The organism is Paenibacillus taichungensis (assembly GCF_013359905.1).
Classification (GTDB): Bacteria; Bacillota; Bacilli; order Paenibacillales; family Paenibacillaceae; genus Paenibacillus; species Paenibacillus taichungensis.
The window spans coordinates 1-57,671 of record NZ_JABMCC010000085.1 but is presented as its reverse complement, the minus strand read 5'-3'; the positions used below and the strand labels follow the sequence as shown (position 1 = coordinate 57,671).

The following is a 57,671-nucleotide window of genomic DNA, read 5'->3' as shown; positions in this document are numbered from 1 at the left end:
ACGTGAGCCGGGGATCTGGCCTTCAACGAAGGAAGTGTACGGATCGAACTATTGTGATATCGGATTTGCAGCTGACCCTCGTACAGGTCGTTTGACGATTATTTCGGTCATCGACAACCTGGTAAAAGGTGCATCCGGGCAAGCCATTCAAAATATGAACCTGATGATGGGATGGGAGGAGAACCTCGGGCTGAACATGACTCCAGTATATCCATAAGGGTTGAATCATTGGGAGAGCGTCTAGGCGCAATTCCGATACAATGTGGGGAAAACGGATCAGGCAAAGCAAGCGGACAATCGGCATGCAGCCGAACGCATAACGGGGGATAACATATGGGAACGAATGTGGAGCAAAAGGCTTTTACTATAGTTGAGAACGGAACGATTGTAACCCCGCTCGGGTTCACTGCTGGTGGACTGCACTGCGGATTGAAAAAAACGTCTCGTAACGACATCGGAGCGATCCGCTGTGACGTGCAGGCAACTGCAGCTGCGGTGTATACAACGAACGTATTCCAGGCCGCACCTCTGAAAGTCACACGTGAGAGCTTGAGCAATGGACGCCTTCAGGCAGTCATCGTGAACAGCGGGAATGCCAATGCATGTACTGGACAACAAGGTGAAGAGGATGCCTACGCCATGCGTACGGCGGCTGCACGTGAATTGGGCGTAGCAGAAGAGGATGTTGCTGTAGCTTCTACAGGTGTCATTGGTGAATTGCTGAAGATGGACGCTGTACACTCGGGGATTAGCGGACTTCCGGCACATTTGGGCAAGGAAGCAGAAGAGGCGGAGCATTTTTCCCAAGCTATTCTGACAACCGATTTGGTGAAAAAAGAAGCCTGCGTCTCCGTTGAGGTGAACGGCAAAACTATTACGATTGCTGGTGCCGCCAAAGGATCGGGGATGATTCATCCGAATATGGCGACCATGCTGGCTTTTATGACTTCTGATGCAGTCATTAGTGCAGAAGCGTTGCAGCGCCTGCTGCGTCAGGCGACCAATCATACATTTAACATGATTACAGTGGATGGAGATACGAGCACGAACGACATGCTGGTAGCCATGTCCAGCGGTCTGGCAGGTAACGAAGAACTGACCGTGGAACATCCGGATTGGGATGCTTTTGCTGCCGGATTCACTTATGTGTGCGAAGTGCTTGCCAAAGCCATTGCTCGCGATGGAGAAGGAGCAACCAAGCTGGTAGAAGTACAAGTAACGGGTGCCGTAAGTGATGAATCCGCGCAAGCTATTGCAAAGACCGTCATTGGGTCCAGCCTGGTGAAATCCGCCATGTTTGGCGCTGATGCCAACTGGGGACGGATTATTGCAGCCGTAGGGCGAGCAGGACAGCCGGTGAACCCGGAGACGGTTGATATCCGTCTGGGAGACATCTCTGTACTTGAACAATCCCGTCCAGTCGTATTCGACGAAGAAGCGGCGCTGGCCTACTTGCAGACCGATACCGTACGCATTGTGGTCGATCTGCACCACGGCGAGGGAACGGCCATCGCATGGGGCTGTGACCTGACGTATGACTATGTACGAATTAACGCGGCATACCGCACGTAATAAGCAACTATTTATATTTACACGTTAACGGAGAATGCTGCTTTCCTATGAGTAGCTGCTTCGTAAATATGTTGAAAATGTATAAGGATTGAACTTTCTTTGGTGGTTGATAACTGCGAAGGTAGTGGAGAAGGCGGAATCGATTCTGTAGAAGCAAAGCGTTCGCCTTTGTCTCCGGGTTTTCCCCTCAAAAGAAGGGGTTCAAAAAAAACCTGGAGACAACAGCGATCGAAAGAACGATCCGGATTCGGAACGTCAGCCGAAGAATATTGCATCAATGAAGTGTTAATCTCGTTAAAACATTTGAATTGAAAGGAGTGCCCTCATGAATTCAACATTGCAAAATGAGAGTATCGGAACAGAGGCAGGTGCCGAGAAGCAGACGTTTGTAATGAAATGCGGAGGCAGCACGCTGGCGGCGTTGCCTGAATCCTTTTTTGCAGATCTGCGTGATTTGCAGTCCAAGGGAACACAGCCTGTCATCGTACATGGCGGCGGTCCTGCGATCTCGGATAATTTGGCGAAGCTGGGCATTGAGACCGAGTTTGTGAACGGATTGCGTAAAACAACGGAACCCGTGCTGGACGTCGTAGAGATGGTTCTTGCGGGAAGTATTAACAAACAGATCGTCCGCCTGATCCAACGAGTTGGTGGACACGCGCTGGGATTGTCGGGTGTGGACGGTGGTCTGATCCAGGCAAAACCGGTTAGCAACCATGCAGAGATTGGTTGGGTAGGTGACGTAACAGGCGTTAATGCGGAGATTATTCAAGGCATCGTAAACATGGGATATATGCCAGTTATCGCGCCAGTTGGTGTGGATGCCTCTGGCCAGCGTTATAACATCAACGCAGATACAGCCGCAGGTGCGGTAGCTTCCCATCTCGGAGTGAGTCGGATGATCGTAGTGACTGATGTTCCTGGCATTATGAAGAATGTAGGCGGCGAGAAAAAAGTACTGCCATCTGTCTCTGTACAAGAGATCGAGGATATGATCCAAACCGGAGAAATTTATGGCGGCATGATTCCAAAGGTGCGTGCAGCCATCGCTTGTATTCACGGCAAAGTGCGTGAAGTCATCATCGTAGATGGCAGTGAACCTCAGATCCTGAGCCGTGTGCTTGGCGGAGAAACCATCGGAACCCGAATTATCCGTATGCAGTAATTTGCTCTCAGTGCGCTAGTGTCTTCATGGTCTTATAGTAAATAAAAAAATATGTGCATCGCTTTTTTATATAAGAAATCTAATATTACACACACAATAACGTAGGGTGCAGAACCAATCTGAAGAATAAAAATGCATAACGTAGAGGACAGAAATAACCTGAAGAAGCGAAGCGTGCGCCTTTATCCCCGGATTTTCCCCTTTAAGGATCAATCAAAAAAATCCGGGGATAACAGCGATCGAAAGGTTGTTCTGTCATCGAAGTGGAGTATGCGTACGTTCAAAAGATGGTCCTGCAATCGGAGTGGTCTAGTGTAAATTATAGCTCTTATATGATTGCCGTTGCACCAACCAATAGGAGTGATAGGTGATGGCAAAAGGCAATGAACAGCCAGGTTCTGGCACAGCAGTAGCGGGCGTAGCAGCGACAGGTGTAGCGGCACAGACGGAAAGCTCTCTTTTCCAAACGTATGCGCGCTATCCAATCAGTCTGGTCAAAGGAAAAGGCAGCTGGCTGTGGGATGATCAGGGCAATCGTTATCTTGATTTCATGTGCGGGTTGGCTGTAACGAGTCTGGGCCATGCACCGGAGAAAGTCGGAGCCAAGCTGAAAGCTCAGATTGATGAGCTGTGGCATGTGTCCAACCTGTTCCAGATTCCAGGTCAGGAAAAAGCAGCGGCTTTGTTGACAGCAAATACGTGCGCAGACGCCGTATTCTTCTGTAACAGTGGTGCAGAAGCGAATGAAGCGGCAATCAAACTGGCTCGTCGCTATCACCAGAAGGTAAAAGGCACAGGTCGGTACGAAGTCATTACATTTGCCCAATCCTTCCACGGACGGACACTCGCAACCTTGACAGCAACTGGGCAGGATAAGGTGAAAGAAGGATTTTTGCCATTGCCAGCCGGATTCGTAACCGTACCATTGCATGACACAGCGGCTCTCGAAGCTGCAATCGGACCCAATACAGCAGCGATCATGCTGGAGATGGTGCAAGCCGAGGGTGGAGTACATCCGGTCAAACCAGATTTTGTCCACCACGTTCGCAAACTTTGTGAAGAGCACGGACTGCTGTTGATTGTGGACGAAGTACAGACCGGAATGGGACGTACAGGCAAACTGTTCGCGCATGAGCATTATGGCATTGAGCCGGACATTTTCACGGTAGCCAAAGGTATTGGTAGTGGATTCCCTGTAGGTGCGATGCTGGGTAAAGGTTATCTGAAGGATGCGTTTACTGCGGGAAGTCATGCAACAACATTTGGCGGAACACCGCTTGCCTCTTCCGTTGTCATTGCAACGATTGAAACCATGCTCGAAGATCATTTGCCTGAGCGTGCAGCTGAAATGGGCGAATACCTGATGAACTCTCTGCGGGAGCGTTTGGCTGCTAATTCGTTTGTAAAAGAAGTTCGGGGTATGGGGCTGCTTGTTGGAATCGAATGTGCTGAAGCGGTAGGAGACATTGTGCTTGCTGGTCAGAAACGAGGCATTCTCTTTGTATCCGCAGGACCGAATGTCATTCGTCTGCTTCCAAACTTGTATGTGAGCAAGGAAGAGATCGATGAGGCGGTATCCTTGGTAGCTACGTTGATTGAAGAGCATGTGGCTGCGAAGAACGCTTAATAAGACTTTATACAACCTTTCTGACTCGGGGCCTTCGCGGGCCTCGAAGCGGAACCAAAATGATGAATCATGAATCCCTGTAACCGCGCGGTAAACTAGCGGAAGATGAAAGTGAGTAGTCGGATGGCAAGATATCAACCTTCTACATTTTTCTGCCCATGCGGGTGCAGGGAACCGGAAATAAGGAGGACAACACTAACATGACACAAGCGCAACAGACGGAAAAGGTACAGAAGGTCGATCTTAGAGGCCGTGATTTTATTGAATTTACAGATTATACAGCGGAGGAAATCCGCTATCTGCTGGACCTTGCGATTGAGATTAAAGGTAAACAGAAAAACGGTGTGCCATATCAGCCACTCCAAGGTAAAACGATCGGACTCATTTTTGAAAAATCATCTACACGTACACGTGTATCCTTTGAAGTCGGCATGTTCCAACTGGGCGGTCACGCGCTCTTCCTGAGCAAAAACGATATCCAACTTGGTCGCGGGGAAACGACACATGATACAGCCAAAGTTCTGTCACGTTACCTGGACGGCATCATGATTCGTACCTTTGGACACCATAATGTGACTGAACTGGCACAACATGCGGATATTCCGGTTATTAACGGCCTGAGCGATGCAGCACATCCATGCCAGGTACTCGCAGATTTCCAAACTGTGCTGGAGCACAAAGGAAAGCTGGAAGGGCTGAAAATGGCTTATGTCGGAGACGGCAATAACATGGCTCATTCCCTGATGCTTGGTGCAGCGAAGATGGGTATGCATGTTGCAATAGCGACTCCGGAAGGCTATGAGCCTGATAGCGCAGTCGTAGAGCAGGCGCGCAGCATTGCACAGGAGAGCGGCTCACAGGTGACTGTAACGTACAGTGCACAGGAAGCTGTGAAAGATGCGGATATCGTGTATACGGATGTATGGGCGAGCATGGGTTTTGAAGAGGAACAGAAGATTCGTGAACAAGCATTTGCTGCGTATCAGGTGGATGAGGAACTGATGAAAGGCGCGAAGCCGGATTATATGTTCCTGCATTGCCTGCCAGCTCACCGTGGAGAAGAAGTGAGTGCTGGAGTTATTGACGGTCCAAACTCCCTGATCTTTGATCAGGCGGAGAACCGACTGCATGCGCAGAAAGCATTGATGGCTGCGTTAATGAGCGAATAGATGCTGTTTGCCTGAATGGGTTGATTTTAGACACAGATTTCGCGATGATAGATTAAGCAACTGAACTTGGGGAGGACCATTGAACATGGCTAAGGAAAAAATCGTACTCGCTTATTCCGGCGGGTTGGACACATCTGTAATTTTGAAATGGTTGAAAGAAACATATGATGCGGAGATTATCGCATTTACGGCGGATATTGGACAAAAGGATGAATTGGACGGCCTTGAGGAAAAAGCTCTCGCTACAGGTGCTTCCAAAGTGTATATTGACGATCTGCGCGACGAGTTCGCCAAAGATTTCATCTATCCAATGTTCCAAGCTGGTGCCCTTTATGAAGGACAATACCTGCTTGGCACAAGTATCGCACGTCCACTGATCGCGAAACGTATGGTCGATATCGCTCGTGCAGAAGGCGCTACAGCGATTGCTCACGGCGCTACGGGTAAAGGGAATGACCAGGTTCGCTTTGAGCTGAACGCAGCTGCGCTGACACCAGACATTCAAGTCATCGCGCCTTGGCGTTTGGAAGAGTTCCGCAACCAGTTTCCGGGACGTGCCGAAATGATCGCTTACGCTGAAAAACACGGCATTCCGGTAACCGCATCGGCGGCTAAACCGTACTCCACAGACCGTAACCTGCTGCATATCAGCTATGAGAGCGGCGTGCTGGAAGATCCTTGGTTCGATCCAAGTGCGGACGAGAACAAAGACATGTTCCTGCTCAGCAGTGCACCTGAAGATGCACCGGATCAAGCGGAATATGTTGAACTTGAATTCGAACAAGGCGACTGTGTTGCACTGAATGGTGAGCGCTTGAGCCCACTACAAGTGATGGAGCAACTGAACGAACTTGGTGGCAAACATGGTATCGGCCGTGTGGACATGGTAGAGAACCGCTTCGTCGGCATGAAGAGCCGTGGTGTATACGAGACACCAGGTGGAACAATTCTGTTTACCGCTCACCGCAAAATGGAATCCATCACGATGGACCGTGAAGTCATGAACCTGCGTGATAGCTTGATCACACGTTACAGCACACTCGTATACAACGGCTTCTGGTTCGCACCAGAACGTCTAGCGCTGCAGGCGCTGGTGACTGAAAGCCAGAAAAATGTAACAGGTACCGTTCGTGTGAAACTGTATAAAGGCAACATCATCGGCGCAGGTGTGAAAAGCCCTGTCAGCCTGTACAACCCGGACATTGCCACAATGGAAGCTGATCCAACACAAGCATACGATCAAGGGGATGCAACTGGCTTTATCCGCCTGAACGCATTGCGTTTGAAAGTAAATTCCGGTGTGGAACAAAACAAAAACTAATTTCATCATGTATATAAAGCATCACGATAATAACTGACAAGGCGGGCCGTTCTTGCACATCTGGCAGGAGCGGCTTTGTCCATGAGCGAAAGGGGAGTACTCACTGTGAGCAAGCTGTGGGGAGGACGTTTTACCAAACAAACCAATCACCTGGTTGAGGAATATACCGCGTCAATCAACTTTGACAAAGCGTTGGCCGAGGAAGATATTCAAGGAAGTCTGGCTCATGTCACGATGTTGGGCAAATGTGGAATTCTGCCAGCAGAGGATGTAGAGACGATCAAGGAAGGTTTGATTACTGTTCTGCACAAAATCCGTGCAGGCGAAGTGGAATTCTCCGTATCGGATGAAGACATCCACATGAATATTGAGAAAAACCTGATCGATACTATCGGCCCTGTGGGCGGCAAATTACATACAGGACGCAGCCGGAATGACCAAGTGGCAACGGATATGCACTTGTACTTGCGTGAGCGCGTAGTTGGATTTGTTGGCATGCTGCACTCGTTGCAGGAAGCGCTGATCGGACAAGCCAAAGACAATCTCGACACGATTGTACCGGGGTATACGCATCTTCAACGTGCACAACCGATTCTGTTCGCTCATCACCTGATGGCGTATGTATCGATGTTCCAACGGGATGCAGAGCGTCTTATGGACAGCTACAAACGCATTAACGTGCTGCCACTGGGTGCAGGTGCGCTTGCAGGCACAACGTTCTCGATTGACCGTCATTTTGTGGCGGAACAACTGGGCTTCGATGGTGTGTACGAGAACAGTCTGGACGCGGTCAGTGACCGTGACTTTATTGTGGAGTTCCTGGCAGCCGCTTCGCTGATCATGACTCACTTGTCTCGTCTGAGTGAAGAACTGGTTCTGTGGAGCAGCACGGAGTTTGGTTTTGTTGAACTGGATGATGCATTCTGCACGGGCAGCAGCATTATGCCACAGAAGAAAAATCCAGACGTACCGGAACTTGTTCGTGGTAAAACAGGACGTGTGTACGGCAACCTGATCGGTTTGCTGACCGTGTTGAAATCTCTGCCACTCGCTTACAACAAGGACATGCAGGAAGACAAGGAAGGCATGTTTGACACGGTAGCGACGCTGGAAGGCGCACTTCAATTGTTCGCTCCGATGATTGCAACGATGACGGTTAACAAGGATCGGATGCGTCAAGCAGTCAATCAGGATTTCTCCAACGCTACAGATATTGCGGACTTCCTCGTGGGCGAAGGTTTGCCATTCCGCCAAGCGCATGAAGTTATCGGTAAGACGGTATTGTATTGTATCCAGAACGGTAAGTATCTGTTGGATCTGACCATCGATGAATTCCGTCAGTTCTCTCCGTTGTTCGATGAGCGTATATACGATGTGCTGCAACCAGAAGCGGTTGTAAATGCTCGTAATGTGTACGGCGGAACGGCTTCGAACCAGGTCGCTGAGGCGATTGGACGTAGTGAAAAGGTGCTGGAAATTACGGAGCAATGGATCACCAATCGGGGTTAATAACGCATTTACTATAATGAAATAAAGATATATAACGAAAAAGCAGGCCGAGAATTTCTTCTCAACGGCCTGCTTTTCTTGTGTGTGACAACGATTTAGATATGTTAAATTTCTCGACTACTTACGTTCACGCAATGGCAACCATTTCAGCACATTCTGGATCTTCTCGTCCCAATATCCCCAGTCATGTCCACCAGGTTCTTCCTCGTACGTCAGCTGGAAATCGGTCTGTGCACAAGCTTGACGGAACGCTTGATTCTCGTCATACAGGAAGTCCTCTGTCCCACAGCATTGGTAGAGCAAAGGTTTTGGACCCTGACTTGCTTTGCTTTCTTCGAGCAGATGCAGCAAGTCATTCTCCGAACCTTTAATTTCTGCTCCGAAAATCCGTTTGAACTCAGCATCACTTAATGCCTTAACAATTCGGTTATCCATATGCGCTACCATGTCGAGTGCTCCGGACAAACTTGCCGCAGCGGCGTATTGCTCCGGTTTGTGAAGTGCCAGCTTGAATGCTCCGTAGCCACCCATGGACAAGCCAGCAACAAAGTTGTCCTCACGTTTGTGTGATAGCGGGAAGAAGGAACGTGCAAGTGCAGGCAGCTCTTCACTGATGAATGTCCAGTAGCGTCCGCCTTCCGCCATATCCGTATAGAAGCTGCGATGTACCTGAGGCATCACAACGGCAATACCAAGGTCCGCAACATATCGTTCGATGGATGTACGGCGCAGCCAGATGGAGTCATCATCCGATAGCCCATGCAGCAGATACAGCGTGGGATGTAACCCTTGGCCGGATACGTTCTCCATGCCAATCTGATTGTGGGTCTGTTGTGGAAGAATAACATGCATACTGGTGCTTAGACCAAGCGTGTCAGAGTAAAAGTCACATTTAATAAGTGCCATATATATGAGAAACCCCTTTCATAAGTCCATTAACGATGTGTTCTGACCCGATTCAATAGGATGGGATCTGAATCCATAATGGTTCCATAGTGTCTATAATAAACAGGTTATACGCAAAGTCTTTTCATTGCAATAATAAGAAATTCACAACTAGTTATTCACCTTATTTACAACGTAACAATGTTATGTTACACTGTTTTCAACACAAAGGGGGACCATATATGACGGATGATTTGATCTCCAAAAAAGAATTGCTGGACCTGACGGGTATCTCCTACGGCCAGTTGTACCGCTGGAAGCGGAAGAATCTCATTCCGGAGGAATGGTTTATTCGGAAGTCGTCCTATACGGGACAAGAAACTTTTTTTCCAAAACAACAGATTTTACTGCGGATTGACAAGATTCTCAATATGAAAGACGGCTTGTCGCTGGATGAACTGGCAGATGTGTTTTCACCAACTTTGGGTGAAGTGGAAATGTCCGCTCAACAGCTGTTAGAGCGAAACATTGTTTCGAACATTTCGCTTGAGCTGTTGAAAGAAGCAGGCGGGGAGCGGCCGTTGTATGCTTTGGAGCAGATCATGATGCTTTATGTACTTGATAAGCTGCTAATGAGCGGAGATGTTACCCGCCAGGAGGGTACGCTGCTGATCGATGTCATGTCCGAGCATTATTATCGTTTCACAGGCAAACCAAGCGAACTGGTGCTTATTCGCAAGATGGGTGTCCCTTCGTTCATGCTGGTAACAGCAGGAACAGAGCTTTATTTTGATAATGGTGTGAAGGTCGTTCTCAGGCAGTCGATGGGGATGTTCATGGAAGAGTTAAAACTCAAATTGGGATAAGGAGAGGATCATATATGGAGGAACGTAATTTGCGCAATGATCTGAACGTAGCGGGCATGAGCCAAACGGCAGGCGGGAATTTTCACCGGGTATCTATCGATGGCATGGCTAAAGTAAACGGTAACCTGGACTGTACCTCCATGAATGTGAATGGAACATTGAAGATGCACGGTGCTTTGAGCTCTGAGAGTGCAACGATCAACGGTATGTGCACGCTGAACGGCCCCTTGATTAGTTCTCGTGTTCGTGTGGATGGCTTGACAACCATTAACGGAGACCTCCGAAGCCCTGAGCTCGAAGTCAACGGGAAATGTACTGTTCGTGGACGGGTTGATGGGGAACGCATTGATATTGGTGGCGTGATCGATATTGAAGGCGACGTACAATGTGAGTCTTTGAACGTACAGGGCAATATTAAAATTAGTGGCTTTCTGAATGCCGGAACGGTAGAGATCAGGCTGCATACATCTTCTTCGGCGAGAGAGATTGGCGGGGAACGCATTGATATTCGGCGTAAGGAACAGACTGGTTTTTGGAAAAGTATTGGCCTGGGCGGTACCCCATCCTTCAAGACATCCTTGATTGAGGGGGATGAAATCGTGCTGGAAGATACCGAGGCTGATATTGTTCGTGGCAGCAAGGTTCATATCGGTCGTGGCTGTAACATCAGGTTGGTCGAATATTCGGGTGAACTAGAGGTTGATCCAGACGCCAAGGTGGGCAGCAGTCAGCGGATTTAAATTTTAATTTAAGTTTTGACCTGGAGAGAAAGGGATGTGATCGATTTGAATAACCATTTTGCTGGTTCATTGGATAAAAAGCATGACATTAGCATCATCGGCGACGGCAGTTCTTCTGGCGGTGTGTACGGCAAGGTCAAGGTAGTGGGAGATTCCTCATTTAACGATAATCTGTTCTGTGATCAATTCAAATGCACCGGCACATCCGTTATATATGGATCTCTTGAATCAACCGATATCAAAATTACGGGAACCCTTACCTTGAAAGAGCGGTCTGCTGTTGGTTCCGATGAGCAGGAAGACAATCATGCTTCTAACCTGTATGCAAAAGCTGAACATATGAAAGTGGTAGGCGAGCTTCATGTATCAGGTGATTGTCAGGTGGAGAATATGAAGTTGAATGGCCGTTTTACGATAACGGGTATGCTCAGTGCCGAAAGTATGACACTTAAAATTATGGGTCCATCCGAGGTCAAGGAAATGGGCGGTTCCATCATTTCAGTGAAGAATTCGCGGGGAAAACTGCTGGAAGGTTTGTTCACTGGTAACAAGTCTATTCTCAAGGCCGATCTGATCGAAGGCGACGAAATTGAACTTGAGAACACGGAGGCCGAGGTTGTGCGAGGAGATAAAATAAAAATTGGCCCAGGCTGCCGGATTGGTACAGTGGAATACCGCTCTTCTCTGCAAATTCATCCGCAATCGGAAGTTTTGGTGCAAAGCAATCGGTCCTTGGACTGATTATCCGCCGTAACTTTTCGGATATACTAATTCAGTCATATGAATCGGATGTGAATGGGAGAGATTGAGTAGAATGGCTACACGTAAAAATAATATTGGATTGGTGCTGGCAGGGTTACTGCTAAGCATACTGATGGCTTCGATGGACAATACCATCGTGGCAACAGCGATGGGCGACATTGTCGGGAAGCTGGGTGGGCTCGACAAGTTCGTCTGGGTGACCTCCGCTTACATGGTGGCCGAGATGGCGGGTATGCCAATCTTCGGTAAGTTATCCGACATGTATGGACGGAAGAAGTTTTTTGTTTTCGGAATACTGGTATTTATGCTCGGATCTGCATTATGTGGAACGGCAACATCAATCGTTGAGCTGACGATGTACAGAGCTATTCAAGGTATTGGTGCAGGTGCATTGGTGCCGATTGCCTTTACAATCATGTTTGATGTGGTCGCACCGGAATCACGGGGTAAATTGGGCGGTCTGTTCGGAGCCGTGTTTGGATTATCTAGTGTATTTGGTCCACTGCTGGGTGCTTACATTACGCAGTATGCGACATGGGAATGGGTATTTTATATCAACCTGCCGCTTGGTCTGATCGCGTTTGTGTTTATTGCATTTTTCTACAAAGAATCCCATCAGCATCAATCCCAACAGATTGACTGGCTGGGTGCAATCACACTGATTGGTGCGGTAGTCTTTCTCATCTTCGGGCTTGAACTGGGCGGCAAAACGTATGCTTGGGGCTCGTGGCAGATCCTCGGTTTGTTTGCCGGATTCGTGGTGCTAGCATTGCTCTTCCTGTTTGCAGAAACGAGAGCCAAGGAACCCATTATCTCCTTCGGCATGTTCCGCAACCGGGTGTACTGGTCCAGTAACGTTATTGGCATGTTCAGTGGTGCGGCGTTTATTACCGCATCCGTGTATATTCCAATCTTCATCCAGGGGGTACTCGGTGGCAAAGCGACCAATTCTGGTCTCGTATTATTGCCAATGATGCTGGGGTCCGTTGTGACGGCTTCCATGGGTGGGGTACTGATGACCAAAATCAAATATCGCAACATTATGATTCCTACGCTGGCGTTGCTGGTGGTTGGTCTTGGATTGCTGACAACGCTGGATGAAACTTCGTCTCTATGGACGATACGTATATTCATGGTGATGATTGGACTCGGTGTCGGGGCGTCATTCTCGGTACTCAGCAATGCAGCCATGAACGCGTTTGAACCGCAAAGACGCGGAGCAGCAAGCTCCACACTTAACTTCCTGCGTTCGCTTGGGATGACGATGGGCATTACGATTTTTGGTATCGTGCAGAGCCAGGTATTTACGCGAAAAATGAATGATGCCCTCGCCGGATCAGCGGCAGAAGCGGGTGGCGCTGGTGCTCCTGCAGGCGGTATGCCTCAGGGAGTGGATCTGAGCGATCCACATGCGCTGCTGTCGCCAGAGCTGAGAAAGGCGATTCCGCCTCAGGTGCTGGACACCATTACGCATGCGTTGTCTTCATCCATCGTGCAGCTCTTTGCCTGGGCTGCGATCCCGGCCGCACTCGCGTTGATTGCTGCTTTCTTTATGGGTAATGAGAAGATGGTTATCGGCGAGGAGCAGAAAGAGTACACAGGCGGACATTAAAGGTATCAGTCTAATCAAACCTAATATGTATCTGTAAAATAATCCAAAGACACATCTCTCAAGGGACCCAGAATGGGGAACAGGAGATGTGTCTTTTTCTATTTGTTATTACGTTTGCTGAGTTGAGCCTATCCTATCCATGTGCACGCATGTGAAAGTAAGATTAAGGCTGTTTCGTGTCGCTGATGCCATCTTCTACGACAGAAGGCTCCTTGGGATCAGGCAGGTTAGTATGACCAGAGCGGGCAATCAGGCGATTCTGGGCTTTGTATGTGTCACGTGTAATGGTCTTGGATTCGACGATTTTACCATCCACCTTTTTGGTGCGCATCGTCTCTACAATATATCCAGGTTGACCGTTCTGGAGCACCTGCTGAGCACCGTCAGGCAGTACGTTGCTCGATACATATTTCACGGGAGCACTTAATGTCTCAATTGTACGGGATTCCAGTGCATAACTGACGTTCTCCGGGAAGGTGCCGAAAAATTTGACCGTTAAGCTTCCACCTTCCACTTTGGCATGAATGAGCAGGGACTTGCCAGTATTGTTTTTGAACCGAAAATTGATGGAACCTGAGGCAAACGTGGCATCCAGTCCCTTCGGCAAATATTTGACGGGCAAGGAGTGGTTGCGGCGTTCTACGATGTCCAGTCCGGTCAACAGGGCTGCATTGTAAACCGTACTCGATACCTGGCAGATACCGCCCCCAATACCGGGGGTCAGTTGCCCATTCACGATAACCGGGGCTTCCCGGAAACCATAGTCTTCCTCGGCCTTCTTAATGACCTTCTCATAATCAAAAGTACCATTTGGCGGCAAAATCATGCCGTTAACGGCTTGCGCTGCTGCGCTGACGTTATGTATCCGGCCTGCACTGCTGTTTCCAAGGCCAGTGGAGAACTGAATGATCTTTCGGTCAATTCCCTCTTGGCGCAGCGAATCGAGAGTCACTTCGGGTTGCAGCGTATACAACGGCAGCTGAATCAACAGCGGGTTTGGCTTTGCATCATGGTCCAGTGGAGTGAAATCCCGGTGCAGTTTAGCCTGCATCAGGCTCGCGAGTTCATCCCAGGCGATCCGGCGGACGCCCTTTTCCGGGATGTACTGGACCTTGTCACTTGCGGTAATGCGGCGAACAGCGTTCGCGGGTGTACCGAAGGTTTCCTTTTCCCAGGCAGGGGTAAGATGCTCTCTTAGTGATTTTGAATTATACGTCAGCTTGAGGGACCACTCCTTAATGAAGTGATATCGGGCATAAGCGCGCTCCCACAGATTGCCTTCATCCAGTTGCTGCACAGCTGTCCGGAAGTCGTCAGCACTGTAGCTGGCGCCTGTCTGGGCGGCGGTGAACATCAATGTTTTTGGTGTAGGATCGTCAACCTCCAGGGTAATTGGCCATGCTTCCATTTGTTTTAATCGTTCATCCAGTGCTGGTAGAACTTCCTTGCGATTCACGCCCTCAACCGACCACTCCCCAACACGTACACCTTCTGGTAGCGCGGGTTGGTTCACGTACATATACAGCAATCCATAGGACGCGGAACCGATTAAAAGGATGGAGAACAGTGCAATGACCATCAAATGTATTTTTTTCATATCCGAACGCTCCTTTGTACTTCTGTTGTTCCGCATTTCGTAACACTTTCCATATATATGATCCAATGATGGAAAACTTTCGGGTACTCAATAGGTAACAAATTTGTTACAATAAAATTCATATGAATCCATGCTTCACCATCGAAAAAGGGGTGAAATGGATTTTCCCTGATGAAATTCAGGTCTTTTTAAAGGAAATGCCGGGATTGTGTCGAAATGATAATGGCTAACTATGCAACGGGAAGTGATGATGTGATAGAAATGCAGGACGTGTGGAAGACCTACGCCAATGGTACCCACGCATTACAAGGGGTGTCGGTGAAGATCGACCGCAATGAATTTGTCTATATCGTCGGTCCGTCCGGCGCAGGCAAATCGACATTTATGAAATTGATGTACAGGGAAGAAGTTCCGACCAAAGGACAAATATCCATTAACGGATTTAATATCGGAAAGTTAAAGCCACGCAAAATTCCTTACGTACGCCGGAATATCGGCGTTGTGTTCCAGGATTTCAGGTTGCTGCCACGCATGACGGCATTTGAGAATGTGGCATTTGCCATGGAAGTTATTGAAGCACCGAAGCGTCACATTAAGAAACGAGTGATGGAAGTGCTTGATCTGGTTGGATTGCGCAGCAAGGCGAATCGTGAACCTTCACAGTTGTCGGGTGGGGAACAGCAGCGTATTGCCATCGCACGTGCCATCGTGAACAATCCGTCTGTTATTATTGCGGACGAGCCTACGGGTAACCTTGACCCGGAGACGTCATGGGGCATTATGCAGCTGCTGGATGAGATTAATTTCCGCGGAACCACTATTGTCATGGCGACCCACAACAAGGATATCGTTAATACGATGCGTAAACGGGTTATTGCCATTGAACGGGGACAGATTGTACGGGATCAGATGAGAGGGGAGTACGGTTATGAATTTTAGTACTCTCTTGCGCCATTTGCGGGAGGGATTCAAAAACGTATTCCGCAACGGCTGGATGTCCGTGGCCTCCATCATGTCCATTATCGTGTCATTGCTCATTCTGGGCGTGTTCATGCTGCTGGTGCTTAATGTGAATTCCATGGCCAACCAGGTGGACAGTCAGGTCGAGATCAGTACGTTTCTTGAGCTGAACGTGGATGAGAACCTGCGTAACACGCTGGAGCAGGAAATCAGTGCGATGCCTGAAGTCAGTGAAATTCGTTTTGTTTCCAAAGAAGAGGGACTCAAGGAGTTCCGTGAACGTCTCGGAGAAAGTGCAGACAATGTGCTGAGCGGTTTCGATGTGGATAACAATCCACTGCCGGAGACCATTGAAGTAGAGGTCATTGAACCGGAAACCGTCACTTTTGTGGCGCAAAAAATCGAAGCATTGAACGATAAACACCCGGAGAAGCCGATCATGAAAGTGAACTACGGCAAGGAAACGGTGGAAGTATTGTTCAAATTTACGAAGCTTGTCCGTAATATCGGATTTATTTTTGTTGGGGGACTGGGGTTAATGTCCATGTTCCTGATCTCGAATACGATTCGCGTAACGATTCTGGCCCGGCGCCGGGAGATCGGTATTATGAAACTGGTTGGTGCAACCAACACGTTCATTCGTTGGCCTTTCTTTGTCGAAGGGGCATTGATTGGATTGATCGGTTCGGCGATTACGGTAGCAGTACTGTTCTTCGGTTACAGCCGCCTGATGGCCACGATTGGTCAGGATGTATTTATGCAGATGCTTAATTTGATTCCACTCGGTGATATTTGGTTGCTGTTTGGAACACTGTTGATCGGACTCGGTGTGCTGGTTGGTATTTTGGGAAGCACATTGTCCATCCGCAAATCTCTTAACGTTTAATCGAAAAAGAATGGCAAAGCAGGTTCACAACTGAACACTGTTTGACGATATGTAGTAAAGACGGAGTCTTTAGTGTAAAGAAAGCACAGAACATGCTGTTCACCACCTGTGCAGGTTGCTTTCTTGTGAATTCATAGGATGGGGGATCACATTTTGAAAAAAACAGCTTCGCTGCTGGCTCTAACGTTATTGGCCAGTTTGACGCTTCAACCTTCTGACGGATATGCCAAGAGTAGCATTAGCGACATTGATCAGCAGATTCAGCAACTGGAGAACAAAGCGGCTTCGGCCAAAAAGGAGCAGCAAAAAGCTGCCAGCAATAAAAAGGAAGCCCAGCATTACAAGAACAAGACCAATGCTTATTTGAAAGTCGTCATGGAGCAGATCAATGTGGTTAGTGATGAGCTGGCAAACGTATCCTTGCAGATTGAGAATACGGAAGAAGATCTCCGGACAACGAAAAAAGATCTGCAAGCCGCAGAAGAACGTATCGTTGCAAGAGAGAAATTACTTGAATCGCGTGTACGGCTGATGTATACAGACGGTGCCGTTTCTTATCTCGATGTGTTGTTAACTTCCACAAGCTTCTCTGATTTCTTGACTCGTGCCGATTCACTGAAAACGATTGTGGATCAGGACCAGCATTTGCTGGATGAACACAAAAAAGACAAGCAGCTCGTCGTGGACAAAAAAGCAGAACTAGATGTGCAATATGCAGAAGCCAAGAGTCTGTATGCGCAGAAGAAACAGCGTAAGTCCCAATTGAATGAGAAGGAACAGGAGAAGCAAGTGCTTCTCGCTTCTTATGATGCTAAGATTGAAGAGTCGGAAGAGCTGACGCAAGAACAGGAAGACGTATTGATGCAGATTGCCAGCAAACGTTCGGCCCTTCTGCAAGAGAAAAATAAATTGCGTGAGCAGCAAGCGGCGGCGGCAGCCAAAGCAAAAGCAGCAGCAGCTGCACGTGCCGCGGCAGCTGCGAAGGCGGCGACCAAGGTTAGCTCCAACAGCAGCAGCAGCAGTAGCACGTCATACTCCAGTGGTAACGGCATCTTTGGTATGCCAGTATCAGGTGCGCGTGTATCTTCCGGTTTTGGACCTCGTATTCACCCGATCACGGGTGAAGTAGGTAAAATGCATGCAGGTGTAGACTTTGCTGTTGCTCAAGGAACGTCCGTTCATGCTGCTTCAGGCGGGATCGTCATCATGGCTGAATGGTATAGTGGATATGGTTACACCGTCATTGTTGACCATGGAGGCGGATTATGGACGCTTTACGGTCATTTACGTGAAGGTGGATTTAAGGTAAGCAAGGGTGACACGGTAAGCCGTGGCGATATTATTGCTGAATCAGGTAGTACAGGCAACTCCACTGGACCGCATTTGCATTTTGAAGTACGTGATAATGGAACAGCAGTGAATCCTTTTAACTATTTGTAGTTTTTAGCCAACAGTTGGAATGGAACAAACATATTCCGTACAAGCTAGGCATATACTAAGCTGGCATGTTCAGGGAAAGTTTCACGGAGCAATTGAATTTGACACGCTTCAATACTAAAGGCGGTGACAAACGGATGATGAAGAAAAGATCGGCCCTGCTGCTTGTCATTGTAGCCCTTCTCGGAGGCAGCCTGCTTACGCTGGTGCTGATGAGCTCACCTGGTCTGGCACAAACGACACCTGGTGAAGGATTGCTCGCCAGCGTAACAGGCAGTTCGCAGCAGAAGAACGATTTGAAGAAGATTGAAACCGCGATGGATTTGATCTCAAGCAACTATTATAAAGACGTGGATCGAACCAAACTGATTGATGGTGCGATCAACGGCATGATGGAATCCCTTGGTGATCCGTACTCCAACTATATGGGGCAGGAAACAGCAGCCCAGTTCGAGGAGTCGATTGAAGGTTCATTTACCGGAATCGGCGCAGAGGTATCCTCACAGGACGGGAATGTCGTAGTGGTATCACCGATCAAAGGATCGCCTGCCGAGAAAGCGGGTATTCGCGCGAAAGACATGATCATGTCCGTGAATGGTGAATCTCTGCAAGGTTTGGAACTGAACAAAGCCGTTAATAAAATCAGAGGTCCAAAAGGCAGTGAAGCGAAGGTACAGGTTAAACGTGCTGGATCTTCCGAACTGATTGAATTTGTCATTGTGCGTGATGACATTGATCTGGAGACGGTGTACGCCCACATGGAGGATAACGGTGTTGGTGTGATTACAATCACCCAATTCTCGCTGAACACAGGAGATCGCTTTAAGGAAGAACTGGCGAAGCTGGAGAAGCAGAACATGAAGGGCCTGATCATTGATGTTCGTAATGACCCGGGTGGTGTTTTGCAGGTCGTTATTGATATTGCAGAGCAATTTGTTCCGAAAGGCAAAGTTATTGTTCAAGTTGAAGACAAGAACGGTAAAAAGGAACAAAGCAAATCGAACGGATCAGGTAAATCGTACCCAATTACGGTATTGATGAACAAAGGAAGCGCGAGTGCGTCGGAAATTTTGGCTGGTGCATTGCAACAGTCGGCAGGCGCAACGCTGGTTGGGGAAAACTCCTTTGGTAAAGGAACCGTACAGACGAGTTATGACAAGCAAATGGGTGATGGCAGCCTGCTGAAAATCACCATCGCGAAATGGCTGACTCCGAACGGAGACTGGATTCATGAAAAAGGGATCAAACCCGATATCGCTGTGAACCAGCCAGATTACTTCTCGGTGGCACCAATCAACAAAGAAAAATTACCTTTGAAATACGACAGCAATAGCACGGATGTGAAAAGTGCGCAGACGATGCTGAGAGGACTTGACTTTAAGCCGGATCGTGTGGACGGATACTATGACCAGAAGACAGAAGAAGCGGTCAAAGCATTCCAGAAACAAAAAGGCATTCAGGCAACTGGCCAGATTGATGAGAAAACCGCGGAATCACTGGAAGCGGCTCTGATTGAACGCATTGCCAATCCTCAATATGATGCACAGCTGAAGCGCGCGATCGAAAATGTCTCAAAGGATATTTCGTCCGCAGTGTCGAAGCCATAAAGAAGGCTGATTTTCAGCCTTCTTTTTTTCTGAACCGGCTGAAGGAGAGGGGTGACCGTCCACAATGGAATGGGCTTGGCCATGGTTGACCACATTAGGAGAAGCATTGTTGCAGTTGTTTATTCAGCCGTTTTATTATATTGCGGTAATCTTGATTGCTCTCGTTTATCATCGTCAACTCTTACAGGAACGTAAATTGTTCCACGTTCGTTTGCAAAGCTCGATCACACAGACCATTCGTGCAGTACTTGGAGGTATTGTGATCGGTGTAATGGTCTCCGTTATATCGCTGTTTCTCGGGGCACATCTTACACTGAGCAGCCTGATCTGTATATGGGCAGCTACGTTATTCCTGGCATTATTCCGTATCCGATACTTATGTTTTGCTTATGCTGCAGGTTTGCTTGGTGTGTTGCAGTTTGGTTTAAATATGGCTTCGGGCTGGCAGCCGGCAGGATGGATGGGAAGTGTCACTGAAGCATTACGTGCGCTGGATATGCCTGCACTGCTTGTGCTCGCAGCTGTATTACATATCGGTGAAGCGCTGATGGTACGTATGCAAGGGGTATCCATGGCATCACCTTTGCTCTTCGAGGGTAAACGCGGCAAGCTTGTTGGAGGCTATCAGTTGCAGCATTTCTGGCCGATTCCGTTACTGATTCTGGTTCCTGTTACGGGCGGGGCCGAATTGCCATGGACCGCCCTGATCAGCGGAGGGAATAGCTACATGCTGGTTGCGCTGCCAATTCTGCTGGGATTTGGAGAAGTTACGCAAAGTATGCTCCCCGGGAAAAAAGTCCAGATTTCCGCAAAACGATTGCTGTTATATGGGACAGGGCTACTTGTGCTCAGCCTCCTGGCTGCGTGGTGGTCTCCACTCATGGTTGTCGCAGCATTGGCTGCTTTCATTGGGCATGAGTTCCTGGTGTGGTACAGCGGCTTTGAGGAGCAAAACCGCAGCCCGCTGTTTGTACATCCTGAGCACGGCTTGAAGGTGCTTGGCGTCATTCCTGATAGTCCTGCGGAAGAACTGGGAATTGAAGCAGGGGAGACCTTGTACAAGGTGAATGGCGTATTGGTGCATTCGCCTGAGCAATTACATCGCGCTTTGCGTATGAATCCGGCTTTTTGTAAGTTGGAGGTACGTAATCATCAGGGTGAGAGCAAGTTCATGCAACGGGCGATCTATGAAGGTGAGCATCACCAGCTCGGGGTGCTTATGGCTCCGGACAATCATGAAGCCTGGGCGCTCCGCTTGCGTCCGCTAACTCTGTTTCATATCGTAAGTCTTAAATTGTTCGCACGACGTCGGAAAGATCAGCTTGATGTTGAGGCTCCACTGGCATTGCCGCCCGCCCCGGCGGGGGAGCAAAGATCTGTAGAGATGTAATGACGAAAGGGTATTTCCTCCGCCTAATTGGGCGAGGGAAATACCCTTTTTGCTACTTTTTTAACATGAAAATGGCGATCTGAGTCCGATCGCGCAAACTAAGCTTGCCGAGAATATCCGTAACATAGTTTTTGACTGTGCCCTCACTCAAGAATAGCTTTGCGGCAATTTCTTTATTGGACAGCCCTTCTGATATAGCCTCTGCAACAGCCATTTCCATACGGGTTAGTCCGTAAGAGTCAATGGGTTCATGTGTCTGAGGCGCTGCAGCAGGACGGAGTAGACTCGCGAGCTTACGAGCAATATCGGGATGAATCAACATATCCCCGTTATGTACAGTCTTGATGCCCTGAATGATCCGGTCAGGTGGCACATTTTTAAGTAAATAACCGCTGGCTCCGTTTTGCAAAGCCTGGATAATATACTCATCATCGTCAAACGTAGTAAGCATCAGTACACGCACGTCAGGGAAACGTGTTTTAATGATTCGGGTACCTTCAACTCCATCACAATCTGGCATGCGAATATCCATAAGTACAACGTCGGCAATTGTTCCGGACTCCAGCAGTTCCAGAGCTTCCCGGCCGTTTGAAGCTGTACCTGTAACGGTAATGCCGGGATCGAGTCCAAGCAGGACTTTGAGACTTTCACGGATAAAGGAATCATCATCCGCAAGCATCAGCCGAATGGACTCAGGGTGAACAGAATGGCTCGAGTTATTTAATTCATTCAGGTCTGACATGAGCAAATCACTTCCTTTTTCAGATCAGTTCAGATCAGTTCAGCTTTGTTCGCCATAGGCAGGCGTGTAATCACCGTATAGGGATAGTCCGACTTGATCTCCAGTTTCCCACCAACCATCTGTGTGCGTAGGCGCATTCCTTCAAGTCCCATGCCGAGTCCTGTAGACTCTGCCTTTACGTCCGGTTTAGCACGAGATCCTTCATGTCTTCTTTTCGTTTGTTCCTTGGTGGAAAGGGTATGGATCCTCCCATCGTTGCTGATGGACATACAGATTTCTCTTTCCCCAAATTCCAGTTCCACACTAATCGTAGTGGCATTACCATGACGGAGTGCATTGGTCACGGCCTCTTTGGCATTTTTGTACAAGACAATCTGCATACTGGGATAGAGTGCATGTGAATGCCCACGCACTTCGTAACGCGTTTTCACACCTGTTTCCCGGCCAACGTCTTCAAGCAGACGATCTAATGCATAGGCATCGGATATATAAGAGTCAGGCCGCAATTTGTGAAGCGTGGTGCGCATGTCATCCATACTGGAGGCCAATTGATCCCGAATCTGTCTCACCATTTCTGTGCCCTGTTCAGGATGTATAGGGAGGGTCAAGAGGGCTGCCTCAGACATCATTTTAGTACGAATCAGGCGATGACCAATATCATCATGAAGCTGTCGGGATATCCGGGTACGCTCCTCAACCTGTGCTGCTCCTTCAAGCTGCTTCGTGAATTGCAGCAATTGTTCGCGTGCCTCCTGAAGCTCGTAATGTTTACTTCGCAGCTCATCGTACACCTGTTCAAGCTGCCCACGGCTGCTCGCGCTTCTAGACCCCTGCCAAGAGAGTGTTGCGGTGATGAGCAGGAGCAAGTTACCTGCAACCCGAGCCATTGTCTCTTGGGTGAAGCTAAAAGGAATGGCCGTGTTGGTGTGAAGTGTAAGCCACGAATGAAGCTCCTGTGGTGGGACGTAATACCAATGTAGCGCAATATTGCTGGCTATAAGCTGAATGGTGAGCATTAACCACCGCTGGGTCCTATCCAGTCTGTACATGTACACATAAAGCGCAGATAAGGAGAGGAAAAACATAAATGGGCCATATAGAGCGATCAGCCAGCAGCTGAAGAGGATTTCGGCCGCGAGCAGCAAAAGCTGCATACTTGAACGGGAGAAGTCTTTCCACACCGCGAGTCCTAGCGCAATGATAATATACAGAGTATAACTATCTTCTTGTTCCAGGGGTAGCACCAGAATGTACAGGACCGCAGGAACTATGAGTAAACCGTATTGCAGCAACCGTATCGGCATATGTCAGAGACATCCTTTATTTTAGAAGTGAAGGTATACCTTACGGTAATGTATGTCGATTATATCATAGGCAGTTTTCCCAACCGAAGATGACTTAAGTCACCTTTGTTTCATGACCTTTCGTACCTTCGCAGAAGATCACAATTCGTTACAATACAGATATGAAAATCCAGTCGCAGGAAGCTGGACGGAAGAGGAGTGTATAATCTATGGCTATGCTTGAAGTGGATCACGTCGTGAAACGATACGGTAGCAAGCTGTCAGTGGATCATTTAAATCTGAGTGTCGGTAAAGGTGAAATTTTTGGATTGCTTGGACCCAATGGAGCTGGGAAAAGTACTACCATTAGCATGATTGCTGGTCTTTTAAATATGGATCAGGGTGAAATTCGGTTGGATGGCATATCAGTCAAGGAGCGGCCGCTTGAAGTAAAACGCAAAATCGGGCTGGTACCACAGGATCTGGCTCTATACGAAACGATGACCGCTGCGGAGAATGTCACTTTTTTTGCCCGACTATATGGACTCCGTGGAAAAATGCTTAAAGAAAGAGTGCAGGAATCCCTCGAATTTGTAGGTTTGCAGGACAAAGCGAAGGATGCCCCATCCACTTTCTCTGGCGGTATGAAACGCAGGCTGAACATTGCGTGTGCCATTATGCATCGGCCGGATTTAATCATTATGGATGAACCAACAGTGGGCATTGACCCGCAATCACGGAATCATATTTTGGAGTCGGTCCGTACGCTTAATCAGATGGGATCAACCATTATTTATACAAGTCATTACATGGAGGAAGTTGCTGCAATCAGTCACCGGGTAGCGATTATGGATCAGGGGCATATCATTGCCTGCGGCACCGAAGCAGAACTGAGAGAACGGGTTGCATCTGAGGAAAAAATAGTGCTCACCACTTCGGGCATTGGTCACGACGTTGTGGAGGAGTTAAAACTTCACCCCCGTGTGCGGGCAGTAGAAGTATCAGACGATACATTGACCATTACGCTGCCTTCTGCACAGCAGGACCTACAGGATATGCTCTTCATTTGCAGCAAACATGAAATCTCCATTCAATCGCTCAAGGTTGAAGAGCCTGATTTGGAAACGCTCTTCCTCAATCTGACCGGACGTACGCTTCGGGACTAGGAGGATGTCAGATGAACATATGGCATATTTGCATCTTTGAATTGAGACGGATTCTGAGAATTCGTTCCGTTCTGCTGAATCTGTTTATTCTGCCGCTGCTGCTCATCTTTATATTGGGTACTGCACTCTCCAGTACAATGGGGACGGCAAAAGAAGCCATTCCTGACCCAGTGAGAGTAGGGATCATTCAAACAGAAGAGGATTCCGGTTCAGATGCGATCAGTAAAGCACTAAATACATTTGTGACATCTTTGGCAGTAAGCGAAATGATGAAGGTACAGAACATACCTACGGAAAAAGAGGCTGTAAGTGCACTTCGACGTGGTGATCTGGATTTTGCCGTAATTGTCCCATCAGATCTGGAAGAGCAGGTCATGAAGGGGGAAGAGGCGAGGTTGCAATGGATACTGGGGAAAGATGGCACGCTCAATGTTGTGGGTGAGACTTTGTTTACGCGGTTCACGGATGAACTGAACAGACAGGTCGCTGCTGCGAAAGTGTTAGGTCCTGACGCAGTAGCTGCAATGGCTGAGCATTCACAGACCAATAGAACGAGCTCTTCATATATAGCCGTCAGCAGTCCCGGAGAAGTGGGTACCTCTTATAGTGCTTCACAATATTATGCAGCTTCCATGCTCGCCATGTTCATGCTTTACTCAGGTATGACAACCAGCAACAGTCTGTTTGGTGAGAGAGACAAAAAAACGCTAACTCGCTTACAGGCAGCTCCAATAGGCAATGGGGTCATTTTTGGAGGGAAAATTGCAGGCAACAGCCTAATTGCTTTCTTGCAGGCCATCATCATCGTACTGGCGACACATTGGTTATATGGTGTGAACTGGGGCACACATCCCTGGCTAATTGTTCTAATCTGTGTGCTGATTACGCTGGCTTCCATGACTCTCGGCGTGATTGTTGCCCTGCTTTTCAAGAATTCCGCATCCGCAAGCGCCGCTCTTCAAGGCATCATTATTGCCATGACATTTATTAGCGGTGGATTTACACCCATTGCCGTTGGTTTTGTACAGCGAATAAGCGAATTTACGGTAAACCACTGGGCTTTGCAAAGTTTTCTGCGGATGATGCTGAACGCTCCCTTAAGTGAGATTATGTACAGCATCATGATGCTTGGTTCGGTATGTGCAGTAATGGTGGCGGCAGCGGGACTGATCTATAGAAAGGCGGGATATCGCTATGAATAGCCTGAATATTGCCTGGCTGATGATCCGGCGCACGATTTTGCGCAAACGTGGTTTCATCACATTCTTTCTTCTTCCTTGCCTTGTCGTCACAGGAACAATTGCGCTGTTTGGGAGCGAGGAGGGAACACGTGCAGTCATTCCTTATGTAAACGAGGATCAGGGTGCAGCAGGCAGATGGATCTTGGATGAGCTTGGCCGCAAAGAGGAATATTTGCTCAAACCCATGAAAACCGTTGGGGAAGTTAATGAAGCCATCGCGCAGCAAAGGGGGAGTTCAGGACTTGTCATCCCGGCGCATTACACGGACAATTTACTGCAAGACAAACAGCCTGAAATCCAGCTGGTAGAACTTCGTGTCAGTGAAAGCTCTTATACGCTTAGAGCTGCTGTTGAAGGTTTGGCGGCGGGATTGAATCAATCTGCTTCGGCAGTATTGGCAGCAACAGATGCGGCATCGGGTGAGACTCCTGATCCAGCTCTGGCCCAAGCAAAATTTAAAGAGCTGTTAATTGAACTTGGTAAACATCAAATTTCGGGTGAAGCAACTGAGCTGAAGATTTATCCAAAACCGGGTTTGAACAACGTAACCGGATTTACAATTATGTTCATGATGGGTCTGCTGACCAGTACAGTTGCTGTTATTATGGAAGACCGCAGGAAGCGGACGATGGCCAGAGTCTACACGGCGCCGGTCCGCGCTTATGAAATTGCACTGGGCAATTTTTTGGGAAGTTTTGCGATCGGTTTGATCCAAATTGTTTTGGTGCTGGTGATTAGCAGATGGGGGCTACATTATGATGCGGGGCTTCCATTTGGCATCCATCTTCTCATTCTGGCCGCATTTATGCTGGTCTCCATGGGGATTGCGAGTACGGTTGCCGGTTTGATTCGTGAATCCAAAAATGCAACTATGCTGAATTCACTGATTATCACACCGACGTGTATGATTGGTGGCTGTTTCTGGCCGCTGTCGATCATGCCGGATTACATGCAAAAACTTGCTAATTTTGTTCCGCAGAAATGGGCGATTCAAGCGGTGGAAACGATCTCTGCTGGTGGTACGTTGTCGGATATTACAATGCCGCTACTGATACTGTTTGGCATGGCAGCTATTTTACTGACGGTGGGTTCTGCGATTCTTCGTCCCAGCCAGCCAGGCGTAGATGCGTAATGTGTTGATCGTTTGTATGATGAAGGTAATCACACCGTGTGCCATTGCTGTACAACGAAGAAAATAAGGATCTGTCGTTTAGCAATAAGAGATAGAAGTATAAAAAAAAGCACGTTCTGCTGAATCGAATTCAGTAAGAACGTGCTTTTTATAATAAAGCAAGGATCCTTCATAGGAAATGTTGGAGATTAAGGCTGGAGTTGACGTAAAACGGTGATTTCCACACGTCTATTTTTTTGCCGCCCTGCGGCGGTAGTATTATCCCCAGTTGGGCGCGTATCCGCGTATCCGGCATATTGGAATCCGTCAGGGTCAAGCTTTTCTTTGTCGAGAAAAAAACGCAATACAGACAGTGCACGTTCCCCGGAAAGCTCCCAATTATCTTTATAGGTAGCGTTTGCTCCGACAGGAACGTTATCCGTATGCCCTTCAATGCTGACAACTGTACTCAAATCGCGGAACAGGCTTGCCAATTTGCTCAGTGTGGGTGCAGCATCACTTTTGAGTGCGGCTTTTCCCTGATCAAACAGGAAGCGGTCACTGAGTGTGATAGAAATGCCTTGCGGCTTGTCTGCAACAAAAATCTGATTTTCCAGTTTATTGTCTTCGATATACTGGGTAATCACATTGAACAGATTTTGCAGTTCCTGCTCCTGTGATCTGAATTGCTCTTCACGCTCCGTAAGTGGCTGATCTTCATCATCTGGCGTACCTGTCTCGGAGCCGGAAGGAGAACCTTCGCCTTCTCCGGGATCTTCACCCTGAATCTGAGAAGGTGGATTTTTGGTAATGGCTTGTCCAGCTGTACCACCAAGGCCTTCCCCTTGATCAAGCAGGGAATTGGATTGGTTGAAAGTATTTTGCAACGATTGAGTAACCACATCGTATTTACCAGAATCCAGATTGCTCATGGCATACATGATCACAAAAAAGATCAGTAGCAGGGTAATGAGATCGGCATAGGTAATCATCCAGCGATCTCGATGATCTCCAGGTTCACGTTTTCCGCGCCGTTTACTGCGCCGACTCATCCAATCCCTCCTTCACTACAGGACGTGTAATTTGGCGGTGAGTAAGTGTAAAGGACTCGAGCCGTTTACGCACAAGCTGAGGGTTTTCCCCGTTCTGGATGGATAGTACGCCTTCGAGCAGCATTTCCATCGTTTGAATTTCGTCTGCTCCACGGGATTTAATTTTGGAAGCAATGGGTAAAAAGATAAGATTGGCACTGGCGACCCCGTAAAGGGTTGCGGTAAAGGCAACAGCAATTGCTGGTCCGAGTCCGGTAGGATCGGTCAGACTGCCAAGTACCTGAATAAGTCCCATCACGGTACCAATGATACCCATCGTTGGAGCATAACCGCCTGCTGATTCAAAAATTTTGGCATAACCTTCATATTTTTGTTCGACGGAATCAATCTCCATCTCCATGATCTGGCGAACTACATCCTGATCTGTGCCATCGACAACCATTTGAATACCATCTTGTAAAAATGGATGCGGATGGTCTATCACTTTTCGTTCCAGTGCAAGTACGCCTGAGCGGCGAGCAATTGAAGACATATCTACAAGTTCTTCAACCCACTGGCTTGAGTCATTGTTGTTACGCCCAAAGGCCATGCGGAGGGCAGCAGGAATCGTACGCAGCCGATGTGCAGGGAAACTGGCAACAACTGCGGCGATCGTTCCACCAAATACAATTAGAGCAGCGGTCTTTTGCATCAGACCGGATAATTGGCCACCTTCCCATAAGAAACCACTAATGACTGCGGCAATCCCGGCAATAATGCCGATAAGTGTCGCAATATCCATAAATTAACCCACTCCTATCTTTAGTTCGCGATTGCATCACTTGCACAGACGAGGTATAATTAAACGGGAACAAATATTCTTATTACTATAAGTTTTCCCATATGTAAATTCGGGGAACTTCGACAATATATAGTGACTATTATTTTAGACGATAGGGTGAGATACGGCAATGAGCGATATTATAATGAGCGACAAAACGTTCGAAATCGAGTCAGAGTTTTCTCCCCAAGGTGATCAGCCTGTAGCCATTGAAGAATTGGTGAAGGGTGTTCAGGAAGGGAAGAGATATCAGACGCTGCTGGGTGCAACCGGTACAGGTAAGACATTCACCATTGCACAGACGATTGCCAAGCTGCAACGTCCCACGCTGATTATTGCCCACAATAAAACGCTGGCAGCACAGCTTGCAAGTGAGTTCAAAGACTTTTTTCCGAATAACATGGTTGAGTATTTTGTCAGTTACTACGATTACTTTCAGCCAGAAGCCTATATTCCTTCCTCGGATACGTATATCGAGAAGGATTCAAGTATCAATGAAGAGATCGATAAGTTGCGCCATGCGGCTACGAGTTCATTGTTTGAACGCAGGGATGTCATTATTGTAGCGAGTGTATCCTGCATCTATGGTTTGGGTTCGCCGCACTCCTATTCCAGCATGCTTCTGTCCCTACGGGTAGGGATGGAGAAACCACGCAATCAGATTTTGTCTCGTCTGGTAGAGATTCAATATCAGCGTAATGACATTAACTTTGTGCGTGGCACGTTCCGCGTTCGCGGTGACGTTATCGAGATTTTCCCTGCATCAAAGGGTGAACATGCGATTCGGGTGGAATTGTTCGGTGATGAGATTGAAAAGATTACGGAGATTGACGTGTTAACTGGAGAATTGGTTGGCGAACGTGAACATATCGCCATCTTCCCGGCATCTCACTTCGTAACCCAAGAAGAGACGATGCGTGTCGCGCTGGTGAACATTGAGCGTGAACTGGAAGAACGTCTTGAAGTGCTGAGAGAACAGGGGAAATTGCTGGAGGCTCAGCGACTGGAGCAACGTACACGTTACGATATCGAGATGATGAAGGAAGTAGGGTTCTGTTCAGGGATTGAGAACTATTCCGGACCACTGACGTTCCGTGAACGAGGCGATACACCTTACACACTGATGGACTATTTCCCAGATGATATGTTGATTGTGGTCGATGAGTCCCACGTGACGCTGCCACAGATCCGTGCAATGTATAACGGTGACCAAGCACGGAAGACTGTACTTGTTGATCACGGATTCCGTCTGCCATCTGCACTGGATAACCGTCCGCTCAAATTCGACGAGTTTGAAGAAAAGATGAATCAGATCATTTATGTATCCGCGACACCAGGTCCTTACGAGATAGAGCATACGGATACGATGGTACAACAGATCATTCGTCCAACCGGTCTGCTTGATCCAATTATTGAACTGCGTCCAACGAAGGGGCAGATCGATGACCTGATCGGTGAGATTAACGACCGGATTGCGAAAGACGAGCGGGTTCTGATTACAACATTAACGAAGAAGATGTCCGAGGATTTAACAGATTATCTGAAGGAGATCGGAATCAAGGTTCGTTATTTGCACTCCGAGATCAAGACGTTGGAGCGTATGGCGATCCTGCGTGATCTAAGGCTAGGGGTTTTCCATGTCCTTATCGGAATCAACTTGCTCCGGGAAGGTCTGGATCTTCCAGAAGTTTCTCTGGTAGCCATTTTGGATGCCGACAAAGAAGGCTTCCTACGCTCGGAACGCTCACTGATCCAAACGATTGGTCGGGCAGCGCGGAACAGCGAAGGTAGAGTCATTCTGTATGGTGACAAAGTGACGGATTCGATGGATAAGGCAATTAAGGAAACGGAACGCCGTCGTGCAATCCAGATTGAATATAACGAAGAGCATGGCATTACACCACAGACGATACGTAAAAAAGTGCGTGATGTGATTGAAGCAACCAAAGTTGCCGAATCCAAGAAAGACTATCTTACAGGCGCTGCCGAGAAGATGTCGAAGAAGGAACGTCAGTCACTTATTCAGCGCCTAGAGGCAGAGATGAAAGACGCAGCCAAAAACTTGCAGTTTGAGCGTGCTGCTGAACTTCGCGATGCTTTGCTGGAACTGCGCGCAGAATAGCTTATTAAGACAGACAGCATAAGTTTAAGATAGAGGCACAGTAATGAATGTGTCGCAGCAAGGATAGATCTGCAACAAGAGAACGGCCGGGTGGCCGTTCTCTTGTTGAGTCAGGAAATCAGTGATGTCTACCGATAATTAGACATGTTGAAAACCTAAAATCAGGTCTATACTGATAGAAAAGTTGAAATTGGTTAAACGGTTTATAGGAAAAGATTTGGAAGTTGTGTCCCCAGGATCTTAGCCAAAGGCAATGGCGAACTTCGCGAACGAGGCGAAGCTGTGAGCGTCCTGGTGTTTAAGGGGAGCCGAGCCAAAGGCAATGGCGACCTATCGCGAACGAGGCGAAGCCGTGAGCGCCCTCTCGTGGTAGAGCGGCCGTCCAAGAGACCGGCGATCGGCCGGGATCTTGGACGAAGCTGCTGGCACACGACAACCTTCACATAGCAAGACCCGACCATTCACCATTGCACCGCTTGTTTCGGGTGTCCAGAGGGCTGTGCCCTTTGGGGCCCTCCCTTGGAAGGGAGGGTTTGGGAGGGATCGAAAAGCCTTTAAAAAAGGTTGGAATTTCAACATTGAAAGGATGAATACCATTGGCGAGCGAGAACATTGTCATCAAAGGCGCGCGAGCGCATAACCTCAAAAACATTGATATCACCATCCCGCGTGACCGTTTTGTTGTATTGACCGGTCTGAGTGGCTCAGGCAAGTCCTCGCTGGCTTTTGATACGATATATGCCGAAGGACAGCGACGTTACGTTGAATCATTATCGGCTTATGCACGACAGTTTCTGGGGCAGATGGAGAAACCGGACGTTGATTCCATTGAAGGATTATCCCCGGCTATCTCCATAGATCAGAAAACGACAAGTCGTAACCCGCGTTCTACTGTGGGAACCGTTACGGAAATCTATGACTATCTGCGTCTGTTATTTGCACGTGTGGGACATCCTCATTGTCCGGATCATGGCGTGGAAATTAGCTCCCAGACCGTTGAACAAATGGTAGACCGCATAATGCAATATCCTGAACGGACCCGGTTGCAGATTCTGGCACCGATTGTCTCGGGACGCAAGGGTGAACACAAAAGTGTGTTTTCCGATATCTCCAAACAAGGTTTTGTCCGTGTTCGAGTGAACGGAGAGTTACGTGATCTGTCCGAAGATATTCAATTGGAGAAGAACAAAAAACATACGATTGAAGTTGTGGTTGACCGGATAGTGATCAAGGAAGATGTGCAATCACGTTTGGCCGACTCTATTGAGACTGCACTTAATCTGTCCGGTGGACAACTGCTGGTAGATATTATGGGTGAAGAAGAACTGCGTTTCAGTTCCAACTTTGCCTGCCCGGTGTGCGGGTTCAGTATTGAAGAGCTGGCGCCGCGCATGTTTTCATTCAACAGCCCCTTTGGCGCCTGCCCGGATTGTGATGGATTAGGTGTCAAAATGATTGTTGACCCGGACCTGTTAGTACCGGATCGTAGCAAAACAATTGAAGACGGTGCGTTTGATGCTTGGACAGGTGGCACATCCACCTATTATCCGCAGTTCCTCAAATCGGTATGCGAGCACTTTAACATTCCACAAAACGTACCTGTAGAAGATTTGCCTGCTGAACAAATGAACAAGCTGTTGCAGGGTACAGGTACGGAGAAAATTCGTTTCCGGTACGAGAATGATTTTGGACAACGGAAAGAAGCACTGGTTACCTTTGAGGGTATTGTGAATAATCTGGAGCGCCGTTACCGTGAGACAGCATCCGAAGGTATCCGTGAATTCATTGAAGGTTATATGAGTGCTAAGCCTTGTGGAACATGTAAAGGTCAGCGACTGAAACGTGAAAGCCTTGCTGTTACGATTAACGATCACAACATGGCTTATGTGACAAGTTTGTCCATTGGAGAAGCTGGTCGTTTCTTCGACTCGCTACAATTGAGTGAAAAAGAAGAAATAATCGCTAAGCTTATTTTAAAAGAAATCAACAGCCGTCTCGGCTTCCTGGTAAACGTAGGATTAGATTATCTGACCCTGAGCCGTGCTGCAGGAACGTTGTCCGGTGGTGAAGCCCAGCGGATCAGACTGGCGACACAGATTGGTTCCAGCCTGATGGGTGTACTGTATATTCTGGATGAGCCGAGTATCGGTCTGCATCAACGGGATAACGATCGTCTGATCTCAACTCTCGCTCATATGCGGGATATCGGTAACACACTGATCGTGGTTGAACATGATGAGGATACGATGATGGCCGCCGATTATATTATCGATATTGGTCCTGGGGCAGGTATCCACGGTGGTACCATCATGTCTCAGGGCACACCGGAAGAAATCATGAATGACGAGAACTCGTTAACGGGTCAATATCTGAGCGGGCGCAAGTTTATTCCGGTACGTACGGAACGTCGTAGTGTCGGGGACCGCTGGCTGGAAGTGCGTGGAGCGAAGGAAAATAACCTGAAAAACCTCAATGTAAAAATTCCAGTGGGTGTATTCACCGCAGTAACGGGTGTATCCGGCTCGGGTAAATCAACGCTAATTAATGAGATTTTGTATAAAACGCTGGCGCGTGATTTGAACCGCGCACGAGTACGCCCAGGTCAGCACAAAGAGATTCGCGGTCTGGAACATATCGATAAAGTCATTGATATTGACCAGTCTCCAATCGGACGGACACCACGTTCCAACCCAGCTACCTATACAGGCGTCTTTGATGACATCCGTGATCTGTTTGCACAGACCAATGAAGCCAAAGTGCGCGGATACAAAAAAGGCAGATTTAGTTTCAATATTAAAGGTGGTCGTTGTGAAGCATGTCGCGGGGACGGCATTATCAAAATTGAGATGCACTTCCTGCCAGATGTCTACGTGCCTTGTGAGGTCTGCAAAGGCAAACGGTACAATCGCGAAACCCTTGAAGTCAAATACAAAAATAGAAATATTGCAGATGTGCTGGAAATGACGGTAGAGGATGCAACGCAGTTCTTCGAGAACATTCCGAAAATTCATCGCAAAATGCAAACCTTGCTCGACGTGGGGTTGGGCTATATTAACTTGGGACAGCCTGCAACAACGTTGTCCGGTGGTGAAGCACAACGCGTGAAGCTTGCTTCCGAGCTGTATCGTCGCAGTACGGGTAAAACCATCTATATTCTGGACGAGCCAACGACTGGTCTTCATGTCGATGATATTGATCGTCTGCTGAACGTCCTGCACCGTCTGGTGGATTCGGGAGAATCGGTACTGGTTATCGAGCATAACCTGGACGTTATCAAAACAGCCGATTATATCGTTGATCTGGGTCCAGAAGGTGGAAGTGGTGGCGGAACCATTGTTGCGACAGGTACGCCAGAGGATATTATTAAAGTGGAAGCTTCATATACAGGTAAGTACTTGAAGCCTGTATTGGAGCGGGATACGGAACGAAGCAAGACGTTGCAATTGACGGAGTAAATGCTCCAGTTTACAGCTTGTTTTTAAATATCTAACCCTTCTTTTCATGAAGTAGGCGCATCGATGTATGATTCGATGTCCTCTTCTTCCGAGAAGAAGGGTTTTCTGATATTTTGCCGTTGTGTCAATCTTATATGACATCGGTGAAAGTGTTTACATATGCGGTAGAGCAAGCATTCCAACAATCTACTGCCAAACTGGATTTTTTTCATTTTTCTGGATGATAGGGCTTGCATTACAAGCAGGGTACAGATAACATAGAGGAAGATATTAGGGTATGCGTTTAGCTGTTCAACTATGGTGAGGAGGTCTGTCTATCCATGCTGTTTGCAGAAGCTGCCGCGGCGAGTACTTCGAATTTTAATGCGTTTGATATTTTTGTCATCTTATTTACGATCCTGATTTTCATCGGAGTGGTTCGTCTGCTTCGCGCACCGAAGAAGAATTTGTTTGCTATCGGATTTGCAGTGGTCAGTCTGCTTGTATTCCTTTTGACGGACTATGCCATGATTACCGGTTGGTTTGGTTCGTAGACAACGCTGAACTTATTTGAAAACAGCAAGTAGAAGAACAGACAAACACTTTCCATGGAATTTAGGAGGGTGTTTTTTTGTGTTTTGCAGAGTGGTGTGGATAATACGGCCTTCTCTATAGAAATTAGGTCTTAAAGCGATTGTACAGGAATAATTTGTATGTTAAATTTGAGGATACCGGTATTGCAGATAATAGAGAAAGAGATTCAGTGTTGGATCCTATGGTTTCGGTTGCATAACGGAGGATATATAGAGAGGGTTAGGTGAGAGAATGAGAGTGTTGGGGAAAAAGGGTGTAGCCATACTGATGGCTGCTGTGCTCTCGATCAGTGTTGCAGCAACGGCTGGAGCAGCGGAGTCTTCATCAAGTATGCAAGCCAAAGTGGTAGATGGACAAGTATATGTTAATTCAAAGGATTTAGTCAAAGCGCTCGGAGGAACTGGCCAATATGACGCCAAATCTGGAACGTTTCAGTATAAGGGCAGTGAAGCAGTCCCGAAAGTAATTGAAAAAGTATCTCCGTCTGTTGTAGGCATCATCGGCAAATCTACTGAATCACAGGATGGCGTCACATCGGACCGTTATAACCTGGCTCATGGCACTGGCGTGATCATCCGCTCTAACGGCTGGATTGTGACGAACGCCCATGTAGTTGATGGATTAATCGATCCGTTGGTCGTGACGACCGATGGCAATACATATAAAATCACCAAAACATACAGTGACCCTTTGAGCGATATCGCTCTAATCAAAATTAATGCTAAATCTCTTAAACCGGCGACCTTTGCCAAAGCTTCACAAACAAGCGTTGGAGAAACCGTCATTGCCATCGGCACACCGATCTCCTTCTCTTTGCGTAACTCGGCGACAGTAGGCGTAATCAGTGGGCTTAATCGGGGAGTGGAGGCCACCTATCGGTTGATTCAAACAGATACGGCCATTAATCCGGGCAACAGCGGCGGACCGCTGGTCAACCTCAAAGGTGAAGTTGTTGGTATTAACTCTATGAAATTTTCAGCAGTGGGTATCGAGAGCATGGGATTTTCAATTCCAGTAGATACCGTTCAATATATTATCAATCAGTTCTTTGAATACGGAAAAATCAAGCGTGCAAGCCTTGGACTGCAACTGGAAGAGAGCTGGTCAGCGATTGTGGGCCTGCCTACAGATGATCCTTTGACGATTACGGGTGTGCTGTCAGCTCAAGCGAAGAAAGCCAAAATCAAAGAGGGAGATGTGTTATACAGTGTGGCAGGCACACGTGTGTCCTCTGTGGTGGATATCAATGAGCTGCTCAAAGCGTATGTGCCAGGTCAGAAGGTCAAACTGTTAATGCAAACGGACGGCGATATTGTCACTCGTACGGTGGTCCTTGCTGATCGAGCGGATTTCCAAGACGATGAAGATGAGCAGTTCACTGTAGATGAAGATCAATAAAGCCCGGCGAGCAATCCGGATACAGAGAGGACGAATGAACGGAATGAAAAAATCATTTTTACGTGTGCTGAGCACAGGAATGTTAGCCGGGATGCTGAGCATTGGAGCGGCATTGCCTGCGGGGGCATCCGATCTTATATCAAGTGAGCTGCGGATCACAGCGGGTAGTACGAGCGCCTATATCAATGGCAGCAAGCAGGCAATCGCCAAACCATATAAGTTCAAAGGGGTTACGATGGTTCCTGTCGGTGTATTCAAGAAAGCTTTTGGTAGTGAGATCCGACTGGAGAAGAATGATGTGGTCAAGGTTAAGGAAGGCCCGCATACTGTCACCTTAACCATTGGCAGTTCGATTGCCTGGGTGGATGGAGTCAAAAAAGAGATGGGCGCTGCCCCAAAAATGGTAAATGGCGTGCTCATGGTGCCGCTCCGACCGGTAGCCGCGGGGATTGGCGCTACACTTGCCCCTAGTAGCTCTGGAGAAATGGTCATTCGATTATTGCAAACGGATGAATCGGTGGATGAGGACGAGGGCGGCATTAATCTGGACGAAGGCAAAACGAGAATTGGTAACAGTTATTACGGCTGGTCCATTAATTACCCATCTGACCTCATGATTCTGCAAACGGGTGAGCAGGAGCGCATGATGACATTTGGCGCGGAAGACAGCAGTTATTATCTTGAAGTGTATGTGAGTGACCAGGATGTTAATCTGGATTCGGATGATTTGTTACAGCAGCTTGTTCAGGAAGCGAAAGAGAGCGGAGATACGGTGCTCGATCGGGAATCAATTGACAAAGGGAAAACCCCTTATGCCCGGATTGTGGTTAAAGATGCGGACGGGGTGTTATGGGAAATGCGTCAATATATCCATGATGGTCGCCAATTTGATGTATATCTCGCGGATTATGAAGCACTGAATTACAAGGATCTGGGCAAACGTGCAGCGCTGCTTAATTCATTCCAGCCTACTTATGCACAGTCCGATCGTACAATTAAGGATCTTTCAACCGTAGATGAGGGTATGCGCTCTACCTGGAATGACGATTATGGCATTGAACTGAAGATTCCAGCAGGTTGGTCCATGGACAACACACAGATGATATATGAAGGCAAAGATGGTGCATATCTGCAGCTGCGTGTTACATCTGCACCGAAAGGTGCGACGGTCAAAGAGTGGAGCGGCCAACTGGACAAATGGATGCGTGAGACGTTCACGCCGGAAAGTTATGAACCGATAGGTTCGTATACGATGGATGTATCAGGCGAGACTGCTGAGGTGAATGAGTTCCGTTATAACTTTGGCGATGGATGGCAGACGGAGTTTGATGTTCTTTTGCAAAAAAACGGCTATCGCTATTATGCAGAGTATACGTTCCCTGAGGAGCAGACGAAGGATCGTGAATGGTTTAAGAGTATCATGAAGAGTGTCGAGATTGATTTTGATACCGTATCCGATAATTTCGGACAGCTGGATGAAGACCCGTATTTGACGGATAAAACAAAAGCTGTGACACGAACGTCCAAACGTTATCATTACAGTGTAGATATTCCGCGTTACTGGACGCCGTACAATGATCGGTTTGAGTATTCTCCTGTCGTGTATACCTTCACAGGTGGCCAATTCTCCATTGCCGCAAGTGAGGACAAATCCATTGAAATGACCGTCAGCCAACTTAGAGAGGCCTATGCGGAAGCAACCAAAACACGTAAAAACTTCAAGTTGCTTAGCAGTGAGGAGTTGACGTTTGCGGGTGTGCCTGCGTTTTCCTTTATCTATCATGAAGTGGACAATGGTGTGCCGTATACCGGACGTCAGATCGTGTTTGAACAGAATGGAACGACGTATACCATTACGAGCGGGCTGAATGACGCCAACAAGACAGAAGTCCAGGCAGCGGCGCTGGAAAAAGCCGTAAACTCATTTACTTTTATCAAATAATGCGAAATACTGAAATAAAATAGATGTGTGTTGCCGGAGGGTCAAGAGACCTTCCGGTTTTTCATATTGAGATGGAAATGAAAATGATAAACGGTTTTTTCAGGAAAGCGTAGAAGAGTCGTTGCAGAAGTGGTACACTATACTAGTTCAGGAGTTATGACTGCTGTTCTGAAAAATAAGAATGACTGTAGGCTTGGGAATCAGGCAATACAGACATAATGTATAGATATAGCGATACAGTGATAATGCAGGCGTATGGAATTAAGGTACAGGATTTAGCGTACAGGGTACAGGGATGAAATCCGGCTATGCCGGTTATGGGGAGGATACACATGAAAACAGCAACAATACGAAGAGAAGACGTTGAGCTTCTGGCACCCGCAGGTGACTGGGATTGTATGCGTTCGGCGGTAGCCAACGGCGCGGATGCGATTTTCTTCGGAGTCGAAAAATTTAATGCACGGGCACGGGCGAACAATTTCCGTATGGACGAGCTGCCGGAGATTATGGCGTTTTTGCACAGTTATGGCGTAAAAGGTTTTTTGACCTTTAATATATTGATTTTTGAAAATGAATTGACGGATGCCAAAGAACTGATTGATGCTTGTGTCGATGCAGGTGTGGATGCCGTAATTGTACAGGATTTGGGTCTGGTCAAAATGATTCGCGAGATCTCGCCGGATTTCCCGATTCACGGTTCCACCCAAATGACGATTACGTCACCGGAAGCGGTGGAGTTTACGAAGCCGTTTGATATGGAACGTGTCGTGCTTGGACGGGAGAACAATCTGAAGCAGATCCAGAAGATCGGAGAACAGGCGAAGTTGCCGATGGAAGTATTTGTTCACGGTGCGTTGTGTGTATCTTATTCTGGGCAATGTTTGACATCTGAAATGTGGGGTGGACGCTCCGCCAACCGTGGGGAATGTGCACAGGCTTGTCGTCTGCCGTACGACCTGATGGTGGATGGTGAGCATAAACCAATGGGCGATGTGGCGTATCTGCTGTCTCCGAAGGATCTGGCTGCGATTGACTTGATGCCGGAACTGATCGAAGCAGGCGTAACTTCCTTCAAAATCGAAGGACGTCTCAAAACGCCGGAATACGTGGCCAACGTGGTTAGTAAATACCGCAAAGCGATTGACCGTTACTTTGATGGAGATAATACGCCTCCAAGTAAGGAAGAAGTTCGTGAATTGCAGCAGAGCTTCTCTCGTGGATTCACGCACGGTTTCCTGGACGGAACGAACAATAAACAGCTGGTTGACGGTACGTTCCCGAAAAGCCGTGGCGTCTATCTGGGTCGTGTAGACCAAGTGTTGCGTGATGGTGTTGTCCTGAAGCTTGATGCACCCGTGAAACGTGGAGACGGAATCGTATTTGATGCCGGAGATCCGACGAAGAAGGAAGAGGGCGGACGTGTCTACGATGTACGTCGCAAAGGTGTGAAGCTTGAAGGCGAAGCCGAGGAAGGCTGGATCGTGGACGTTGTACCAGGCCGTAGTGACGTGGACCTGCGCCGCGTGAAAGTTGGCGACAAAGTGTGGAAAACGAATGACCCTGCGCTGGACAAACATCTGCGTCAGAGCTTTGAAACCGAGAAGCCTTATCGCATCTTCCCGGTAAACGTAAAAGTTATCGGCAGCCCTGGGCAGCCGCTCAGCACATGGTGGACGGACGTGCAGAAGGGCACGACGGTCCGTGTGAATTCCGAGATGGAACTGGATATTGCCCAGAAGCGTCCAATGACGCACGAACTGCTCGAAGAGCAATTCGGACGTCTGGGCGGCACTGTGTTCCAGCTGGAAGAATTGGACGTCAACCTGCATGGTGACGTCATCATACCGATGCGCGAGTTGAATAACATTCGCCGTCAGGCGGTGGAACAACTCGCGGGCGAGCGCCCTAAACCGCCCGTGTATGTGAAACGGGCGGTGGAAGTCTACGGCGATGCGGTTAAACCAGCAGCGCCAGTTGCTCGCGGTCATGCGGAGCTGACCGCGCTCTGCCGCAGCCTGCCACAAGTAGAGGCAGCGCTGGAAGCGGGTGTCGGCATGATCTACGCCGACTTCGAGTTTATCAAGCAGTTCCCGGCAGCGGTGGAAGCTGTTCGTGCCGCAGGCCGCAAGATTGCGTTGGCAACACCACGCATTCATATGCCTGGTGAGAACGGGTATCACAACAACATCCTGCGTTTGCAGCCGGATGCTGTGCTCGTACGTAATACGGGTGCATTGTACTTCTACTTGCGCCACCGGATGGAGAACCCGGATGCGAAGCATCCTGAATTGATCGGTGACTTCTCACTCAACATTGCCAATCACAAAGCAGTGGAACTGTTCCTGGAAGCAGGTTGTGACTGGATTACACCTTCTTATGACCTGAACATTCAGCAAATGGTTGATTTGCTGGGACACTCCCGTACAAGTCAGACGGAAGTCGTTATTCATCAGCATTTGCCGATGTTCCATACTGAGCACTGTGTGTACTGTACGTTTATGAGTGAAGGAACGGACTTTACCAACTGTGGACGTCCATGTGAAGATCACCGGGCTTCCTTGCAAGACCGGATCGGTATGTCTCACCCGGTACGTGTGGACGAAGGTTGCCGTAATACCGTGTATAATGCAGTGGAACAATCCGGTGCTGAATACCTGACCAACTTCATGGATCTGGGTGTATCCCGTTACCGTGTTGAATTCCTGGAGGAAACTCCAGAGCAGGTGCGCGAGGTTATTGATCTGTACAACCGTGCTCTGCGTGGCGAGATCAGTGGTACACAAGTTTGGAAAACACTGAAAGCAACAAACCAGCTTGGCGTAACGCGTGGTCAACTGGTGAAATAATAGATCGAAACGGAAATAAACAGAACAAGCATGAAGTTGAACTATACTGCAACCCCAATCTCTGCTTTACGGAGCTCTTGGGGTTTTTTCTATAAAATAGACTTGAACTATACCGATACTAAATTCGTATGTGGTATCTTGTTTGTCAGAGTAATATAGGAGGCGAAGACCGTGGCGCCATTCACGATGATGGATATCAAATTGCTGTGCGGGGTCACGGCATTCAAACGGGGAGAAGCGTATAACCAATCTGGCAGGGTGACCAATCTGGTCGCCAGTCACGATGAACGCCATTACGAAGCTGTGGTTCGAGGTACAGAACGATACAAAGTAACGGTTGATCTGGATGATGCAGGTGAGGTTGTTGCCGGATGCAGCTGTCCGGGCGATGGGAGATATTATGACTATTGCAAACATGTGGCTGCCGTATTGCTGGCGATTCATGAATGGGGAGAACAGCGTGACACGGGCTCTCAAACATCCTCGAAGCTGGTGTCTAAACCTGATCGTGGCTCCAGTTCCAGAGTAGGAACGCTGGTGGAGGAGAATGAGTGGGAGCGTCCAAACTCCATTTCAAATACCAACTCAGTATCGAAAATGGGATCACATTCGACTTCATCTACTGAGGCCTTTGTAGCGGAGCCATTGTCTTCCGATTCCAAGCTTGATGACCATGCGGATAGGGATCGTCCGTCTGTGCATTTCGCTCAAGCAGGTCGTCCAAGCTCTGCTCCTGGATGGGGAAGATCAGCAGATAAACCTTCGTACCGAACTGCAGATCAGATTCTTTCCATGTTTGCCAAAGAACGCAGCCCTTTGCATGCAAATGATCGTAAATACACTGCGCCTGTAACCAGGTCTTCATTGCGGGAGGAGCTGCAGCTCCAATTTATATGCAAGCTTGTTCAGGTTCACAAAGGTGGAGCCAAACTCGCGCTTGAACTGAAGGTCGGAAATAAACGCCTGTATGTCGTTCAGAAAGTGAAGCAATTCCTGAACTGCATTGAGAATGGTGAGCCGATGTCGTTTACCAAGCTATTTTTCTACGACCCTTCAATGCATTATTTTCGGCCCCAGGATCAGGCGATCCTGTCTATGCTTATTCGAATGAGGCAGAGTGAGGAAGCATACCGCGAATCCATCTCGGGTTACTTGGGTGCTACAGACGGAAGAGATATATTGATTGCTCCTCTGGTCTGGAAGCCTCTACTGGATTTGTTGCTTCAGGCAGATAGCCGGATGGAGGGGACAGGGTTAGCGAATGGTCCGCTCACTTTGGGTGAGGGGGCACTGCCTTTATTTTACCGTATTGCGCAGGGGACTAATGAAGGATATCAGCTGGAGATCTCCGGATTGCGTGAGCTGATTCTTCTTCCAGCCTATGATGCTGCCGTGGTGGAAGGGCAATTGCATATGTTGGAGCCGATGCAGATGCGAAGTCTGGAGGATTTGAGCAGAGCGCTCACATCTTATGGAATCAAGGAAAGTATCGATATTTCAGCTCAGCAGGTGGATGAATTTGTGCAGCATGTAGTACCGGAATTGCGAACACTTGGACATCTGTCTATCGACTCCCAGGTGAGAGAACGAATCGCAGAGCCGGAGCTTGCGCCAAAGTTGTATATCGATTTCTACCGGGAACGGATTACTGCGCGTCTGGAGTTTGACTATGGTGTAATGGTAATTAATCCGCTGGCCGAATATTTGATCGATGAGGAAGAGAAAAAGGTGATTTTGGTACGTGACCGTCATGCGGAGCGTAACCTGATCGACCGACTAGATCGCTCTTTCCTGGAACGGGATGGCAGTGTATGGGCAAGTGAACGAGAAGATGCGGTATACGATGTGATGTATCATCTGCTGCCGGAGCTTGAGAAGCAGGTAGATATCTATATCCCGAATGCGGTGAAGGCCATGGTGCAATCCTATCCGACACCGCCGAAAGTTCGGGCAGATCTGGGCAAAGGCTTGGATTGGCTGGAGATCTCATTCGAGATGGAAGGTGTAGATGAGCTGGAGCTTCAGGAAATTATGCGCAGCATTGTGGAAAAGAAACCGTATTTCCGCTTGCGCAGCGGTGTGTTTGTCTCTCTCGAAAATGAAGGAGCCGACAGCTTCGCACACATGGCGGACTCGCTTGGACTTGCGTCGGGCGACATCAAGGGCAGTCATATTCGGATGCCAGCAGTTCGGGCGTTACAGCTTCCGGGCCGGGACGAGGTTTCCGGACATGTGAAGTGGGGAGGTTCCCTGAAACGTTTCCTGGATGATCTTCGTGATCCCGAGCGGATGGATTTTGCACTGCCGGATGCGCTTGATCCTGTGCTGCGTGATTATCAGGCGAGTGGATACCAGTGGCTGCGTACACTCGCATTTTACCGATTTGGCGGCATTCTGGCAGATGATATGGGACTTGGAAAAACGCTGCAAAGTATCGCCTATATCGCGGCAGAACTGAAAGAAAAGCCGAAACAGCACAATATCAATCCGGGTGATGCTAGTCACACTGTCGATGAGGGAACTTTCGAGAGTAACATCCCAGATGAATTACAGGTCGGATTGTTGCACCAACAACCTGCTTATCCTCCAGTACTCGTCGTTGCACCAGCTTCATTAACGTACAACTGGGCGAATGAATTTGCCCGTTTTGCACCGCATTTGCGAGTATTGATTGCAGCGGGTCAAAAAGACGAACGTGCAAGTATGCTCGCAGGTATGGATGACGCAGATGTTATTGTGACTTCCTACCCTCTATTGCGGCGTGATCTGGACACATATCTGGGGAGAACGTTTCATACGCTTATTTTGGATGAAGCCCAGGCAATCAAAAATTCTTCTTCCCAGACGGCTCAGGCGGTTAAACAGATTCAGGCACCACGTCGCTTCGCTCTTACAGGAACACCCGTGGAGAATTCATTGGATGAGCTGTGGTCAATCTTTGAAGCGGTTTTCCCGGGCTTGTTTCCAAGTTATCGCAGATTCCGGGACCTGCCACCTGAGCGGATCGCGCGAATGGTTCGTCCGTTTATTCTCCGTCGTCTTAAGAAAGACGTGCTGGAGGAATTACCCGATCGTATTGAAACCGTACAGCGCTCCGAGCTGAAGGACGAACAGAAGAAACTGTATGCCGCCTATCTATCCCAGCTTCAGGATGAGACATCCAAGGATATGGAAGAGAACGGTTTTCAGAAGAACCGGATCAAAATACTTGCTGGTATTACACGCCTGCGCCAGTTGTGCTGTCATCCTGCTCTCTTTGTGGAGGGTTATCAAGGGGATTCCGGGAAAATGGAGCAGCTGCTGGAGACGGTAGAGGATTGTCTGGCTGCTGGCAAGCGGATTCTCATCTTCTCCCAGTTCGCTAGCATGCTGAATCTAATTCGACAGACGCTCGCTGCACAGGGGAGAGATTTGTTCTACATGGATGGTCAGACACCTGCACAGAGTCGGGTAGAGATGTGCCGCAGATTCAACGAAGGCGAAGCCGAACTGTTCCTGATCTCGTTAAAGGCTGGCGGTACCGGTTTGAACTTAACGGGTGCAGATACTGTTATTTTATATGATTTGTGGTGGAATCCCGCCGTGGAAGAACAGGCCATCGGACGTGCCCATCGTATGGGACAGAAACAAGTTGTACAGGTTATCCGCCTCGTTACGGAAGGTACGATTGAGGAGAAGATTCTGGAACTGCAGCAGCGCAAAAAAGATTTGATTGCCGAAGTCATTGAACCCGGAGATCGAGGATCGACTACCTTATCCGAGCAGGATATCCGGGAGCTGTTGATGGTATAATGAAGTCCAATCATATTGGAGTTTACCATCATTTAATATATTAAAATATGACTCTAGCAAAAAAAGGAGTGGGGCTCAGCATGCGTATTCGCAAAGCAATCATTCCAGCGGCCGGGCTCGGTACCCGGTTTCTGCCTGCCACGAAGGCGATGCCCAAGGAAATGTTACCAATCGTTGATAAACCAACGATCCAGTACATTATTGAAGAAGCCGTGGCTTCAGGCATTGAGGATATCATTATCGTAACAGGTAAAGGTAAACGGGCCATCGAGGATCATTTTGACTATTCATTCGAGCTGGAGCAGAATCTGGCTGGTAAACAGAAGTGGGATCTGCTGAATGAAGTTCGCAAACCCTCCGAGATGGCAGACATCCATTATATCCGTCAAAAGGAACCGAAGGGTCTGGGACACGCCATCTGGTGTGCCCGCAAGTTTATCGGAAATGAACCATTTGCTGTCCTGCTAGGAGATGACATCGTGGAGTCCAGACATCCTTGTCTACAGCAGATGATCGAAGTTTATGATGAATTGCAATCTCCAATCGTAGGTGTACAGCCTGTTGATTGGAGCGAAGTGTCTCGTTACGGGATTGTGGATGGGGAATTGGTATCTCGCACCGAAGATCGTGTATACCGCGCGCGTCGTTTGATCGAGAAACCGAAGACGGAAGAATCACCTTCCAATCTGGCTATTATGGGGCGTTATATTCTAACGCCGGATATCTTCGATATCCTTGGTCAGCAGTCTGCTGGTGTGGGCGGAGAAATCCAGTTAACGGATGCTTTGTCCCGTCTGAATGACCAACGACAGATTCTCGCCTATCACTTTGACGGCCTGCGTCATGATGTTGGGGAGAAGCTTGGTTTTATTGAAACGACGATTCATTATGCCCTTCAGCGCCCGGATCTGCGTGATGACTTGTTGGAGTATTTGGAGCAGATAGTACAGAACAAATAGAGAAATCACTATGATTAAGCCCAGCCGAAAGTTAGACACCGGCTGGGTTTTAATTATTTTATGGAACAACGTATTGAAATATCGTGATTTAACCAGGCCAATGAACGATCACTTGCCCCATGCCTTACATATACATAGATTAATATGAAGAAATGCTGTTAATAGCAATAACGGAGGGATAACATGAAGGTGATTCCGCTGTTTATGAATGGCGCAGCTATATTGGAACCTAAGGTTTATGGCGATCATCGGGGATATTTCATGGAAAGTTATAATGAGCGTGTTCTGTATGAAAATGGTATACATCATGTATTCGTGCAGGACAATCAATCCCTGTCCGCAGAAGCTGGAGTTCTTCGCGGACTTCATTACCAGCTTCAGCCCAGAGCACAGACCAAGTTGGTCAGAGTTATATCTGGAGCCATCTATGATGTTATTGTAGATATTCGTACCACTTCACCAACCTTCGGACAGTGGAAAAGTGTCATTCTCAGTGAGTATAATCAGCGGCAGTTGCTTGTCCCTCAAGGTTTCGCTCATGGATTCTGTACACTGGTGCCACATACACAGGTGACATACAAGGTGGATGCATACTATTCGCCTGAACATGACCGGGGTATATTGTGGAACGATCCAGCGCTCGGAATTGATTGGCCTGTGTCGAATCCCATTCTCTCCGAGAAAGACCAGAAGCACCCTTTACTTCAAGGGGCGGAACTGAATTTTGGCTAACTAAAACAAGCTTCTCGGATCGTACAGTATCTGGGGGCAGAAGGAGAGAGATAACATGAAACTGCTCGTTACTGGAGGGGCTGGATTTATTGGCAGCAACTTTGTGATGTATATGCTTCGTGAGCATCCTGATTATGAAATTGTTAACGTGGATTCCTTAACGTATGCGGGCAACCTTGAGAATTTGCAATCCGTAGAATCGAATTCTCAATATACGTTTATCCGAGCGGATATCACTGACGTTCAGCAAATGGAACAAATTATTTCCCAAGGGATCGATGTAATCGTCAATTTTGCGGCTGAGTCTCATGTAGATCGCAGCATTCTGTCCCCGGATATTTTTGTGCGCACCAATGTACTTGGAACTCAGGTGTTGCTGGATGCCGCGAAGAAATATCAGGTTACCAAATATGTTCAGGTGTCTACGGATGAAGTATATGGCTCACTTGGTCCAACAGGTTTGTTTACAGAAGAGACACCTTTGATGCCGAACAGTCCTTACTCTGCCAGTAAAGCTGGTGGGGATTTGCTTGTAAGAGCGTATCATGAAACCTTTGGTTTGCCTGTAAACATTACACGTTGTTCGAACAATTATGGACCTTTCCAATTTCCAGAAAAGCTTATACCGCTTATTATATCTCGTGCATTAAATGATGAGGCTATTCCTGTCTATGGCGATGGGCTTAATATTCGTGATTGGCTTTATGTAGAAGATCACTGTAGTGCTATCGATTTGGTCATTCATAATGGCAAGATTGGAGAGGTATATAACATCGGAGGAAATAACGAACGTACTAATATATATATTGTTGAAAAGATTCTAGAACAACTAGGCAAACCTGCAAGTTTGATTCAATATGTACAGGATCGATTGGGGCACGACCGACGTTATGGGATTGACCCGACCAAATTGCATACTGAACTTGGCTGGAAGCCCGTGCACAATTTTGAGACAGGGATTAAGGAAACCATCCAGTGGTATCTGAATCATCAGGAATGGTGGACACGAATTCAATCAGGTACGTATCAAGATTATGTAAAACTTCAATACGGCGATCGAATGGGTGATTCTACAGAATGAAATATAGAGTGATGGTGACAGGGGCTGCGGGACAGCTCGGATACGATGTTGTAAAGACATTTCAAGCTGGTGGTCATGATGTCATGGCCTGTGACAGGGATCAATTGGACATTACCGACCAACAGCAATGCAGAGAAACCATTAACGCTTTTCAGCCTCACATCATCGTTCATTGTGCTGCCTATACAGCCGTTGATAAGGCCGAGACAGATGAGAATATGGCGTACACAGTCAATGTAACAGGCACTAGAAATATAGCTGTTGCTGCAGAGAAAGTGAAAGCCAAGCTGATCTATATTAGTACCGATTATGTATTTGATGGCACCGCAACGAGACCTTATCAGGAATTTGATTTGACGAACCCGCAGACCGTGTATGGCAAGTCAAAGCTTGCCGGAGAGAGATTGGTCGAGAGTCTCTGCACGCGATGGTTTATTATACGAACATCTTGGGTGTTTGGAGTACATGGCAGTAATTTTGTCAAAACCATGTTGGAACTTCTGGAGAAGCGTCCCCGACTTCAGGTGGTTCATGATCAACAAGGGTCGCCCACATATACTGTGGATTTAGCCAGACTCGTGAGTAACCTTTCATTAACTGAAAAATATGGTATCTACCATGCCTCTAATTCTGGAACATGCACCTGGTATGAATTTGCACAGGCCATTGCAGAAGAAGCAGCTAAGCAATCCGGATTCAAACCGAGTGCTGTTCTCGAGCCTTGTACCACCGGGCAATTCCCACGTCCTGCTCCTCGACCTCAATATTCCGTAATGGATCATCTTGCTATTCGTACAAACGGTCTGCCACCCATGAGAGCTTGGCGAGAAGCTTTAATCGCATTTCTGAATGAATTGAGTGAACAACAAGCCGAATAGATCGTGATTCTTATCCATCCGAAATACTGCATCCCTAGATTTTACAGCCGCCTTCGGGCGGCTTTTTGTTTTACACCTCTCCAATCAGGGTAGTTAGCTATCAAAAAGGAAAAACCGTACATGCTTCGTCATATCATGATAATCATACTCTTTTTCTTTCCTACCACCCTGATAAGGATGTGAACGCCATATGAAACGAATTGCCGCCGTCATTACACTACTCATCGTAACCGTGGGCACACTCTTTTTTGCCTATGACAGTCAGAGCGAGGAGCAGCACGATGGGTTTACGGCCTATCGACTGATTGCTCATGCAATGGGCAGTATCCGTGAGCAGCCCTACACCAACGCCTATGAGGCGATGATTGCCAATTATGAGAAGGGCACACGTGTGTTTGAGATTGACTTTATGCTGACCTCGGACCGTAAAGCAGTAGCCAGACATGAATGGACCGCCAATATGAGTAAAATGCTGGGACAGGACGAGGAGTTACCCGAGGACAAACAGGCTGGGGCGCTGACACATGATGAATTCATGAATACGCCCATTCTGGGCATGTACCAACCGATGGATGCCGATGGCATTATGGATGTATTGGCCAAGTACCCGGATATGTATATCGTGACCGATACCAAGGAACAGAAGGACGAGGATATTCAGCAGGTGCTAAAATCACTCGTGGACGCAGCCAAGAAACATGACCCTTCAATCCTTAATCGGGTTGTAGTTCAGATCTATAACGAGCCAATGCTCGAAACCGTGAAAGAAATCTACCCGTTTCCTTCTATTATCTATACTCTTTACGCTACGCAGGATACTGAAGCCCAGGTGGTTGATTTTGTAAAAAAGAATGACATCGATGCCGTAACCATGCCGGAATATAAAGTAAACCAGAATTTCGTTGCCAAGCTGAAGCAGGCTGGAGCCGTCACCTACGTGCATACCATTAATGACACTGACCAGGTAGCGAACTATGAGAAATGGGGCGTGTACGGCGTGTATTCGGATGTATTGACCGAGCAGGAACTGGATGAGATGAACACACGTTTTGCCTGGAAGCCTTGAGTATTAAATGTTGATTCAAAGGATGCAGTGTCCTACTTTAGACTTTAGATCCAACCCTACTCAAGATATTGATGTTCGAACTGGCGCCAGGCGGTGGCTTAAATTCTGTAGCATCACATCCCTACCATCTAAAATTACAGGCTTCTCCTGCAATTCCAGGGAAAAGTCTGTGATTTTTTGTTCCCCTTTTTATACGAACATTGACACTCACTCCCTGCTGACTTAGACTTAGTTTACAAGCTTTTTAGGATGCAGAAGAACCTCTGGAGGAATGTTCGTTGATAGACATGATTAAGCAGTGGAGACATGTATTTAAGCTAGACCCGGACCGGGAAATATCGGATGAAGCACTCGATCTGATCTGCATGTCGGGAACCGATGCCATTATTGTTGGTGGGTCATCGGGAATTACCTATGACAACACGGTGGACCTGATGTCGAGGGTACGTCGCTACGAGCTGCCCTGTGTACTTGAAGTATCCGAGCTGGAGGCAGTTGTGCCCGGTTTTGACGGATATCTGATTCCGATGGTGCTGAATGCAACGGATAGCAAATGGATGATCGGACAGCACCAGCAAGCCATCGAGCGTTACGGTTACTTGATCCCATGGGATCTGCTTATTGCAGAAGGTTATGTTGTCCTCAATGCCGACTCCACTGTTGCCCGAATGACGGGAGCGGATACGGAATTAACGACGGATGCTGCGGTTGCTTACGCCCAGGCTGCGGAACGTCTGTTAAACCTGCCTATCGTATATATGGAGTACAGCGGAACGTTTGGAGATATGGAGCTGGTTGGAGAGACACACAGACAACTCACCAAGGCGCATCTTATCTACGGCGGCGGGATTGATAGTCCGGAGAAAGCTGGACAAGCTGCACAGGTAGCAGACACCGTAGTGGTTGGCAACATTGTTTACAGTGATTTGAACAAGGCGTTGGAGACGGTCCAAGCTGTGAAAAAATCCGTTTAATCGGTTTAGTTTACCATTCCCCCAATTTCCCCTCTTGATCTGTTAAAATAGAACTTTGGCTTTGCTATTATAGAACAGTTTTTATAAGAATTAATTATCTTTTACACTAAAACGGAGAAGGCGGAACCGATCTGAAGAAACGAAGTGCTCGCTAAAAGCTTTATGAAAAAAGCTGCATCGGAAGCGTAGGCTTATTACCGGATTTTCACCTGTTACTAAGAGATTCGTATACAGGATTATGTTTACACGAAAACGGAGAGTGCAGCAGCAATCTGAAGAAACGAAGTGTTCGTATTTATCACCGGATTTTCCCTTTGATAAAGGGAATCAAAAAATCTGGGGATAACGACGATCGGAAGATGTTGCTGCAATCGTAGTCCAAGTGTAACCGATAGATCAGTTATAACGACCAACCAACGAAAGGAGCATGCATGCATGCAACCTGTAAATATACATGATGCCGTTGCACGGCTTAACACCCCCCAACGGCAAGCCGTCGAGGCGACGGATGGACCACTATTGATAATGGCCGGAGCGGGCAGTGGTAAGACCCGGGTGCTCACCCACCGGATTGCCTATCTTATTGCAACACGAAAAGCACCCCCATGGGGCATTTTGGCTATTACATTTACGAACAAAGCAGCACGCGAGATGCAAGACCGGGTCTCCCAACTGGTTGGAGGCTCTCAGGGTCGTGACATCTGGGTATCAACGTTCCACTCCATGTGTGTGCGTATTCTGCGCCGTGATATTGAACGCATCGGCTTTACCTCCAATTTCAGCATTTTGGATTCATCTGACCAATTATCTGTCATTCGTAGTTGTATGAAAGACCAGAACATCGACACAAAGAAATTTGAATCAAAAGCCGTTCAATCGATGATGAGCACCGCGAAGAATGAATTGATCAGTCCGGAGCAATATGAGAAGCAGGCTGCTGACTATTTTGAGGGCATTGTGGCGAAGGTATATAAGATGTACCAGAAACGTCTCCGTGCAAACAACTCGCTCGATTTTGACGATCTCATCATGGCGACTATTCAACTTTTCAAAGAGGTACCGGAAGTTCTCGACTTTTACCAAAAGAAATTCCAGTACATTCACGTGGATGAGTACCAGGATACCAACCGTGCGCAGTACATGCTGTGCCGTATGCTCGCTGATAGTCATCACCGCATTTGCGTCGTAGGGGATAGTGACCAATCAATCTATCGCTGGCGTGGAGCGGATATTAGCAACATCCTGAATTTTGAGAAAGACTACCCTGAAGCCAATACGATTTTGCTCGAGCAGAACTATCGTTCCACTTCGAATATCCTGAATGCAGCGAACGAGGTAATCGGCCTGAATACTGGGCGCAAACCGAAGAAACTGTGGACGGACAAAGAGGGTGGCTCAAAGATCAAGGTGTACCGTGCGGATTCCGAACATGATGAGGGGTATTTTGTAACTTCCGAGATTAGTAAAAATGTGAAGAATGGCAAATCCTATCAAAACCATGCTATTTTGTACCGTACCAATGCCCAGTCCCGGGTTATAGAGGAAATTTTGATCAAGTCTGATATTCCATATCAGATCGTTGGCGGCATCAAGTTCTATGATCGTAAAGAGATTAAGGACATTCTGGCGTATCTGCGCCTGCTTTCCAACCCTGATGATGACATCAGCCTTACCCGGATTATTAATGTACCAAAACGCAGCATTGGTGATACAACGGTCGCGAAGCTGGCAGCTGCGGCAGGAGAACGGGGGATTTCAATATACCGTGTGCTTCAGGTCGTGGATGATCTTGGTTTTGCCGGTCGAACGCGGAATGCGCTGGTGGAGTTCTATGACATGATCGCCGCGCTGCATCAGATGGTAGAGTATCTGTCTGTGACCGAATTGACCGAGAAGATTCTCGAAATGAGCCAGTACCGGCTTGAGATGCAAAATGAAAACACACTCGAATCTCGTGCACGGCTCGAGAACATTGATGAGTTCCTGTCCGTTACCATGGAATTTGAGAAAAATAATGAAGACAAAACACTCGTTTCGTTCCTCACCGATCTCGCACTGATTGCGGATATCGACAGCATGAACGATGATGAAGAGGATCAGAGTGACGCAGTTACCCTGATGACGATGCACAGTGCCAAAGGTCTAGAATTCCCTGTCGTCTTTATCGTTGGTATGGAGGAAGGAGTTTTCCCGCACAGCCGGGCCTTTATGGATAACGAGGAGCTGGAGGAAGAACGCAGACTGGCTTATGTTGGCATTACGCGTGCGGAAGAACAACTCTTCCTGTCTTGCGCGCAAATGCGGACCTTGTTCGGACGCACAACGGCGAACCCGCCATCACGCTTCCTGGATGAAATTCCGGATGAGCTAAAAGAAGATACCTCCATCGCTCGTGACCGCTACCGTCGTGGTAGCAGCGCAGGTGGATCATATGGTGGCCGTGGACTTGGTGCCAGTGGAGGGAGTAACTTTGGTGGAGCAAGCAAGTTGTTTGATCGTCAGAGCCAAAGCGGTTCTTCCGCTTCGTCAGTTACGTCCTCACGGGTTACCATGAGTACGTCGTCCAGCACATCCAGCACGCCTACCCCGTCGTCAGCATCTAAACCGGTCGCTGCCGGAGCTGGATCTGATGGTTTCAAAGCCGGAGATAAAGTACAACACGGCAAATGGGGAACAGGTACCATTGTTGGGGTGAAAGGCACAGGTAATGACACAGAGCTTCAGATCGCATTCCCGGCCCCGGTTGGCCTAAAACGCCTGCTTGCAGGCTTTGCCCCGATCACCAAAGTAGAATAGATGTTCATGAACGAACGTAGAGCTTGCTCTAACGTTCGTTCTACATAGATCCAAATTATAATAACGGAGGGATGGCCCTGTATGGACCCGATGCACCGGATGGAGCAACTCGTTACCGAGCTGAACCAGCATAATTATCAGTATTACACGATGGATCAGCCGCAGATCAGTGATAAGGAGTATGATCTTCTGTACGATGAACTGGTTACGCTGGAACAGGAGAGTGGCATGGTTTTGCCTGATTCTCCGACACAGCGCGTGGGTGGTGAACTGCTCAAAGGGTTTACACCTCATCGCCATTTATCCTCATTGTGGAGCTTGGACAAAGCCCAGAATATAGAGCAGCTGCGAAACTGGAATACTCGTGTGCTCAAGCTGGTCAATGACTTCAACACCAAAAATCCAGACAATCCGTTGCCCGAACCTGGCTATGTGATTGAACTGAAGTTTGACGGTTTGACCCTGAATCTAACGTACACAAACGGTGAGTTGGTTCAAGCCTCTACGCGTGGAAACGGAACCGTAGGCGAGGGCATTTTGGCTCAGGTTAGAACGATTAAGTCGGTTCCCCTCAAAATCCCTTATACAGGCGGCACGATTGAAGTCCAGGGTGAAGGCATCATGAACCTGTCTGTATTGAATCGTTATAATGAAACAGCAGCAGAGCCACTCAAAAATGCCCGGAATGCCGCAGCAGGAGCGCTGCGCAACCTGAACCCGAAGACTACCGCAGAGCGGCGGTTGAACGCGTATTTCTATAATGTAGGTTATTCGGATGATATTCAGTTTGCCAACCATCAGGAGATGATGGATTTTCTCCGTGAGAATCGATTCAAAGTCAATCCATCCATTACGTATTTCCATGAGTTTGATGATGTGATGGAGCAATTGGCTGCGATACAAGAAAGTCGTGGTCAACTGGACTACCTGATCGATGGAGCTGTTATCAAAATTACAGACATGCGTACCCGTGAGGCACTGGGTTACACAGATAAGTTCCCGCGTTGGGCGGTAGCGTATAAGTTCGAGGCGGAAGAGACCACGACCGTTCTGAACTCTGTTGTCTGGAATGTGGGCCGTACCGGCAAAGTAACTCCACTTGCTCGAGTAGAACCAGTTGAGCTAGCTGGGGTAACGGTACAGAACTGTACATTGAATAACGTGGGTGACATTGAGCGGAAAAATTTGAAGTTTGCCTTAGGTACACGTGTCTTTATCCGTCGTTCCAATGATGTCATTCCTGAGATCCTGGGTAAAGTGACTGAAGAGAGTGATGGCGGGGAAATTGTGTTCCCTGAGCAATGTCCGGCATGTGGATTCCCACTGGAACAGCGTGGAGCGCATTTGTTCTGTAACAACAAGCTGGCGTGCAAACCGCAGACGGTGGCCCGAATTTCTCATTTTGCTTCCCGTGATGCAATGGACATCGAGACATTCAGCGAAAAAACGGCGATTCAGCTGTACGATGAATTGAACGTGCGTGAGCCCGCTGACCTGTATACATTGCAATTCGATGATTTGGTGAAGCTGGAGCGGTTTGGTGAAAAGAAAGCGAACAACCTTATTGCTGCCCTGGAGCAGAGTAAGGATCGTGACCTCGCTTCGTTCCTATATTCACTGGGTATTCCGAATACAGGTAAATCGACTACACGTATGCTGGCTGACCATTACCGCGACCTGCATGCCATTATGAATGCAACGGCAGAGGAACTCGTTGAACTACCTGATGTTGGCGGCATTGTAGCTGAGAGCATTGTGACTTTCTTTGCAGACCCGTTTACACAGGCAGCTATCGAGAAGATGCTGAATTTGGGCGTGAAAGCTCAGGCGCCTGAGGCACCAGCAGCGATTGTGGAAGATTCCTTCTTCAGTGGCAAAACGGTCGTGCTGACCGGAACGCTGCATCAACTCACGCGGGAAGAGGCAACGCAACGACTGGAAGCACTTGGAGCGAAGGTAACGGGCAGTGTCTCCAAAAAGACAGACCTCGTTATTGCCGGAGAGAAGGCAGGTTCTAAACTGACCAAAGCTCATGATCTCGGCATTCCTACTATTGAGGATGAGGATGAACTTGTACGTCTATTGAATCAAGAGGGATAGATTCTGAATGTGAGTAGGCTTTGATTAAATCGCAGCGTATCTCGAATAAGTAATAGATAACTTAAAGACCCCTGTACCACGCATAAGTGGAACGGGGGTCTTTGGTTTGCACATTTATTTAAACTCAACTATATCGGCAGTAACTCCAATCAGGAACGCGCCTGAGAAGCACCAGTAAGCCATGCATCCTTGTCGTATCCTCGTTCCTCCCAGTAGCCGATATGTTCGCTGTCGATCAGTTCAATACGATTCAGCCACTTGACGGACTTATAGGCATACATCTGGGGAATGACCAATCGTACCGGACCGCCCAGATCTGCTGGAATCGGTTTCCCATCATGCATGACAGCTACCATTATATCCTCCATCTGTGCCTGATCCATCGTTATCGCATCTGTATATACACCGTCTCCTGAGTAGAATTTGACGCTGTGTGCTTCGGGTTTTACTCCGGCTTGGGTCAATAGTTGCTTAAGAGATATGCCTTCCCAGGTGTTCTTATAAACAGACCAGCCTGTTACGCAGTGGAAGTCACTGACCTGAACGGTACGAGCAAGCTTCACAAATTGCTCCCAGTTCCATACCTGTGCGCGTTCAACAAGCCCATCAATCCGGAATGACCAGTTTGCATTGGAAAAGGAAGGTATCGGTGTTACTGTGTATACGCGAAAATGACCTTCGGCCCCGCCTCCGACGGGAGGTGAGGAAGCTGGCAGTGCTTGGGGTAAGGGCACCATGTGATTGGGATCGTTCTCCAGCATGCTATCAATACTGTTGTCTAGTTTGAGGTTTCGTCCAACCCATGATATAAAAGTAGGCCCCAAAGTCACAGCTAGCCCCACTCCTACAGCAGACCGAATAAATGCCCGCCGTGTATATACGGGTTGAGGTTTCTCTGTTTGATGGAGAGGACTCTCCTTAATGGTACGTATAGATTCGGTAGAAACGACCGCTGCTGGCGTCGTATTTTCATTAGGAGCATCAGTTGGATTCACTATATTTCTACCCTCTGCTACAACTGTCGTTGCTTTTACTGCACGGCGTGCAGGGTCTTTTAACCATCTCGTTCGCGTGATGGAGTGGTAGATAATATAAGGCAGGCCAACCCAAGTCAGCAAATCATGAACAAGAAGCGCGGCATTCGACCATCTCGGCCCAGCGAGCTTGAACTGCCATAACACAACTCCTGACAACAGCCACCCTACCAGCAGTGCAAGAACAACGATTGTATTTGCTCTCTGCCAAGGCCGATTACGAATTTGTTTCCAGTGCTTTCCGGCCAAAAGTAAGTAATATACCACAGGCGCCAGCATAGCTATCCCGACGACAATATGTAGCCACTTTAACCATACACGTCCGATCCCGAGTAACTCACGCCAGAAACCACCGACCAACATAAGGCCTGATACCGCGAGGATGACAACAATCCAGGCATTCCAGGCATGAATGGAAACGAGCTTTTTACCATAACCCTTTCGAATGTTCTTTAGCCATTGCTTCATATGCGTTCACCCCATATAGGTTATTCATTAGAGCATCTTCGATATAAATGAAGCTGATTGTGATTAGAGAGCGGGTTCTGAATTTAGTATTATTGAGTATTGTGTCAGCGCCTCCTTGTACGGGAGTATCCTATTCATTCCTTATTCTATATTATATATACCTTATTATAGAGCGTTTGGATCACTTGCATCAAAAGTGTAGGGGATGACACTTCTTATATAAAAGTATCCTCTAAATGGTTATCTATTACTATTTGTTCACTAGTAGATGCGCCCATCTGTTTTAGTAAATAGAATTCATTTATTCAGTAACCCTAAGTATCTGTATGTAAATAGAGTGATCCTGCTGCATTCATATAATCTGTCGATTGATGTAGTTGAGAGCTCCTTAGTTAGAGGGATTGTGGATTATAAAGTATTTATATAAAGCTTATTAAAAAGTGCTTGCTAAATAAATTAGATCATGATATATTATTTCTTGTCGCCTCAAGCGAATGATTGTCGAAACGCTTTGAACGCTGACGAAAAAAAGAGTTGACAGTTAGTTAGTCAACATGATAAGATAAGATTCCTGTCCGGTTGACAAGCATTAACACAAACGGACAACAAGTTCCTTGAAAACTGAACAAATGGATAGTAACTTTTGATTCATAATGAATCGTCAGTTTCAAAATGAGCTTATCGCTCTTTTCAATACTTTATTGGAGAGTTTGATCCTGGCTCAGGACGAACGCTGGCGGCATGCCTAATACATGCAAGTCGAGCGGACTTGAAGAGAAGCTTGCTTCTCTGATAGTTAGCGGCGGACGGGTGAGTAACACGTAGGCAACCTGCCCTCAAGTTTGGGACAACTACCGGAAACGGTAGCTAATACCGAATAGTTGTTTTCTTCTCCTGAAGAGAACTGGAAAGACGGAGCAATCTGTCACTTGGGG

At 47.8% G+C, this 57,671-nt stretch carries 41 protein-coding genes and 1 rRNA gene (1 of these 42 running past the window's edge); 35 read left to right on the top strand and 7 right to left on the bottom strand.

What is annotated here, in order from left to right; all coding sequences use genetic code 11:
• The 7 genes from argC to argH all read left to right on the top strand — a co-directional run.
• On the top strand, positions 1–217 hold the 3' portion of the coding sequence (gene argC / locus HP548_RS02305; RefSeq protein WP_175380744.1) for an N-acetyl-gamma-glutamyl-phosphate reductase. 833 nt of this gene lie to the left of the window's left edge; the window shows 217 of its 1,050 coding nt (coding positions 834–1,050); the start codon falls outside the window, past its left edge; its stop codon occupies positions 215–217.
• A 116-nt stretch (positions 218–333) separates the two neighbouring features.
• Entirely contained in the window at positions 334–1,572 is a 1,239-nt protein-coding gene (gene argJ, locus HP548_RS02300) for a bifunctional glutamate N-acetyltransferase/amino-acid acetyltransferase ArgJ (protein ID WP_175380743.1), read from the top strand.
• 325 nt (positions 1,573–1,897) lie between these two features.
• On the top strand, positions 1,898–2,737 hold the full coding sequence (argB, locus tag HP548_RS02295) for an acetylglutamate kinase (RefSeq protein ID WP_099859214.1): 840 nt from the start codon (positions 1,898–1,900) through the stop codon (positions 2,735–2,737).
• A 370-nt stretch (positions 2,738–3,107) separates the two neighbouring features.
• A complete protein-coding gene (locus HP548_RS02290; protein WP_175380742.1) occupies positions 3,108–4,364 on the top strand; it encodes an acetylornithine transaminase in 1,257 nt (418 codons plus the stop codon).
• Positions 4,365–4,564: 200 nt separating this feature from the next.
• Positions 4,565–5,533 (top strand): ornithine carbamoyltransferase, encoded by a 969-nt coding sequence (gene argF / locus HP548_RS02285; RefSeq protein WP_175380741.1) that lies wholly within the window; start codon positions 4,565–4,567, stop codon positions 5,531–5,533.
• Positions 5,534–5,618: 85 nt separating this feature from the next.
• The gene (locus HP548_RS02280; protein ID WP_063567516.1) at positions 5,619–6,854 is read left to right on the top strand and encodes an argininosuccinate synthase; all 1,236 of its coding nucleotides are present in this window, start codon (positions 5,619–5,621) and stop codon (positions 6,852–6,854) included.
• Positions 6,855–6,959: 105 nt separating this feature from the next.
• Positions 6,960–8,363 carry an argininosuccinate lyase gene (gene argH / locus HP548_RS02275; protein WP_175380760.1) on the top strand — a complete coding sequence of 468 codons (1,404 nt, stop codon included), beginning with the start codon at positions 6,960–6,962 and terminating at the stop codon, positions 8,361–8,363.
• Positions 8,364–8,480: 117 nt separating this feature from the next.
• On the opposite strand, the gene HP548_RS02270 is transcribed toward argH, so the two are convergent.
• Complete coding sequence (locus HP548_RS02270) at positions 8,481–9,269, bottom strand: alpha/beta hydrolase (RefSeq protein WP_076287635.1); 789 nt, start codon at positions 9,267–9,269, stop codon at positions 8,481–8,483.
• Positions 9,270–9,490: 221 nt separating this feature from the next.
• On the opposite strand from HP548_RS02270, the gene HP548_RS02265 reads away from it, so the two are divergent.
• The 4 genes from HP548_RS02265 to HP548_RS02250 all read left to right on the top strand — a co-directional run bounded on the left by HP548_RS02265 (position 9,491) and on the right by HP548_RS02250 (position 13,228).
• Positions 9,491–10,114 (top strand): YhbD family protein, encoded by a 624-nt coding sequence (locus tag HP548_RS02265; protein WP_175380740.1) that lies wholly within the window; start codon positions 9,491–9,493, stop codon positions 10,112–10,114.
• A 14-nt stretch (positions 10,115–10,128) separates the two neighbouring features.
• A complete protein-coding gene (locus tag HP548_RS02260; RefSeq protein ID WP_076287637.1) occupies positions 10,129–10,854 on the top strand; it encodes a polymer-forming cytoskeletal protein in 726 nt (241 codons plus the stop codon).
• 36 nt (positions 10,855–10,890) lie between these two features.
• The gene (locus tag HP548_RS02255; RefSeq protein ID WP_175380739.1) at positions 10,891–11,595 is read left to right on the top strand and encodes a hypothetical protein; all 705 of its coding nucleotides are present in this window, start codon (positions 10,891–10,893) and stop codon (positions 11,593–11,595) included.
• 73 nt (positions 11,596–11,668) lie between these two features.
• Positions 11,669–13,228, top strand: coding sequence for an MDR family MFS transporter (locus HP548_RS02250; RefSeq protein WP_175380738.1), 1,560 nt, complete (start codon positions 11,669–11,671; stop codon positions 13,226–13,228).
• Between the two features lie 163 nt (positions 13,229–13,391).
• Here HP548_RS02250 and HP548_RS02245 read toward each other — a convergent pair whose 3' ends face one another.
• On the bottom strand, positions 13,392–14,825 hold the full coding sequence (locus HP548_RS02245) for a VanW family protein (RefSeq protein WP_175380737.1): 1,434 nt from the start codon (positions 14,823–14,825) through the stop codon (positions 13,392–13,394).
• A gap of 252 nt (positions 14,826–15,077) precedes the next feature.
• On the opposite strand from HP548_RS02245, the gene ftsE reads away from it, so the two are divergent.
• From ftsE to HP548_RS02220, 5 genes are all read left to right on the top strand, one after another.
• On the top strand, positions 15,078–15,764 hold the full coding sequence (gene ftsE / locus HP548_RS02240; RefSeq protein WP_024631580.1) for a cell division ATP-binding protein FtsE: 687 nt from the start codon (positions 15,078–15,080) through the stop codon (positions 15,762–15,764).
• A complete protein-coding gene (gene ftsX, locus HP548_RS02235) occupies positions 15,754–16,671 on the top strand; it encodes a permease-like cell division protein FtsX (protein WP_063567509.1) in 918 nt (305 codons plus the stop codon). Before ftsE ends, ftsX begins: the two co-directional genes overlap by 11 nt.
• 153 nt (positions 16,672–16,824) lie before the next feature.
• The gene (locus tag HP548_RS02230) at positions 16,825–18,111 is read left to right on the top strand and encodes a murein hydrolase activator EnvC family protein (protein WP_175380736.1); all 1,287 of its coding nucleotides are present in this window, start codon (positions 16,825–16,827) and stop codon (positions 18,109–18,111) included.
• A 134-nt stretch (positions 18,112–18,245) separates the two neighbouring features.
• On the top strand, positions 18,246–19,715 hold the full coding sequence (locus HP548_RS02225) for a S41 family peptidase (RefSeq protein ID WP_076287642.1): 1,470 nt from the start codon (positions 18,246–18,248) through the stop codon (positions 19,713–19,715).
• Between the two features lie 64 nt (positions 19,716–19,779).
• Complete coding sequence (locus HP548_RS02220) at positions 19,780–21,105, top strand: PDZ domain-containing protein (protein ID WP_175380735.1); 1,326 nt, start codon at positions 19,780–19,782, stop codon at positions 21,103–21,105.
• A gap of 52 nt (positions 21,106–21,157) precedes the next feature.
• Here the strand turns inward: HP548_RS02220 and HP548_RS02215 are convergent, their stop codons facing one another.
• Together HP548_RS02215 and HP548_RS02210 are read right to left on the bottom strand one after the other, a co-directional pair.
• Entirely contained in the window at positions 21,158–21,847 is a 690-nt protein-coding gene (locus tag HP548_RS02215) for a response regulator (protein WP_099859224.1), read from the bottom strand.
• Between the two features lie 29 nt (positions 21,848–21,876).
• Complete coding sequence (locus HP548_RS02210) at positions 21,877–23,151, bottom strand: sensor histidine kinase (protein WP_175380734.1); 1,275 nt, start codon at positions 23,149–23,151, stop codon at positions 21,877–21,879.
• A gap of 209 nt (positions 23,152–23,360) precedes the next feature.
• On the opposite strand from HP548_RS02210, the gene HP548_RS02205 reads away from it, so the two are divergent.
• Genes HP548_RS02205 through HP548_RS02195 form a run of 3 tightly spaced genes read left to right on the top strand, consistent with a single transcriptional unit; the run spans position 23,361 to position 26,669 of the window.
• Positions 23,361–24,296 carry an ABC transporter ATP-binding protein gene (locus tag HP548_RS02205; RefSeq protein ID WP_079695673.1) on the top strand — a complete coding sequence of 312 codons (936 nt, stop codon included), beginning with the start codon at positions 23,361–23,363 and terminating at the stop codon, positions 24,294–24,296.
• 11 nt (positions 24,297–24,307) lie between these two features.
• Positions 24,308–25,498 (top strand): ABC transporter permease, encoded by a 1,191-nt coding sequence (locus HP548_RS02200; RefSeq protein WP_175380733.1) that lies wholly within the window; start codon positions 24,308–24,310, stop codon positions 25,496–25,498.
• Positions 25,491–26,669 carry an ABC transporter permease gene (locus HP548_RS02195; RefSeq protein ID WP_076287648.1) on the top strand — a complete coding sequence of 393 codons (1,179 nt, stop codon included), beginning with the start codon at positions 25,491–25,493 and terminating at the stop codon, positions 26,667–26,669. The genes HP548_RS02200 and HP548_RS02195 overlap by 8 nt, the downstream gene beginning before the upstream one ends.
• A 188-nt stretch (positions 26,670–26,857) precedes the next feature.
• Here the strand turns inward: HP548_RS02195 and HP548_RS02190 are convergent, their stop codons facing one another.
• Positions 26,858–27,700: a flagellar motor protein MotB gene (locus HP548_RS02190; protein ID WP_099859229.1), complete on the bottom strand. Its 843-nt coding sequence runs from the start codon at positions 27,698–27,700 to the stop codon at positions 26,858–26,860.
• Positions 27,684–28,481 (bottom strand): flagellar motor protein, encoded by a 798-nt coding sequence (locus tag HP548_RS02185; protein WP_175380732.1) that lies wholly within the window; start codon positions 28,479–28,481, stop codon positions 27,684–27,686. The genes HP548_RS02190 and HP548_RS02185 overlap by 17 nt, the downstream gene beginning before the upstream one ends.
• Before the next feature lie 169 nt (positions 28,482–28,650).
• Here HP548_RS02185 and uvrB point away from each other — a divergent pair, with 169 nt between their 5' ends.
• The 15 genes from uvrB to ligA all read left to right on the top strand — a co-directional run bounded on the left by uvrB (position 28,651) and on the right by ligA (position 55,234).
• A complete protein-coding gene (gene uvrB / locus HP548_RS02180) occupies positions 28,651–30,642 on the top strand; it encodes an excinuclease ABC subunit UvrB (protein WP_076287651.1) in 1,992 nt (663 codons plus the stop codon).
• Between the two features lie 596 nt (positions 30,643–31,238).
• Positions 31,239–34,097: an excinuclease ABC subunit UvrA gene (uvrA, locus tag HP548_RS02175; protein ID WP_076287652.1), complete on the top strand. Its 2,859-nt coding sequence runs from the start codon at positions 31,239–31,241 to the stop codon at positions 34,095–34,097.
• 320 nt (positions 34,098–34,417) lie between these two features.
• Positions 34,418–34,630 carry a hypothetical protein gene (locus HP548_RS02170; RefSeq protein ID WP_076287653.1) on the top strand — a complete coding sequence of 71 codons (213 nt, stop codon included), beginning with the start codon at positions 34,418–34,420 and terminating at the stop codon, positions 34,628–34,630.
• 271 nt (positions 34,631–34,901) lie between these two features.
• Positions 34,902–36,068 carry a S1C family serine protease gene (locus HP548_RS02165; RefSeq protein ID WP_246317874.1) on the top strand — a complete coding sequence of 389 codons (1,167 nt, stop codon included), beginning with the start codon at positions 34,902–34,904 and terminating at the stop codon, positions 36,066–36,068.
• 43 nt (positions 36,069–36,111) lie between these two features.
• Positions 36,112–38,010, top strand: a complete 1,899-nt coding sequence (locus HP548_RS02160; protein ID WP_246317872.1) for a stalk domain-containing protein — start codon at positions 36,112–36,114, stop codon at positions 38,008–38,010.
• Between the two features lie 332 nt (positions 38,011–38,342).
• Positions 38,343–40,856, top strand: a complete 2,514-nt coding sequence (locus tag HP548_RS02155) for a U32 family peptidase (RefSeq protein WP_175380731.1) — start codon at positions 38,343–38,345, stop codon at positions 40,854–40,856.
• Between the two features lie 171 nt (positions 40,857–41,027).
• Positions 41,028–44,648 (top strand): SNF2 helicase associated domain-containing protein, encoded by a 3,621-nt coding sequence (locus HP548_RS02150; protein WP_175380730.1) that lies wholly within the window; start codon positions 41,028–41,030, stop codon positions 44,646–44,648.
• An 80-nt stretch (positions 44,649–44,728) separates the two neighbouring features.
• Complete coding sequence (gene galU / locus HP548_RS02145) at positions 44,729–45,607, top strand: UTP--glucose-1-phosphate uridylyltransferase GalU (protein ID WP_175380729.1); 879 nt, start codon at positions 44,729–44,731, stop codon at positions 45,605–45,607.
• Positions 45,608–45,790: 183 nt separating this feature from the next.
• Positions 45,791–46,339, top strand: a complete 549-nt coding sequence (gene rfbC, locus HP548_RS02140; protein ID WP_110000886.1) for a dTDP-4-dehydrorhamnose 3,5-epimerase — start codon at positions 45,791–45,793, stop codon at positions 46,337–46,339.
• 55 nt (positions 46,340–46,394) lie between these two features.
• Positions 46,395–47,420 (top strand): dTDP-glucose 4,6-dehydratase, encoded by a 1,026-nt coding sequence (gene rfbB, locus HP548_RS02135; RefSeq protein WP_099859234.1) that lies wholly within the window; start codon positions 46,395–46,397, stop codon positions 47,418–47,420.
• Complete coding sequence (gene rfbD / locus HP548_RS02130; protein WP_099859235.1) at positions 47,417–48,298, top strand: dTDP-4-dehydrorhamnose reductase; 882 nt, start codon at positions 47,417–47,419, stop codon at positions 48,296–48,298. Before rfbB ends, rfbD begins: the two co-directional genes overlap by 4 nt.
• Positions 48,299–48,488: 190 nt before the next feature.
• Positions 48,489–49,364, top strand: coding sequence for a phosphatidylinositol-specific phospholipase C/glycerophosphodiester phosphodiesterase family protein (locus tag HP548_RS02125; RefSeq protein ID WP_175380728.1), 876 nt, complete (start codon positions 48,489–48,491; stop codon positions 49,362–49,364).
• Between the two features lie 287 nt (positions 49,365–49,651).
• Complete coding sequence (gene pcrB / locus HP548_RS02120) at positions 49,652–50,338, top strand: heptaprenylglyceryl phosphate synthase (RefSeq protein ID WP_409347643.1); 687 nt, start codon at positions 49,652–49,654, stop codon at positions 50,336–50,338.
• Between the two features lie 435 nt (positions 50,339–50,773).
• Positions 50,774–53,134: a DNA helicase PcrA gene (pcrA, locus tag HP548_RS02115; RefSeq protein WP_175380726.1), complete on the top strand. Its 2,361-nt coding sequence runs from the start codon at positions 50,774–50,776 to the stop codon at positions 53,132–53,134.
• A gap of 81 nt (positions 53,135–53,215) precedes the next feature.
• Complete coding sequence (gene ligA / locus HP548_RS02110; protein ID WP_175380725.1) at positions 53,216–55,234, top strand: NAD-dependent DNA ligase LigA; 2,019 nt, start codon at positions 53,216–53,218, stop codon at positions 55,232–55,234.
• A 149-nt stretch (positions 55,235–55,383) separates the two neighbouring features.
• Here the strand turns inward: ligA and HP548_RS02105 are convergent, their stop codons facing one another.
• The gene (locus tag HP548_RS02105) at positions 55,384–56,736 is read right to left on the bottom strand and encodes a molybdopterin-dependent oxidoreductase (protein ID WP_175380724.1); all 1,353 of its coding nucleotides are present in this window, start codon (positions 56,734–56,736) and stop codon (positions 55,384–55,386) included.
• Positions 56,737–57,434: 698 nt separating this feature from the next.
• On the opposite strand from HP548_RS02105, the gene HP548_RS02100 reads away from it, so the two are divergent.
• A 16S ribosomal RNA gene (locus HP548_RS02100) occupies positions 57,435–57,671 on the top strand; the annotation flags it as partial.

Bases quoted from the DNA above. Each gene is read 5' to 3' on its own strand.
- argJ (WP_175380743.1), top strand. From the start codon at position 334: ATGGGAACGAATGTGGAGCAAAAGGCTTTTACTATAGTTGAGAACGGA.
- argB (WP_099859214.1), top strand. From the start codon at position 1,898: ATGAATTCAACATTGCAAAATGAGAGTATCGGAACAGAGGCAGGTGCC.
- HP548_RS02290 (WP_175380742.1), top strand. From the start codon at position 3,108: ATGGCAAAAGGCAATGAACAGCCAGGTTCTGGCACAGCAGTAGCGGGC.
- argF (WP_175380741.1), top strand. From the start codon at position 4,565: ATGACACAAGCGCAACAGACGGAAAAGGTACAGAAGGTCGATCTTAGA.
- HP548_RS02280 (WP_063567516.1), top strand. From the start codon at position 5,619: ATGGCTAAGGAAAAAATCGTACTCGCTTATTCCGGCGGGTTGGACACA.
- HP548_RS02270 (WP_076287635.1), bottom strand. From the start codon at position 9,269: ATGGCACTTATTAAATGTGACTTTTACTCTGACACGCTTGGTCTAAGC.
- HP548_RS02265 (WP_175380740.1), top strand. From the start codon at position 9,491: ATGACGGATGATTTGATCTCCAAAAAAGAATTGCTGGACCTGACGGGT.
- HP548_RS02260 (WP_076287637.1), top strand. From the start codon at position 10,129: ATGGAGGAACGTAATTTGCGCAATGATCTGAACGTAGCGGGCATGAGC.
- HP548_RS02250 (WP_175380738.1), top strand. From the start codon at position 11,669: ATGGCTACACGTAAAAATAATATTGGATTGGTGCTGGCAGGGTTACTG.
- HP548_RS02245 (WP_175380737.1), bottom strand. From the start codon at position 14,825: ATGAAAAAAATACATTTGATGGTCATTGCACTGTTCTCCATCCTTTTA.
- ftsX (WP_063567509.1), top strand. From the start codon at position 15,754: ATGAATTTTAGTACTCTCTTGCGCCATTTGCGGGAGGGATTCAAAAAC.
- HP548_RS02225 (WP_076287642.1), top strand. From the start codon at position 18,246: ATGATGAAGAAAAGATCGGCCCTGCTGCTTGTCATTGTAGCCCTTCTC.
- HP548_RS02220 (WP_175380735.1), top strand. From the start codon at position 19,780: ATGGAATGGGCTTGGCCATGGTTGACCACATTAGGAGAAGCATTGTTG.
- HP548_RS02215 (WP_099859224.1), bottom strand. From the start codon at position 21,847: ATGTCAGACCTGAATGAATTAAATAACTCGAGCCATTCTGTTCACCCT.
- HP548_RS02210 (WP_175380734.1), bottom strand. From the start codon at position 23,151: ATGCCGATACGGTTGCTGCAATACGGTTTACTCATAGTTCCTGCGGTC.
- HP548_RS02205 (WP_079695673.1), top strand. From the start codon at position 23,361: ATGGCTATGCTTGAAGTGGATCACGTCGTGAAACGATACGGTAGCAAG.
- HP548_RS02200 (WP_175380733.1), top strand. From the start codon at position 24,308: ATGAACATATGGCATATTTGCATCTTTGAATTGAGACGGATTCTGAGA.
- HP548_RS02195 (WP_076287648.1), top strand. From the start codon at position 25,491: ATGAATAGCCTGAATATTGCCTGGCTGATGATCCGGCGCACGATTTTG.
- HP548_RS02190 (WP_099859229.1), bottom strand. From the start codon at position 27,700: ATGAGTCGGCGCAGTAAACGGCGCGGAAAACGTGAACCTGGAGATCAT.
- HP548_RS02185 (WP_175380732.1), bottom strand. From the start codon at position 28,481: ATGGATATTGCGACACTTATCGGCATTATTGCCGGGATTGCCGCAGTC.
- uvrB (WP_076287651.1), top strand. From the start codon at position 28,651: ATGAGCGATATTATAATGAGCGACAAAACGTTCGAAATCGAGTCAGAG.
- HP548_RS02170 (WP_076287653.1), top strand. From the start codon at position 34,418: ATGCTGTTTGCAGAAGCTGCCGCGGCGAGTACTTCGAATTTTAATGCG.
- HP548_RS02165 (WP_246317874.1), top strand. From the start codon at position 34,902: ATGAGAGTGTTGGGGAAAAAGGGTGTAGCCATACTGATGGCTGCTGTG.
- HP548_RS02160 (WP_246317872.1), top strand. From the start codon at position 36,112: ATGAAAAAATCATTTTTACGTGTGCTGAGCACAGGAATGTTAGCCGGG.
- HP548_RS02155 (WP_175380731.1), top strand. From the start codon at position 38,343: ATGAAAACAGCAACAATACGAAGAGAAGACGTTGAGCTTCTGGCACCC.
- galU (WP_175380729.1), top strand. From the start codon at position 44,729: ATGCGTATTCGCAAAGCAATCATTCCAGCGGCCGGGCTCGGTACCCGG.
- rfbC (WP_110000886.1), top strand. From the start codon at position 45,791: ATGAAGGTGATTCCGCTGTTTATGAATGGCGCAGCTATATTGGAACCT.
- rfbB (WP_099859234.1), top strand. From the start codon at position 46,395: ATGAAACTGCTCGTTACTGGAGGGGCTGGATTTATTGGCAGCAACTTT.
- rfbD (WP_099859235.1), top strand. From the start codon at position 47,417: ATGAAATATAGAGTGATGGTGACAGGGGCTGCGGGACAGCTCGGATAC.
- HP548_RS02125 (WP_175380728.1), top strand. From the start codon at position 48,489: ATGAAACGAATTGCCGCCGTCATTACACTACTCATCGTAACCGTGGGC.
- pcrB (WP_409347643.1), top strand. From the start codon at position 49,652: ATGATTAAGCAGTGGAGACATGTATTTAAGCTAGACCCGGACCGGGAA.
- pcrA (WP_175380726.1), top strand. From the start codon at position 50,774: ATGCAACCTGTAAATATACATGATGCCGTTGCACGGCTTAACACCCCC.
- ligA (WP_175380725.1), top strand. From the start codon at position 53,216: ATGGACCCGATGCACCGGATGGAGCAACTCGTTACCGAGCTGAACCAG.
- HP548_RS02105 (WP_175380724.1), bottom strand. From the start codon at position 56,736: ATGAAGCAATGGCTAAAGAACATTCGAAAGGGTTATGGTAAAAAGCTC.